General features: G+C 65.0%; 58 protein-coding genes, 1 tRNA gene and 2 pseudogenes (1 of these 61 cut by a window edge). 30 read left to right on the top strand and 31 right to left on the bottom strand.

Annotated elements, in window-relative coordinates; genetic code table 11:
- From ILT46_RS05205 to miaA, 8 genes are all read right to left on the bottom strand, one after another.
- Nucleotides 1–510: the start of an amidohydrolase family protein gene (locus ILT46_RS05205; RefSeq protein WP_199503593.1), read on the bottom strand. The gene continues 537 nt to the left of window position 1, outside the view; 510 of the gene's 1,047 nt are visible here — the first part of the coding sequence; it begins with the start codon at nt 508–510; its stop codon lies off the left edge, out of view.
- Nucleotides 511–582: 72 nt separating this feature from the next.
- Complete coding sequence (gene leuA / locus ILT46_RS05200) at nt 583–2,259, bottom strand: 2-isopropylmalate synthase (protein WP_199503592.1); 1,677 nt, start codon at nt 2,257–2,259, stop codon at nt 583–585.
- Nucleotides 2,260–2,470: 211 nt separating this feature from the next.
- On the bottom strand, nt 2,471–3,421 hold the full coding sequence (locus ILT46_RS05195) for an NAD(P)/FAD-dependent oxidoreductase (protein ID WP_199503591.1): 951 nt from the start codon (nt 3,419–3,421) through the stop codon (nt 2,471–2,473).
- Nucleotides 3,421–4,311: an I78 family peptidase inhibitor gene (locus tag ILT46_RS05190; RefSeq protein WP_199503590.1), complete on the bottom strand. Its 891-nt coding sequence runs from the start codon at nt 4,309–4,311 to the stop codon at nt 3,421–3,423. The genes ILT46_RS05195 and ILT46_RS05190 overlap by 1 nt, the downstream gene beginning before the upstream one ends.
- 61 nt (nt 4,312–4,372) lie before the next feature.
- Nucleotides 4,373–5,392, bottom strand: coding sequence for a ketol-acid reductoisomerase (gene ilvC / locus ILT46_RS05185; RefSeq protein ID WP_199503589.1), 1,020 nt, complete (start codon nt 5,390–5,392; stop codon nt 4,373–4,375).
- Nucleotides 5,393–5,461: 69 nt separating this feature from the next.
- The gene (gene ilvN, locus ILT46_RS05180; RefSeq protein ID WP_199503588.1) at nt 5,462–5,977 is read right to left on the bottom strand and encodes an acetolactate synthase small subunit; all 516 of its coding nucleotides are present in this window, start codon (nt 5,975–5,977) and stop codon (nt 5,462–5,464) included.
- A complete protein-coding gene (ilvB, locus tag ILT46_RS05175; protein ID WP_199503587.1) occupies nt 5,977–7,722 on the bottom strand; it encodes a biosynthetic-type acetolactate synthase large subunit in 1,746 nt (581 codons plus the stop codon). The genes ilvN and ilvB overlap by 1 nt, the downstream gene beginning before the upstream one ends.
- A 64-nt stretch (nt 7,723–7,786) precedes the next feature.
- The gene (miaA, locus tag ILT46_RS05170) at nt 7,787–8,752 is read right to left on the bottom strand and encodes a tRNA (adenosine(37)-N6)-dimethylallyltransferase MiaA (RefSeq protein WP_233397030.1); all 966 of its coding nucleotides are present in this window, start codon (nt 8,750–8,752) and stop codon (nt 7,787–7,789) included.
- On the opposite strand from miaA, the gene serB reads away from it, so the two are divergent.
- Nucleotides 8,745–9,581 carry a phosphoserine phosphatase SerB gene (serB, locus tag ILT46_RS05165; protein ID WP_370592342.1) on the top strand — a complete coding sequence of 279 codons (837 nt, stop codon included), beginning with the start codon at nt 8,745–8,747 and terminating at the stop codon, nt 9,579–9,581. The genes miaA and serB overlap by 8 nt on opposite strands.
- Before the next feature lie 45 nt (nt 9,582–9,626).
- Nucleotides 9,627–10,064 (top strand): hypothetical protein, encoded by a 438-nt coding sequence (locus tag ILT46_RS05160; protein ID WP_199503584.1) that lies wholly within the window; start codon nt 9,627–9,629, stop codon nt 10,062–10,064.
- Here the strand turns inward: ILT46_RS05160 and ILT46_RS05155 are convergent.
- Genes ILT46_RS05155 through ILT46_RS05145 form a run of 3 tightly spaced genes read right to left on the bottom strand, consistent with a single transcriptional unit; the run spans nt 10,061 to nt 13,659 of the window.
- Nucleotides 10,061–10,801, bottom strand: coding sequence for a DUF72 domain-containing protein (locus tag ILT46_RS05155; RefSeq protein WP_199503583.1), 741 nt, complete (start codon nt 10,799–10,801; stop codon nt 10,061–10,063). The genes ILT46_RS05160 and ILT46_RS05155 overlap by 4 nt on opposite strands.
- On the bottom strand, nt 10,798–12,975 hold the full coding sequence (purL, locus tag ILT46_RS05150) for a phosphoribosylformylglycinamidine synthase subunit PurL (RefSeq protein WP_199503582.1): 2,178 nt from the start codon (nt 12,973–12,975) through the stop codon (nt 10,798–10,800). The genes ILT46_RS05155 and purL overlap by 4 nt, the downstream gene beginning before the upstream one ends.
- 9 nt (nt 12,976–12,984) lie before the next feature.
- Nucleotides 12,985–13,659, bottom strand: a complete 675-nt coding sequence (locus ILT46_RS05145) for a hypothetical protein (RefSeq protein WP_199503581.1) — start codon at nt 13,657–13,659, stop codon at nt 12,985–12,987.
- Nucleotides 13,660–13,726: 67 nt separating this feature from the next.
- Between ILT46_RS05145 and ILT46_RS05140 the strand changes: the two genes are divergently transcribed.
- The 7 genes from ILT46_RS05140 (at nt 13,727) to ILT46_RS05110 (ending at nt 18,333) form a co-directional block, all read left to right on the top strand.
- The gene (locus tag ILT46_RS05140; RefSeq protein ID WP_199503580.1) at nt 13,727–13,987 is read left to right on the top strand and encodes an exodeoxyribonuclease VII small subunit; all 261 of its coding nucleotides are present in this window, start codon (nt 13,727–13,729) and stop codon (nt 13,985–13,987) included.
- Nucleotides 13,980–14,891, top strand: a complete 912-nt coding sequence (locus ILT46_RS05135) for a polyprenyl synthetase family protein (protein ID WP_199503579.1) — start codon at nt 13,980–13,982, stop codon at nt 14,889–14,891. The genes ILT46_RS05140 and ILT46_RS05135 overlap by 8 nt, the downstream gene beginning before the upstream one ends.
- The gene (coaD, locus tag ILT46_RS05130; protein WP_199503578.1) at nt 14,888–15,412 is read left to right on the top strand and encodes a pantetheine-phosphate adenylyltransferase; all 525 of its coding nucleotides are present in this window, start codon (nt 14,888–14,890) and stop codon (nt 15,410–15,412) included. The genes ILT46_RS05135 and coaD overlap by 4 nt, the downstream gene beginning before the upstream one ends.
- A 75-nt stretch (nt 15,413–15,487) precedes the next feature.
- On the top strand, nt 15,488–16,183 hold the full coding sequence (locus tag ILT46_RS05125) for a peptidylprolyl isomerase (RefSeq protein WP_199503748.1): 696 nt from the start codon (nt 15,488–15,490) through the stop codon (nt 16,181–16,183).
- Between the two features lie 24 nt (nt 16,184–16,207).
- Complete coding sequence (gene queA, locus ILT46_RS05120) at nt 16,208–17,269, top strand: tRNA preQ1(34) S-adenosylmethionine ribosyltransferase-isomerase QueA (RefSeq protein ID WP_199503747.1); 1,062 nt, start codon at nt 16,208–16,210, stop codon at nt 17,267–17,269.
- Nucleotides 17,262–17,678: a hypothetical protein gene (locus ILT46_RS05115; protein ID WP_199503577.1), complete on the top strand. Its 417-nt coding sequence runs from the start codon at nt 17,262–17,264 to the stop codon at nt 17,676–17,678. The genes queA and ILT46_RS05115 overlap by 8 nt, the downstream gene beginning before the upstream one ends.
- A gap of 196 nt (nt 17,679–17,874) precedes the next feature.
- A complete protein-coding gene (locus ILT46_RS05110; RefSeq protein WP_199503576.1) occupies nt 17,875–18,333 on the top strand; it encodes a hypothetical protein in 459 nt (152 codons plus the stop codon).
- Nucleotides 18,334–18,372: 39 nt separating this feature from the next.
- On the opposite strand, the gene ILT46_RS05105 is transcribed toward ILT46_RS05110, so the two are convergent.
- A complete protein-coding gene (locus ILT46_RS05105; protein WP_199503575.1) occupies nt 18,373–19,140 on the bottom strand; it encodes a TSUP family transporter in 768 nt (255 codons plus the stop codon).
- Nucleotides 19,141–19,179: 39 nt separating this feature from the next.
- On the opposite strand from ILT46_RS05105, the gene tgt reads away from it, so the two are divergent.
- Nucleotides 19,180–20,340: a tRNA guanosine(34) transglycosylase Tgt gene (gene tgt, locus ILT46_RS05100; RefSeq protein ID WP_199503574.1), complete on the top strand. Its 1,161-nt coding sequence runs from the start codon at nt 19,180–19,182 to the stop codon at nt 20,338–20,340.
- 55 nt (nt 20,341–20,395) lie between these two features.
- Here tgt and rpsD read toward each other — a convergent pair whose 3' ends face one another.
- Nucleotides 20,396–21,010, bottom strand: a complete 615-nt coding sequence (rpsD, locus tag ILT46_RS05095; RefSeq protein ID WP_199503573.1) for a 30S ribosomal protein S4 — start codon at nt 21,008–21,010, stop codon at nt 20,396–20,398.
- Between the two features lie 212 nt (nt 21,011–21,222).
- On the opposite strand from rpsD, the gene ILT46_RS05090 reads away from it, so the two are divergent.
- Nucleotides 21,223–21,540, top strand: a complete 318-nt coding sequence (locus ILT46_RS05090) for a chorismate mutase (protein WP_199503572.1) — start codon at nt 21,223–21,225, stop codon at nt 21,538–21,540.
- Here ILT46_RS05090 and ILT46_RS05085 read toward each other — a convergent pair.
- The 9 genes from ILT46_RS05085 to ILT46_RS05045 form a co-directional block, all read right to left on the bottom strand.
- A complete protein-coding gene (locus ILT46_RS05085) occupies nt 21,537–22,268 on the bottom strand; it encodes an RNA methyltransferase (protein WP_199503571.1) in 732 nt (243 codons plus the stop codon). The two genes, ILT46_RS05090 and ILT46_RS05085, sit on opposite strands and share 4 nt — an antisense overlap.
- Entirely contained in the window at nt 22,258–22,728 is a 471-nt protein-coding gene (gene nrdR, locus ILT46_RS05080) for a transcriptional regulator NrdR (RefSeq protein WP_199503570.1), read from the bottom strand. Before nrdR ends, ILT46_RS05085 begins: the two co-directional genes overlap by 11 nt.
- 3 nt (nt 22,729–22,731) lie before the next feature.
- Nucleotides 22,732–22,953: a hypothetical protein gene (locus tag ILT46_RS05075; RefSeq protein WP_199503569.1), complete on the bottom strand. Its 222-nt coding sequence runs from the start codon at nt 22,951–22,953 to the stop codon at nt 22,732–22,734.
- A gap of 2 nt (nt 22,954–22,955) precedes the next feature.
- Complete coding sequence (glyA, locus tag ILT46_RS05070; RefSeq protein WP_199503568.1) at nt 22,956–24,251, bottom strand: serine hydroxymethyltransferase; 1,296 nt, start codon at nt 24,249–24,251, stop codon at nt 22,956–22,958.
- An 8-nt stretch (nt 24,252–24,259) separates the two neighbouring features.
- On the bottom strand, nt 24,260–24,697 hold the full coding sequence (gene rpiB, locus ILT46_RS05065) for a ribose 5-phosphate isomerase B (protein ID WP_199503567.1): 438 nt from the start codon (nt 24,695–24,697) through the stop codon (nt 24,260–24,262).
- A 77-nt stretch (nt 24,698–24,774) separates the two neighbouring features.
- The gene (locus ILT46_RS05060) at nt 24,775–25,317 is read right to left on the bottom strand and encodes a DUF2059 domain-containing protein (protein ID WP_199503566.1); all 543 of its coding nucleotides are present in this window, start codon (nt 25,315–25,317) and stop codon (nt 24,775–24,777) included.
- A gap of 47 nt (nt 25,318–25,364) precedes the next feature.
- On the bottom strand, nt 25,365–27,383 hold the full coding sequence (gene rpoD, locus ILT46_RS05055; protein WP_199503565.1) for an RNA polymerase sigma factor RpoD: 2,019 nt from the start codon (nt 27,381–27,383) through the stop codon (nt 25,365–25,367).
- A gap of 18 nt (nt 27,384–27,401) precedes the next feature.
- On the bottom strand, nt 27,402–29,294 hold the full coding sequence (gene dnaG, locus ILT46_RS05050) for a DNA primase (protein WP_199503564.1): 1,893 nt from the start codon (nt 29,292–29,294) through the stop codon (nt 27,402–27,404).
- A 43-nt stretch (nt 29,295–29,337) separates the two neighbouring features.
- A complete protein-coding gene (locus tag ILT46_RS05045; RefSeq protein WP_199503563.1) occupies nt 29,338–29,790 on the bottom strand; it encodes a GatB/YqeY domain-containing protein in 453 nt (150 codons plus the stop codon).
- Between the two features lie 152 nt (nt 29,791–29,942).
- On the opposite strand from ILT46_RS05045, the pseudogene carA reads away from it, so the two are divergent.
- The 4 genes and pseudogenes from carA to greA all read left to right on the top strand — a co-directional run bounded on the left by carA (nt 29,943) and on the right by greA (nt 35,567).
- Nucleotides 29,943–31,263: pseudogene (gene carA / locus ILT46_RS05040) on the top strand (glutamine-hydrolyzing carbamoyl-phosphate synthase small subunit).
- Complete coding sequence (locus ILT46_RS05035) at nt 31,260–31,664, top strand: hypothetical protein (RefSeq protein WP_199503562.1); 405 nt, start codon at nt 31,260–31,262, stop codon at nt 31,662–31,664. Before carA ends, ILT46_RS05035 begins: the two are co-directional and overlap by 4 nt.
- On the top strand, nt 31,664–34,993 hold the full coding sequence (gene carB, locus ILT46_RS05030; protein ID WP_199503561.1) for a carbamoyl-phosphate synthase large subunit: 3,330 nt from the start codon (nt 31,664–31,666) through the stop codon (nt 34,991–34,993). The genes ILT46_RS05035 and carB overlap by 1 nt, the downstream gene beginning before the upstream one ends.
- A gap of 97 nt (nt 34,994–35,090) precedes the next feature.
- Nucleotides 35,091–35,567 carry a transcription elongation factor GreA gene (greA, locus tag ILT46_RS05025; protein WP_199503560.1) on the top strand — a complete coding sequence of 159 codons (477 nt, stop codon included), beginning with the start codon at nt 35,091–35,093 and terminating at the stop codon, nt 35,565–35,567.
- A gap of 167 nt (nt 35,568–35,734) precedes the next feature.
- On the opposite strand, the gene ILT46_RS05020 is transcribed toward greA, so the two are convergent.
- The 5 genes from ILT46_RS05020 to ILT46_RS05000 all read right to left on the bottom strand — a co-directional run bounded on the left by ILT46_RS05020 (nt 35,735) and on the right by ILT46_RS05000 (nt 37,880).
- Entirely contained in the window at nt 35,735–35,965 is a 231-nt protein-coding gene (locus tag ILT46_RS05020) for a DUF4170 domain-containing protein (protein WP_199503559.1), read from the bottom strand.
- Between the two features lie 102 nt (nt 35,966–36,067).
- A complete protein-coding gene (locus ILT46_RS05015) occupies nt 36,068–36,565 on the bottom strand; it encodes a hypothetical protein (protein ID WP_199503558.1) in 498 nt (165 codons plus the stop codon).
- A 35-nt stretch (nt 36,566–36,600) separates the two neighbouring features.
- Complete coding sequence (locus tag ILT46_RS05010; RefSeq protein WP_199503557.1) at nt 36,601–36,924, bottom strand: hypothetical protein; 324 nt, start codon at nt 36,922–36,924, stop codon at nt 36,601–36,603.
- Entirely contained in the window at nt 36,921–37,328 is a 408-nt protein-coding gene (locus tag ILT46_RS05005; RefSeq protein WP_199503556.1) for a phage holin family protein, read from the bottom strand. The genes ILT46_RS05010 and ILT46_RS05005 overlap by 4 nt, the downstream gene beginning before the upstream one ends.
- 21 nt (nt 37,329–37,349) lie before the next feature.
- On the bottom strand, nt 37,350–37,880 hold the full coding sequence (locus tag ILT46_RS05000; protein ID WP_199503555.1) for a hypothetical protein: 531 nt from the start codon (nt 37,878–37,880) through the stop codon (nt 37,350–37,352).
- A 128-nt stretch (nt 37,881–38,008) separates the two neighbouring features.
- On the opposite strand from ILT46_RS05000, the gene eno reads away from it, so the two are divergent.
- From eno to ILT46_RS04975, 5 genes are all read left to right on the top strand, one after another.
- A complete protein-coding gene (gene eno / locus ILT46_RS04995) occupies nt 38,009–39,295 on the top strand; it encodes a phosphopyruvate hydratase (RefSeq protein WP_199503554.1) in 1,287 nt (428 codons plus the stop codon).
- Nucleotides 39,271–40,377, top strand: coding sequence for a phosphotransferase family protein (locus ILT46_RS04990; protein WP_370592357.1), 1,107 nt, complete (start codon nt 39,271–39,273; stop codon nt 40,375–40,377). The genes eno and ILT46_RS04990 overlap by 25 nt, the downstream gene beginning before the upstream one ends.
- Nucleotides 40,378–41,123: 746 nt before the next feature.
- Nucleotides 41,124–42,209 (top strand): hypothetical protein, encoded by a 1,086-nt coding sequence (locus ILT46_RS04985; protein ID WP_199503553.1) that lies wholly within the window; start codon nt 41,124–41,126, stop codon nt 42,207–42,209.
- Nucleotides 42,199–42,819: a DUF1214 domain-containing protein gene (locus ILT46_RS04980; protein ID WP_199503552.1), complete on the top strand. Its 621-nt coding sequence runs from the start codon at nt 42,199–42,201 to the stop codon at nt 42,817–42,819. Before ILT46_RS04985 ends, ILT46_RS04980 begins: the two co-directional genes overlap by 11 nt.
- Entirely contained in the window at nt 42,816–43,364 is a 549-nt protein-coding gene (locus tag ILT46_RS04975) for a DUF1254 domain-containing protein (protein ID WP_199503551.1), read from the top strand. Before ILT46_RS04980 ends, ILT46_RS04975 begins: the two co-directional genes overlap by 4 nt.
- Before the next feature lie 258 nt (nt 43,365–43,622).
- Here ILT46_RS04975 and ribH read toward each other — a convergent pair whose 3' ends face one another.
- The 3 genes from ribH to ILT46_RS04960 form a co-directional block, all read right to left on the bottom strand.
- Nucleotides 43,623–44,045 (bottom strand): 6,7-dimethyl-8-ribityllumazine synthase, encoded by a 423-nt coding sequence (gene ribH / locus ILT46_RS04970; RefSeq protein ID WP_199503745.1) that lies wholly within the window; start codon nt 44,043–44,045, stop codon nt 43,623–43,625.
- 5 nt (nt 44,046–44,050) lie between these two features.
- Nucleotides 44,051–45,313, bottom strand: coding sequence for a 3,4-dihydroxy-2-butanone-4-phosphate synthase (gene ribB, locus ILT46_RS04965; RefSeq protein WP_370592356.1), 1,263 nt, complete (start codon nt 45,311–45,313; stop codon nt 44,051–44,053).
- 65 nt (nt 45,314–45,378) lie between these two features.
- Nucleotides 45,379–45,446 (bottom strand) — tRNA-Ser (locus tag ILT46_RS04960).
- A 1,427-nt stretch (nt 45,447–46,873) separates the two neighbouring features.
- Here ILT46_RS04960 and ILT46_RS04955 point away from each other — a divergent pair.
- The 5 genes from ILT46_RS04955 to ILT46_RS04940 all read left to right on the top strand — a co-directional run bounded on the left by ILT46_RS04955 (nt 46,874) and on the right by ILT46_RS04940 (nt 52,790).
- On the top strand, nt 46,874–48,400 hold the full coding sequence (locus tag ILT46_RS04955) for an acetyl-CoA hydrolase/transferase family protein (protein WP_199503549.1): 1,527 nt from the start codon (nt 46,874–46,876) through the stop codon (nt 48,398–48,400).
- Nucleotides 48,401–48,546: 146 nt separating this feature from the next.
- The gene (locus ILT46_RS04950) at nt 48,547–49,923 is read left to right on the top strand and encodes a L,D-transpeptidase family protein (RefSeq protein ID WP_370592341.1); all 1,377 of its coding nucleotides are present in this window, start codon (nt 48,547–48,549) and stop codon (nt 49,921–49,923) included.
- A gap of 118 nt (nt 49,924–50,041) precedes the next feature.
- A complete protein-coding gene (locus ILT46_RS04945) occupies nt 50,042–50,743 on the top strand; it encodes a VIT1/CCC1 transporter family protein (RefSeq protein ID WP_199503547.1) in 702 nt (233 codons plus the stop codon).
- A gap of 66 nt (nt 50,744–50,809) precedes the next feature.
- On the top strand, nt 50,810–51,235 hold the full coding sequence (locus tag ILT46_RS12375) for a cation-transporting P-type ATPase (protein ID WP_370592340.1): 426 nt from the start codon (nt 50,810–50,812) through the stop codon (nt 51,233–51,235).
- On the top strand, nt 51,207–52,790 hold the full coding sequence (locus tag ILT46_RS04940) for a cation-translocating P-type ATPase (protein WP_370592339.1): 1,584 nt from the start codon (nt 51,207–51,209) through the stop codon (nt 52,788–52,790). The genes ILT46_RS12375 and ILT46_RS04940 overlap by 29 nt, the downstream gene beginning before the upstream one ends.
- A gap of 93 nt (nt 52,791–52,883) precedes the next feature.
- Here ILT46_RS04940 and ILT46_RS04935 read toward each other — a convergent pair whose 3' ends face one another.
- On the bottom strand, nt 52,884–53,126 hold the full coding sequence (locus ILT46_RS04935; protein ID WP_199503546.1) for a YdcH family protein: 243 nt from the start codon (nt 53,124–53,126) through the stop codon (nt 52,884–52,886).
- Nucleotides 53,127–53,399: 273 nt separating this feature from the next.
- Between ILT46_RS04935 and ILT46_RS04930 the strand changes: the two genes are divergently transcribed.
- The 5 genes and pseudogenes from ILT46_RS04930 (at nt 53,400) to ILT46_RS04915 (ending at nt 55,346) form a co-directional block, all read left to right on the top strand.
- Nucleotides 53,400–53,726 carry a TraR/DksA family transcriptional regulator gene (locus ILT46_RS04930; protein WP_199503545.1) on the top strand — a complete coding sequence of 109 codons (327 nt, stop codon included), beginning with the start codon at nt 53,400–53,402 and terminating at the stop codon, nt 53,724–53,726.
- A gap of 4 nt (nt 53,727–53,730) precedes the next feature.
- A pseudogene (locus tag ILT46_RS12370) lies at nt 53,731–54,048 on the top strand (DUF924 family protein); the annotation flags it as partial.
- A gap of 14 nt (nt 54,049–54,062) precedes the next feature.
- A complete protein-coding gene (locus ILT46_RS12365) occupies nt 54,063–54,389 on the top strand; it encodes a DUF924 family protein (RefSeq protein ID WP_370592355.1) in 327 nt (108 codons plus the stop codon).
- A 114-nt stretch (nt 54,390–54,503) separates the two neighbouring features.
- Nucleotides 54,504–54,929: an OsmC family protein gene (locus ILT46_RS04920; protein WP_199503543.1), complete on the top strand. Its 426-nt coding sequence runs from the start codon at nt 54,504–54,506 to the stop codon at nt 54,927–54,929.
- Between the two features lie 15 nt (nt 54,930–54,944).
- Complete coding sequence (locus ILT46_RS04915; protein WP_199503542.1) at nt 54,945–55,346, top strand: DUF302 domain-containing protein; 402 nt, start codon at nt 54,945–54,947, stop codon at nt 55,344–55,346.
- Nucleotides 55,347–55,384 lie beyond the last annotated feature (38 nt).

Raw genomic sequence — 55,384 nt, 5'->3', positions numbered from 1 at the left:
GCGAAAGGCGGCATCGCGGTAGAGGCCCGGCGGATGGTGGAAGGGCGGGCCGAGCACCTCGGGATCGGCGTCCCAGGCGCCGGCATGGCGGATGCCGACAAAACGGGGCGAGGCGGCCATCAACGCATCGAGCACGTCGCCCGCCGCGCTGCCGCCACGCAAATCGGCATGGCCGACGATCGCGGCAGATGGGCGGTATTCGCCATACAGCCCGCTCGCGCCCTGCGCCGCAACGCCGTTGACAAATTCGACCTCGCCCACCGGCCTGAAGGCCTCGTCGCGCGCCGCATCATAGAACGCGCCGCACTCCATATAGACTGTGGCGACGATCCGGTGGCCCGACTGCGTTTCCGCCTGAAGCTGGTCGAAGGTGAAATAGGCCGCATCGGCAATCGCCGCGATGAACGGGTGGCGCGGTTCGGGGAAGGCCGGGATGAGCGGGCGCAAATCCCACAGATGATGATGCGGATCGATGATCGGCAGATCAGGTTCGAGAATCGCTTCGGTCATCGGCAGGCCCTCTCACGTGGCGGGAAAGGACCACACCTCGTAGCGGGTCGCAAGCCTGCTCCGGGCAGAAGCCTATCTGACCGCGCCATTCGCCGCGCTGATCACGGCGCGGACGCTGGCGGTGGCGATGTCTTCGTCGATGCCGCAGCCCCATATGCGGCGGCCGTCGGGCAGCGCGGCGAGGATGTAGGCTGCCGCGCGCGCGTCGCTGCCGGCGCCCAAGGCGTGTTCGGAATAGTCGACCACCTCCAGCGCCACGCCGAACGCCTCGCGCAAGGTCGCGACGACCGACGAGATCAGGCCGTTGCCGCGCCCCGAGACGCTCTGCGCGCGGCCCTCCACCTCGATCGTCCCGGCAAACACCCGCGTGCCATCGGCGGCGCGGGTTTCCTCGTAATCGACCAGCTGGAAATGCTTGCCTGGCGTCTGCACATGATAGGCAGCGCGAAACGCCTGCCAGATATCGGCGGCGTTCAATTCGCGGCCCAGATCGTCGGCCATGCGCTGGACATGGCGCGAGAAATCGGCCTGCATCGCCTTGGGCAGCTTGAGGCCCTGATCCTGTTCAAGGACCCAGGCAAAGCCGCCTTTGCCGCTCTGCGAATTGACCCGGATCACCGCCTCGTAAGAGCGGCCGAGATCGGCCGGGTCGATGGGCAGATACGGCACCCGCCACTGCGGATCGTTCTGCTGCCCGTGCGCTTCGAACCCCTTCTTGATCGCATCCTGATGGCTACCGGAAAAGGCAGTGAAGACCAGCTCGCCGCCATAGGGGTGGCGCTGGTGGACGGGGATCTGGTTGCAGAACTCCACCGTCTCGATAACCCGGTCGATATCGGAAAAATCGAGCGCCGGATCAACACCTTGCGTGTACATGTTGAGCGCCACTGTCACCAGACAGCAATTGCCCGTGCGCTCCCCATTGCCGAACAGGCAGCCCTCGACCCGGTCGGCCCCGGCCATTAGCCCCAGCTCGGCCGCTGCGACCCCGGTGCCGCGATCGTTATGGGTGTGGAGGCTGATCACCGCCGTCTCGCGCCGGGGCAGGTTGCGGATGAAATATTCGATCTGGTCGGCGTAGATATTGGGCGTCGCCGCCTCTACCGTGGCGGGCAGGTTGAGAATGATCGGCTGTTCGGCTGTGGGCTGGAGGATGTCCATCACCGCCTCGCTCACCTCGAGGCTGAAATCGAGTTCGGCGGTGGAGAAGGTCTCAGGCGAATATTGGAAGTTCCATTCGGTGTTCGGGCGCTTGGCCGCCTCGTCACGCATCACCTTGGCGCCGGCAACGGCAATGGCCTTCACCTCGGCGCGGTCCATGCGGAAGACGATTTCGCGCCAGGCCGGGCTGACCGCATTGTAGAGGTGGACGATTGCCGCGCGCGCCCCGGCGAGGCTGTCGAACGAGGTACGGATCAGATCTTCGCGGCTCTGCGTCAGCACCTGGACAATCACATCGTCGGGGATGCGGCCCGAACGGACGAGGCCCGAGATGAAGTCGAATTCGGTCGCCCCGGCGCTGGGGAAACCGACCTCGATCTCCTTCAGCCCCACCTCGACCAGCAGATCGAAGAAGCGGTTCTTCTTCACCGCGTCCATCGGGTCGACAATCGCCTGATTGCCATCGCGCAGGTCGGTGCTGAGCCAGCGGGGGGCGCGGGTGATGGTGCGCGCGGGCCATTGCCGGCCGTCCAGCGGAACCTGCGGGAAGGGCGCGTATTTGGGGCGCGGATCGCGGAGCATGGTCATGGTAATCTCGTCAGCAGCAGCAGGCGGCAGGGGTGCGGGTGATAGAGCCCTTGGGTGCGCCGTCACGCAGCCCGATGCCTGCGCGTCAGGTCACGCCCAAGGGCGGATAAGTCGTAGCAGGGCCGCAGGCGAGATCATGCGCTGCTTGTAGGCGCGGCGGCGGTCCGTTGTAAACCCGCCCCGCAGCGCGCTGGTCAACAATGCTGGGCAATCAATCGACCGGGCGCTGGTCCGACATGACATGATCATCCTCGTCACGCAGGTAATTGTGCAGCTTTGTTGCTGCAACGGCGCCGTGGCCCATGGCCACGCTGATCTGGTCGAGCCCTTCGACAATGTCGCCCGCCGCGTAGAAGCCCGGAATCTCGGCCTTCATATGGGTCAGCGCGCCCAGCCGGCCATCCTCGTTCACTTCCAGCCCCAGCTTAACCGCCAGATCGGTGCGCGGGGTCACGCCGAATGCGGGGTAAAGGATACCGAAGCGGTGGCTGCTCGCGGTGCTGTCGCGGCCCGCCAGATGGACGGTGATGCCGTCCGCATCGGGCTCGATCGCGGTGACCCGGCCGCGCAGCACGGTGATGTCGCTATCGTCGAGCTCGTGATGCTGGTCGGCGTCGAGATCGTCCGACCAGGCGGGGATCAGCGTCACCTTATCGGAATATTGCCGCAGGAACATGGCCTCTGCCGCGCCATGCAGATCTGCGCCGAGCACCGCGATTTCGCGGCCCGAATGCTCGTAGGCATCGCAGATCGGGCAATAGCGCAGCACATCGTCTTTGATTGCCTGCTCGTGCACCTCGCGCGGCAGATCGACCTCGTTGAGCCAGATGCCGGTCGCCAGCACCACGCCGCGTGCGGTGATGGCGCCGCCATCGTCGAGCTGGGCGGTGAACCCGTTCGCGGTCCGCTTCAGCCCGGTGACCAATGCCTTGTGCAGGCGCGCGCCATATTCGGTGGCGTGTTCGGTCATCCGGGCGAGCAGGTCGGTGCCGCAAACCCCTTCCGGAAAACCGGGCACGTTATGGGTCAGCGGGATACGCAGCGCACGGGCGGTGCCGTCATGCACCACCAGCACATCGCGCCGATAACGGGCGAGGTACATCGCTGCGGTAAGCCCGGCGGGGCCCGCTCCGATGACAAGTGTTTCGCAGTCGAGCGCCATCAGCCGCACCGCAACGCAAGGATCCGGTCGGTCCGCGGTTCGGTCACGATATTCAGCCTGTCCGGCCGATAATCCGTGGTCACCATGCTGGTAGGGTGCAGCCAGCGGATTGCCTGCCCTGGCCGCGCGGCGGCGATCTCGGCACGGTAGGCTGGTGTCGCCGGCCGGCCGATCGCTGGCCGAAGCTCGGCTGCGCGGCAAGGATCGTCAGTGTCCAGCCGCGCGGCGGGCGGGGGGACGGCGCCGGAGTCTTTCTCGAAAGCGACCGAGATGTCGAGCAGCACCCGATCGGACACCAGCGGCAGCGCGGTGGTGATGCCGAAATCGGACCGGTCGATCGCCGCTCGCCCGTGGAAACCGACCGTGTCCTTGCGGGTCATCGGATTGGTCCCTGCACCTGCAAAGCTGGCTGCGATGGCCACGGGCTTCGTTCGGCCATTGAGGGTCAAATGGCCGTGGATCAACGCGGTGTGGTCGGGGCCGGGGACAACGCTGGTGGACACGAACCGCGCCGGCTGCGGCTCCGGCCCGAAGAAATCCGGCGCCGCGCCATCAGCCCCCGGCCGCAGCAAGTGCTCGCGCAGACCCGCGCTGGGCACGGTGACGCTAGCGACGGGGATTGTTACATCGACCCGCGCGGCGGCCGGATTGGCCGGGTCGAGCGACAGCTCGCCTGCAACATCGCCGAAGATGCCAAAATAATCGTTGAACCCGAAATGGCTGAGCGACCATCCTACCTGCGAATGCGCTGCATCGGCCGTGTAGAGCCCGGCGCTGACCCGCCCGGCATCGCGCACACCGGGCACCGATGGCTGTGCATTGAGCGCCCACGTGCCGCTGCCGGCCAAGAGAGCAAGGGCGACAGCGGCGATACTGGCTTTGATCTGCATCGACGGGATCCTGTTCTGGTGACGACGGGAAGCCGCCTTGTTTCCCTTTAACGCGGCGAGGTCAATTCTTCTCCTGATCGACCAGCTGATTGGCCTTGATCCACGGCATCATCGCCCGCAGCTTCGCCCCGGTCTGCTCGATCGGATGCGCCTCGGCCGCCTTGCGGCTGGCCTTCAGTTCGGGCTGGCCGGCGCGGTTGTCGAGGACGAATTTCTGAACGAACCGGCCGGACTGGATGTCGGCCAGCACGCGCTTCATCTCGGCCTTGGTCGCGTCGGTGATGATCCGCGGGCCGGTGGTGATGTCGCCATATTCGGCCGTGTTGCTGATCGAATAGCGCATATTGGCGATGCCGCCTTCATACAGCAGATCGACGATCAGCTTGGTTTCGTGGAGGCACTCGAAATAGGCCATTTCGGGCGCGTAGCCGGCCTCGACCAGCGTTTCGAAGCCCGCCTGGATCAGATGGGTGATGCCGCCGCACAGCACCGCCTGCTCGCCGAACAGGTCGGTTTCGCACTCTTCCTTGAAATTGGTTTCGATGATGCCGCTGCGCCCGCCGCCGACGCCGCTGGCATAGGCCAAGGCAATGTCGTGGGCGTTGCCCGTGGCGTCCTGGTGGACCGCGATCAGGCACGGCACGCCGCCGCCCTTGAGGTATTCGCTGCGCACGGTGTGACCCGGCCCCTTGGGCGCGATCATGATCACGTCGATGTCGGCCGGCGGCTCGATCAGGCCGAAATGAATGTTGAGCCCGTGCGCGAAGGCGAGCGCGCTGCCGGGCTTCAGGTTGCCGGCAAGGTCATTGTCCCAGATCGCCGCCTGATGTTCGTCAGGGGCGAGGATCATGACGATATCGGCCCACTTCGCCGCCTCGTCATTGGCCATCACCTTGAAGCCCGCGCCTTCGGCTTTCCGGGCGCTGGCAGAGCCGGGGCGCAGCGCGATGGCAATGTCGGCCACGCCGCTGTCGCGCAGGTTCTGGGCATGGGCGTGGCCCTGGCTGCCATAGCCGACAATCGCAATCTTCTTGCCGGTGATGAGGTTCAGATCGGCGTCGGCGTCGTAATAGACCTTCATATCTTCAATCCCGTTTAGATTGTTCGTCGCCCCAAGCCCGGGATGACAGGGTTTGCTGGTTACCTGGCTTCAAATCCCCTCGGCCCCGCGCATCATGCCGACAACGCCGGTGCGGCCGACCTCGACCAAACCAAGTTCGCGCATCAGGGCGACGAAGCGGTCGATCTTGTCGGGCGTGCCGGTCAGTTCGAAAACGAAGCTGGCGGTGGTGGTATCGACCACCTTGGCGCGGAACACCTCGGCCAGCCGCAGCGCCTCGACCCGCGCATCGCCGGTGCCGGCGACCTTGACCAGCGCCAGTTCGCGTTCGACGTGCGGGCCCGCTTCGGTCAGGTCGATGACCTTGTGCACCGGCACCAGCCGGTCGAGCTGGGCGTGAATCTGGTCGATCACCGCCGGCGGGCCGTGGGTGACGATGGTGATCCGGCTGACCGCGTGGTTTTCGGTAATATCGGCAACCGTCAGGCTGTCGATATTGTATCCGCGCGCGGTGAACAGCCCGGCGATCTTGGCGAGGATGCCGGCTTCGTTATCAACGGTGATGGTCAGGACATGGCGTTCGGACGCCTGCTTGCGGATGTGCATCACACCAACGCCTTTGCTTCATCGTCCATCGTCCCGGCGACGCTGTCGCCGTAGAGGATCATTTCGGTATGCGCCGCCCCGCTGGGGATCATCGGGTAGCAATTGGCTTCCTTAGCGACGAGGCAATCGACCATCACCGGCCCGTCATGGTCGAGCATCGCCTGGATGCCGGCATCGAGCTGGCTTTCATCCTCGATGCGGATGCCCTTCCAGCCATAGGCTTCGGCCAGCTTCACAAAGTCGGGCAGGCTGTCGGAGTACGAGTTCGAATAGCGGCTTTCATAAGTCAGTTCCTGCCACTGGCGGACCATGCCCATCCACTCATTGTTGAGGATGAACACCTTGACCGGCAGGCGGTACTGCGTCGCGGTGCCCAGTTCCTGGATGTTCATCTGGATCGATGCGTCACCGGCAATGTCGATCACCAGCGCATCGGGATTGCCGACCTGCGCGCCGATCGCGGCGGGGAGGCCATAGCCCATCGTGCCGAGCCCGCCCGAAGTCAGCCATTTGTTGGGCGCAAAGAACGGGAAATGCTGCGCAGCCCACATCTGGTGCTGGCCGACCTCGGTCGAGACAATCGGATCGCGGTGGCGGCTCAGTTCATAGAGGCGCTTGATCGCCAATTGCGGCATGATTGCGTGGCGGTCGGCGGGGAAGCACAGGCTGTCGCGCGCACGCCAGCCGGCGATGCGTGTTTTCCATTCGCCAAGATCGCGCGCCGGCCGATCGCCCCAGGCAGTGACCAGCTGATTGAGCACCGCCGCGCAATCGCCGACGATCGGCAAATCGGCCGCCACAGTCTTGTTGATCGACGAGCGGTCGATATCGACGTGGATCTTGGTCGCGTTGGGGGCAAAGGCATCGAGCCGGCCGGTCACCCGGTCATCGAACCGCGCGCCAAGGCACAGGATGAGGTCGGCCTGGTTCATCGCCATATTGGCTTCGTAGGTGCCGTGCATCCCCAGCATCCCCAGCCAGTCGGGATGGTCCGCGGGGAAGGCCCCCAGACCCATCAGCGTCGAGGTGACCGGCGCCCCGGTCAGCCGCTGCAAATCGCGTAGCAAGGTGCTGGCGCGCGGCCCGGCATTGATGATCCCGCCGCCCGTGTAGAGCACTGGTGCGCGGGCATTGGCGAGCAGTTCGAGCGCGCGGGCGATGTCTCCGTCGCTAGCGGCCGAGGGCGGAGCATAGCGGTTGCGGGGCGGGATAGCGGCGTCAGTGCCCCACGGCGCCTGCGCAATCTGCACGTCCTTGGGGATGTCGATTACCACAGGCCCAGGGCGCCCGGTGGTGGCGATGCGGAACGCCTCCTCGACCACCGCGGCCAGTTCGGCCGGGTCTTTGACGAGGTAATTGTGCTTCGTGCAGTGGCGGGTGATGCCGATCGTGTCGGCTTCCTGAAAGGCGTCAGACCCGATCAGCCCGGTCGGCACCTGCCCGGTGATGACCACCAGCGGGATCGAATCGAGGAAGGCGTCGGCAATTCCGGTGACGGCGTTGGTCGCCCCCGGACCGCTGGTGACCAGCACCACACCCGGCCGGCCCGTCGAACGGGCATAGCCTTCGGCGGCATGGGCAGCGCCCGCTTCGTGGCGGACAAGGATATGGCGCACCCGGTCATCGGCAAACAGCGCGTCGTAAATCGGCAGCACCGCCCCGCCGGGATAGCCGAACAGGTGTTCGACCCCCTGCTGGACAAGGCATTCGACAAGGATTTGCGCACCGGGGCGCTCGCTGCTCACGTCTGTTCCTTTCGCACGTGCAACAATTTGCGGGTGGCAGCCCTAAGGACCGGAACCGCGCCCGTCAACGCTGTTGACGTAATAATGATGCAAAAATGCTTGTCGCGTTGAAACTATCCGTCGTATGCTGTGGCCATTCGGCTGGCGGCTGGTGCGTGAACCAGGTATATTGCCGCTTGGCATAGCGCCGGGTCGCCTGCGCTGCGCGGGCGATCGCCTCCTCCAGCGTGATCGATCCGCCAAGATTCGCCGCCAGTTCCGGCACCCCGATCGCCCGCAGCACGGGCGCATCCGGCGGGAGATTGCGCGCCATCAGCCGCTCAACCTCGGCCAGCGCGCCGCCATCGACCATCGCCGCAAACCGCGCATCGCAGCGGCGGTAAAGCGTTTCGCGCGGCGGCAACAGGATTGCCGGATGGAGCGCCACGGTATCGCCAATGCCGCCGCTGCGCTGTGCCTGCCACGACGCGAGCGGCCTTCCGGTCGAGCGGACCACCTCGAGCGCGCGCGACAGGCGCTGGCGGTCAGCCGGGGCGAGCCTGGCGGCCGCCGGCGGATCTTCGCGCCGCAGCGCCGCATGGACATCTTCGACCGGCATGTCCCGCACCGCCGCGCGGATGGCCGGATCGACCGGCGGCACGGGCGCAATCCCGTCAATCAGCGTACGCAGATACAGCCCGGTGCCGCCAACCAGGATCGGCACTGTGCCCGCTGCCTGTGCTTCGGCAATCACGGCCTGCGCCCGCTTTGCCCAATCGGCTGCGGAGCAGATTTGCGCGGCGCCCCATTCACCAAACAGGCGATGCGGCACGCCGCGCATCTCGGCGGGCGACGGCCGCGCGCTGAGCACTGCGAGATCGGCATAGACCTGCGCGCTGTCGGCATTGATCACCGCCGCGCCGCGGCCCGTTGCCGCCAGGGCCAGCGCAAGATCGACCGCCAGCGCCGTCTTGCCACTGGCAGTCGGCCCTGCGATGAGCGCCAGCGGCGGCCGGTCGGCCGAAGGCGGAGGGGGAGCTTCAGTGGTCATCGCGCGCGTCATAGCAGACGAAAGCACTTTGTCCGCCCGCGCCGAGGCGGTGGCCCGGACTGTCCCCGTCACGGTTACCCGCTTGGCGCCCGACATGGTGGAATTCGTCAGCGAGGTGCCGACAGCCACTCTGCGGGAGGCCGTGGAAGCAGGTTTTCCCGCCTGCGATTGCCTGCTGAGCGCTGAGAGGCCCGAGCTGCCGGCGGTGTTCGTATCGGACATGGATTCGACCATGATCGGCCAGGAATGTATCGACGAACTGGCCGATTTTGCCGGACTCAAGCCGCAGATTGCCGCGATTACCGACCGCGCCATGCGCGGCGAGCTCGATTTCGCCGCCGCCTTGCGCGAGCGGGTGGGGCTGCTCGCCGGGCTGGAGGAGAGCGCGATTGCCCGGACGCTGGCCGAGCGTATCCGCCCGGTGGCCGGGGCTGCCGAACTGGTTAGGGGGCTGAAGGCCGCGGGCTGCCGCACCGTGCTGGTGACTGGCGGTTTCCACCAATTTGCCGACGCGGTCGGCGCGCAGCTTGGTTTCGATCACGTCGTCGCCAACCGGCTCGAGATTGCCGGCGGGCGGCTAACCGGCGCATTGGACGGGCCGATTGTCGATAGCGCGACCAAACGTGCGGTGCTGCTGGCAAAAGCGGACAGAGCGGGCGGGGCGACCACGCTCGCCACGGGCGACGGCGCGAACGACATTCCGATGCTGGAAGCGGCAACGTACGGTATCGCCTACCGTGCCAAGCCCGCCGCGCGCGCCGCAGCTGATGGGTGGCTAGACCGGGGCGACCTTACCAATGTCTTGCGCCTGCTGGACGCGGCTTATTGACAGCCATGTCAGTAATTCCCATTCGGGGAGAATGAAGAGCGGCCGATGCTGCACGACCGGATGGAATGGTACGGCCATCGCCTGCGCGATACGCACGATCTGCTACACGGGCTGACCGGCAATGGCCGCGATGCGCTGGGCGAACAATGTGTGCTGGCCTTCACCTATTCGCAGCAGCCGAGCCCGTCGCACCTGTTCATTGGCTATGCCTGGGGGCTGCACCTGACCCGCACTGTCCCGGTCCGCGCGCCGATCTTCCGCGCGATTCGCGAAGGGCAGAAATTGGGCAAGGCATGCCCGCGGCTGGTCGAACAGCCGGTGACAGACCTGTTGGCGATGCCGATCGAAGAGGTTCGCCAGCGGCTGAACATCACCCCGGCGCGCTGGTATCACGAGGTCCACCGGATCTGGCGCGCGGCCGGGCTCGAACCCTATGATTTGTGGAACGAGCAGCCCGCAGCTGCTCCGCCGCTCGCGGCCTAGGCGAGCCGTTCGATCAGCCCCAGCGCCGCGGCGGGGTTGCGGTGCTTGGCGCCGCTGATGAAGAACACGAAGACATCGCGGCCGCCCGAGGCCCATTCCCGTGCCTGCCGCGCCCAGCGGTCCAGCTCGGCCGGGGGGTAGCCGGCGGTCTCCTCTTCGCGGCTCTGCTGAAGGCGCGCATAAGTGAAGTCAGCGGTCTGCTCGGCGATAGCGGGGAAATCCGCGCGGTCGGCGAACACCACCGCCATGTTGCGGCCCTTGGCGAGGTCGAGGAACGCGGTATCGCGGAAACTTTCATCGCGCACTTCGAGCGCGTGGCGCAAGGCGACGCCGTCCTTCTGGTCGGGGATCAGGTCGAGGAAGCGGGCGAAATCCTCGCGGTCGAACCGTTTGTCGTCCTTGAACTGCCAGTTGATCGGGCCGAGCTTGTCACCGAGCGCGGTGAACCCCTGTTCAAGGAATTTGCGGATGCTTTCGCCGCCTTCGGCCAGCACCTTGCGCCGTATGGTGTATTGCGATGCCTTGAGCGAGAACACGAACCCATCGGGCACCGCGGCGGCCCATTTCTCCCAGCTCTGCGGCTTCTGGCGGCCGTAATAGGTCGCGTTGATCTCAATCGCGGTCAGCGCACGGGAGGCGTATTCGAGCTCGCTTTTCTCCGGCAGCCCGACGGGGTAGAAGGTGCCATCGCGCCACGGCTCGTAGGTCCAGCCGCCGACGCCGACGCTGATCGTCACCCCTCCATCCAGTCGCGGAAGAAGCTCTGATGCGCGGTGCGGAGGTCGGCGAGCGCGAGCGGCTGGCCGTTGATGATAAGCGCATCGCCGCCGGTGCGCCCAATCCGGCGCACCGGCAGCCCGTGCCCTTCGAGCGCAGCGGCATCGCGCGCGGTGACCACATAGCGGCCCTGCGCCTCGCCAAACGCCGCCGCCGCCCTCAGCGGCTCCAGTTCTGCGCCAATGCCGCTCGCCAGCGCCATTTCGGCCACCGCCACCAGCAGTCCGCCATCGCTGACATCGTGGACCGCGCTCACCGCGCCGCTGGCGATCAGGCTGCGGACAGCCTCGCCCAGTTGGCGTTCGGCGGCAAGGTCCACTGCCGGCGGCGCGCCCGCTTCCGCGCCATGCACGACGCGCAAATAGAGGCTCTGGCCGAGCGTTTCCACGTCACTGCCGATCACGAAAATCTCGTCGCTCTCAGCGGCGAAGCCGATCCGCGCCATCTGCGTATAATCGTCGAGCAGGCCGACGCCTCCGATCGCAGGGGTGGGCAGGATCGCGCTGCCGCCGCCGGTCGCCTTGCTTTCGTTGTACAGGCTGACGTTGCCGCTCACGACGGGGAAATCGAGCGCGCGGCAGGCCTCGCCCATGCCGTCGAGGGCGTGGACGATCTGGGCCATGATCTCGGGCCGCTGGGGCGATCCGAAATTGAGGCAATTGGTGATCGCCAGCGGCCGCGCGCCGACCGCGCAGAGATTGCGATAGGCTTCGGCCACCGCCTGCTTGCCGCCCTCGAAAGGGTCGGCATAGACATAGCGCGGCGTGCAATCGGTAGTGGTCGCCAGCGCCTTGTTCGTGCCGTGCACGCGCACCACGCCGGCATCGCCGCCGGTCTGCAAGGTGTCGGCACCGACCTGGCTGTCATATTGTTCGTAAATCCACCGCCGGCTGGCAAGGTCGGGCGAGGCCATCAGCTTGAGCAGATCGGCGGCGATATCGGTCCTCTCGGGCACCGCACCCAGCGGTTTGACCTGCGCCCAGGCCTTATACTCGTCCTGCGAGAGGTAGGGCCGGTCATAGAGCGGGGCGTCATCGGCCAGCGGGGCGAGCGGAATGTCGCACACCACTTCGCCGTTCCATTCGAGCACCATGTGCCCGGTATCAGTCACCTCGCCGATGACCGCGAAATCGAGTTCCCATTTGCGGAAAATCGCCTCGGCCTCGGCCTCGCGACCGGGCTTCAGCACCATCAGCATCCGCTCCTGGCTCTCGCTGAGCATCATCTCGTACGGGGTCATTCCCTCTTCGCGGCAGGGCACGGCGTTCATGTCGAGCCGGATACCCGCGCCGCCCTTCGATGCCATCTCGACGCTGGAGGAGGTGAGGCCGGCCGCGCCCATATCCTGGATCGCGACGATCGCATCGGTTGCCATCAGTTCGAGGCAGGCCTCGATCAGCAGCTTTTCCGTAAACGGATCGCCGACCTGGACAGTGGGGCGCTTCTCGTCCGAATTCTCGTCAAACTCGGCGCTCGCCATCGTCGCGCCGTGGATCCCGTCGCGCCCGGTCTTGGAGCCGACATAAACGATCGGATTGCCGAGCCCGGTGGCGGCCGAATAGAAGATCTTGTCGGCATCGGCGACGCCCACCGTCATCGCATTGACGAGGATGTTGCCATCATAGCCCGGGTGGAAATTGGTTTCGCCCGCGACGGTCGGCACGCCGACACAATTGCCATAGCCGCCAATCCCCGCGACCACGCCCTTCACCAGATGCTGCATCTTCGGGTGGTCCGGCCGGCCGAAGCGCAGCGCATTGGCGTTTGCGACCGGCCGCGCGCCCATGGTGAACACATCGCGCAGGATGCCGCCAACCCCCGTCGCCGCACCCTGATAGGGTTCGATATAGGATGGGTGGTTGTGGCTCTCCATCTTGAAGATGGCCGCCTGGCCGTCGCCGATATCGATCACACCGGCATTCTCGCCCGGGCCGCAGATCACCCACGGCGCCTCGGTCGGCAGGTTCTTGAGGTGGATACGCGAGCTTTTATAGCTGCAATGTTCGGACCACATCACCGAAAAGATGCCGAGTTCGACCAGGTTCGGCTCGCGGCCCAGCGCGCTCAGCACGCGGTCATATTCTTCGCGGGAGAGGCCGTGGGACTCGACGATTTCGGGGGTGATGTCGCTCATGGCGCGCCCTTAGCCGCGCCGGGCGTCAATCGCCAGCCCTGCGCGGGGGAGATTGGTGCTGGTGTCGAGCCACCAGGCCAGCAGCGTGACCAAGCCGAACGCGGCCAGCGCGGTCAGGCTAAGGGAGAGGGTGACGGCTTGTGGCGGCGGACCGAACCAGTTGACCAGCTGAAACGCGAGCAGCACGAGCGCAAACACCGCCAACCGCATCGCCGAAGGGCGCATAGCGCGGGTATAAAGCCACAACCCCGCACCGATCACCCCCAACTCGAGCGGGATCGCGATGGCGGGACGGTTCCACAGCCCAAGTCCCAGTTTGGGCGGACTGCCGGCCAATGTCAGGTCAGGCACATGGACCAGCCAGTCGAGCGCCCAATGCGACAGCACGACCAGCCCGGCGATCAACGCGCCGCGCCGGTTGCCGGTAAATCCGAGGCAAGCGAGTGCGAACAACACGCCGATGGCCGCACCACCTAAAAGGCTGTGGGTGTAGGGCAGGTGGTAGAGGTCCATCGGGTTCATCGCGCTAATGCCGGGCACCACGCGCATCCGCTCGATCCCCAAGGGCAGCAGCGCGAAGAACAGCCAGTCCACCACCTGCGCCGCCAGCACCAGCACCGGCAGGCGCGGCGCGCGCTGCAGGGCGGCAGCGGCGAACGCCGGGGCCCAGTGGCCGATGAACATGGCGGCGGCGCCTCCTCTTGTTTGCTCTGCTTGACCGCGACGGGCGGGGAAGTCAAAGCTCCGCGCCATGAATGAAAGTGGTCCAGCTGCCCCGCCCGTCAGCGGGATGAGCTTCGAAGAGGCCTTGCGCGCGCTCGAGGATGTCGTCCGCAAGCTCGAAAGCGGCGACGTGCCGCTCGACGATTCGATTACGCTTTACGAACGGGGGGAGGAATTGCGGCTGCATTGCCAGGCGCGGCTCGACGCGGCGCAGGCGCGGATCGAGAAGATCGTGCAGGGCCCGGAAGGGCGCCCCGTCGGCACGCAGCCGTTCGACGCCGATGGCTGACACCGCCACGGCCGCGCCGCCGGCGCTCGCGGCTGCGCTCGGCGAAATCCGGCAGGATATCGACCGCGCCTTCGACGGACTGCTGCCCGTGCCCGAAGATCCGCGCGCCCGGCTGGTCGAAACGATGCGCTACGCCGCGATCGGCGGCGGCAAGCGGCTGCGGCCGTTATTGCTGATTACCGTCGCACAGATGTTCGGCGCTGATCGAGAGAGCGCCATCCTGGCCGGCTGCGCGATCGAGGCGATCCACATCTATTCGCTGGTGCATGACGATCTGCCCTGCATGGATGATGATGCCATGCGCCACGGCAAGCCGACTGCGCACATCGCCTTCGACGAAGCGAGCGCGGTGCTGGCCGGCGATGCGCTGCTGGCGCTGGCGTTCGAAATCCTCACCATGCCCGAAGTCAGCAGCGATCCGTTCGTCCAGTCCGAGCTGGTCAGCATCCTAGCGCGCGCGAGCGGGGTGAACGGCATGGCCGGCGGGCAGATGATGGATATCGCCGCCAGCGAGGCAAGCTTTGACGTCCACGCCATTACCCGGCTGCAACAGCTCAAGACCGGCGCCTTGCTCGGCGCGGCGGTCGAAATGGGCGCGGCGCTGGCCAAGCTGCCGCCGGAAGGGCGCGGGCCATTGCTGAACTATGCGCGCGATATCGGCCTTGCCTTCCAGATCGCCGACGATCTGCTCGATGCCGAAGGGGACGAGGTGCTCGCCGGCAAGGCGCTGCGCAAGGATGACGGGCAGGGCAAGCAGACCTTTCTGACGCTGATGGGGGCCGAGGGCGCGCGGGCGCAGGCCGATGCGCTGGCCGACCAGGCCATCGCGCATCTGGCCCATTACGGCGAAGAGGCGAACCTGCTGCGCGATCTGGCGCGCTATATCGTGGAGAGGGACAGGTGAGCGAGCAGTCTGCGGCGCGCATTGGCGTCTATCCCGGCACGTTTGACCCCATCACGCTCGGTCACTCCGACATCATCCGCCGCGGTGCCAAGCTGGTGGACCGGCTTATCATCGGGGTCACCACCAACCCGTCGAAGAATCCGATGTTCACCACCGACGAACGGCTGGCGATGGTCCGCCGCGAAATCGCCGATATGCGTCTTGGCAATGTCGAGGTGGTCGGGTTCAACGCGCTGCTGATGAAATTCGCCCGTGCGCAAGGCGCCAGCGTCATCCTGCGCGGGCTGCGCGCGGTGGCGGATTTCGAATACGAATATCAGATGGCGGGGATGAACCAGCAGATCGACGACGAGATCGAGACGGTGTTCCTGATGGCCGATGTCTCGTTGCAACCGATCGCCTCGCGGCTGGTGAAGGAGATCGCCCTCTTCGGCGGCAATATCGCGCCCTTCGTCAGCCATGCGGTGTGCGAAGATGTCGAACGGCGGGTGGGTGAGATCGGCCGGCAGGGCGATTATTGAAGCGCCGATCATTCATTGAAGTGACAGACCGCAACGGGTAGGGCGGCAGCAATTCTTCAGACAGACGGGTAGATGATGTTCAAACGCCTGATTGCCGCGGGTGCGCTGGTTTCGCTCGCAATGGTTTCGCCGCTGGCTAACGCGCAAGAGGCTGCTGCCGATGCCGCGCCTACTGCCCCGCGGGTCTATGCGCCGATCAATTACGACGTCAGCGCCGATCCGGAAAACATCCTGCTGCTCGACCTTTCGAACGGCCGCCGCGTCGCCATCCGGCTGATGCCTGACTGGGCACCTGCCCATGTCGAACGGGTCAAGACGCTGACCCGCCAGGGCTTTTACGACGGGGTCATCTTCCACCGGGTGATCGAAGGGTTCATGGCGCAGACCGGCGATCCGACCGGCACCGGCACGGGCGGCTCTCCGCTGCCTGACCTTGCCGCTGAATTTAACCCGATGCCGCACGTGCGCGGGACGGTGTCGATGGCCCGGGCGCAGGCGGAAGACAGCGCCAACAGCCAGTTCTTCATCGTCTTCTACCCGCGCTTCTCGCTCGACCGGCGCTATACCAATTTCGGGCGGGTAATCGCCGGGATGGACGCGGTTGACGCGATCACGCGGGGCGAACCGCCGGCCAACCCCACGCGGATCATCCAGGCCTCGATCGCGGCGGATGGCCGCCCGGTACCGGCCTATCAGCCCGCGCCGGCGGCAGAGCCGATTACCGCCGACCAGCTCAACGCCCCGCAGACCGACACCCAGCCGGGCCAATAATCCGCCCGCTTGGGCCTTGGCGCGATGCAGGTCGATCTGTTCGATTTCGAGTTGCCGCCCGAACGGATTGCGCTGCGGCCTGTCAGCCCGCGTGATGCGGCACGGATGCTGGTGGTCGGGGGCGAGGGCGCGTTTGCTGACGCCGCAGTCCGCGATCTCCCGCGTCTCCTCGCGCCCGGCGATGTGCTGGTGTTCAACGACACGCGAGTCATTCCCGCCCAACTCGACGGGCGCCGCGAAGGTGCGGATGGTGGGGAAGGCGCGCGGATTGGCGCGACGCTGCACAAGCGCATCGATCCGCGGCGCTGGCAGGCCTTTATCCGCAATGGCAAGCGTCTGCGCCCCGGCGACCGGATTGACTTTCCCGCCGATGTCAGCGCGGTGGCGGAACAGCGCCATGAGGACGGCAGCTGGACGCTGAGTTTCGCTGGTGACGAGCCGGTCGAGGTGCTGCTGGAACGCGCCGGCACGATGCCGCTGCCGCCTTATATCGCTGGCAAGCGTGCCACCGATGCGCGCGACCGGGAGGACTATCAGACCATCTTCGCCGCGCAGGACGGTGCCGTCGCCGCCCCGACTGCGGCGCTGCATTTCACGCCCGGACTGCTGGGCGCGCTCGACGATGCGGGGATCGGGCGCGAGACGCTGACGCTCCATGTCGGGGCAGGGACGTTTCTGCCGGTCAAGGCAGACGACACCGGCGACCATCAGATGCACGCCGAATGGGGCCGGATCGACGCGGCGACAGCATCCCGCCTCAATGCCGTGCGCGCGCGGGGCGGGCGGCTGATCGCGGTCGGCACCACCAGTCTGCGACTGTTGGAGAGCGCGGCGGACGCGCAGGGTATAATCCAGCCGTTCGAAGGCGACACGGCGATCTTCATTACCCCCGGCTATCGGTTCCGCGCGGTGGACGGGCTGATAACCAATTTCCATCTGCCCCGCTCGACCCTGTTCATGCTGGTGAGCGCTTTGATCGGTCTGGAACGGATGCAGGCCGCCTATGCGCACGCGATTGCGGAAGGATATCGGTTCTATTCCTACGGTGATTCCTCGCTGCTGCTGCCGGAACGCGCCGGTGGCTGACGCGGCGCTGATCGAACGCGGGCTTGAACGCGCGGCCGAACAACTCGGCGATATCACGCCGCTGGTGATGCGCGAATTCTATCGCCGGATGCCCGAGGCCGAAGCGAGCTTTCGCCATCACGCGCCCCACGATCCGCATGGCCTCGAGGCCGAGATGGTCGGCAATACACTGCACTACATCATGCGCTGGCACGAAGCACCGATGGAAATTCGCATCGATATGGACACGTCCGTGCCACATCACCGCGTGGCGCTCGATGTGCCGCCGGATTGGTATCGCGGAATGATCGAGGCGGCCATCGATGTCATTCTCTCGTCGGTTCCATCAAGCGCGTCTGACGAGCGCACCGCCTGGAAGCAGTTGCGCGACCAGCTTGTGTCGTTGGTCGAACGCAACCGCCATATTTGATCCAGCCCCAGTCATTTTTTCAGTCAGACGCAAGAAAAATGCGTCTAGCCACAACGAACGCGCCGTTTGGACCGGCGCATCGCAAGAGGGGATCAGAATGAAAAAATCAGTTGCTCTGTTCGCCATCGCCGCTGGCATGGCCGCTGCCCCGGCAATTGTCGCGGCGTAGGCCGCCACTGCGCAGCCGTTCATCGGTGTGTCGGCAGCCTATCACGACCTTGGCGTCGAAACAGAAGCTGTCGCGCAGGTGGTTGGTCTGGAAATCAACGACGGCAGCCCGATCATCGGTGTCGTCGGCGGTGTCGATTTCCCGATGGGTAAGCGTATGTTCGCCGGTGTCGAAGCCAACTATCATTTTGGCACCTCGGTAATCGACAGCGAATATGGGGTGTCGCTGCGCCTCGGGATGCGCAATGCGGGCGGCGCGAAATATTATCTGCGCGGCGGCTATCAGCAGGTCGATATCGACCTCGAAAAGCTGGTCGACGTGCCGGTCCCGGCCGGCTCGCTTGACGGGATCGACGATTCGACCGGCGATGTCCTCGTCGGCGCAGGTGCAGAACTCCCGGTCGGCGGCGCGGCGCTGCGGTTCAACGTCGATACGGTCGGGTTCGACAGCGTGCGCGGCACCGCCGGCGTGATGTTCTCATTCTGATTATTCTGCCCCTCCCGGCGTTGCACCGGGAGGGGCCGTTCATCCCGCGAACCAGCCCCAGATCAGCCGCGCCGTCAGGCCGAGTGAGGCGACGATTATCAGCGGGCGGATAATCCGCGCCCCGTGCCGCATGGCGAAGTGCGAGCCGAGATAGCCGCCCAGCATCCCCCCGCCGGCCATGCTTAGCCCCAGCAGCCAGACCATCTTGCCGCCGAGCGCGAACATTCCGACCGACGCCCAGTTGGTCGCGGCGTTGAGCAGCTTGGTGTTGGCGGTCGCGCGCGTCAGCCCCTGGCCGCGCAGGGCCACCAGGCTGGCGGTGAAAAACTGCCCGGTGCCGGGGCCGAAAAACCCGTCATAGAGGCCGATAGCGCCCGCAACCGGGGCATATTTGCCGCGCGTCAGCCGGATATGCGCGTCCTCGTCGGTCATGCGCGGTGACAGGATGACATACGCCGCCATCGCCAGCAGCAGCACCGGAATGACATAGCCGAGCGCGCCGGGCGAGACTTGCTGGACGAGCCATGCCCCCATCGCCGCGCCGGCAAAGGCCACCACCACCCACGGCCAATTGTGCCGCCAATCCACCAGCCCGCCGCGCCAGTAATTCCAGCACGCCATGCTGGTACCGAACACCGATTGCAGCTTGTTCGTCCCCAGCGCCAGATGTGGCGGCAGCCCTGCGCCGAGCAGCGCCGGCATCATCACCAGCCCGCCGCCACCCGCAATCGCGTCGACAAATCCGGTCAGCACCGCCACCCCGGTCAGCAGCGCATAGGTCGATAAATCGGGCGCAAAGGCTTCCATTTGCCCGCTGTGGCGCGCGCGGCTAAGGGCCGCAAGCCCATGCCAGAGCCGATTACCCCAGACGCCGACAACGCCCGCCCGCGCTTCGCCTTCACCATTGCCGCCCGCGATGGCCGCGCGCGGACCGGGACGATCGTCATGCGTCGGGGCGAGATCCGTACGCCGGCCTTCATGCCGGTCGGCACAGCCGCGACGGTCAAGGCGATGAAACCCGAGGCGGTCCGCGCGACCGGCGCCGACATCATTCTCGGCAACACCTATCATCTGATGCTGCGCCCCGGTGCCGAGCGGGTCGCACGGCTGGGCGGGCTGCACGCATTCATGAACTGGCAGCGACCGATTCTGACCGATAGCGGCGGCTATCAGGTTATGAGCCTCAGCGAACTGCGCAAGCTGACAGAGGATGGGGTCGAATTCCGCAGCCATCTCGACGGATCGCGCCATATGCTCAGCCCCGAACGGAGCATGGAAATCCAGCGCCTGCTGGGCAGCGATATCGTCATGGCGTTTGACGAGTGCCCGCGCGCCGACCGGCCGCTGGCCGAGATCGGGGCGAGCATGGAATTGTCGATGCGCTGGGCGGCGCGCAGTCGGTCGGCGTTTGATGCGGGCGGGGCCCACGCCAAAGGCGCTGCGTTGTTCGGCATCCAGCAAGGCGCGCTCGACGAACGGCTGCGGGCCCGTTCGGCCGAGGCGCTGCGCGATATCGGGTTCGACGGGTACGCAATCGGTGGGCTCGCCGTGGGGGAAGGGCAGGCGGCGATGTTCGCCACGCTCGACTTTGCCCCCGCGATGCTGCCCGAGGATCGTCCGCGCTATCTGATGGGGGTCGGCAAGCCCGACGACCTGGTCGGAGCGGTGCTGCGCGGGGTCGATATGTTCGACTGCGTGCTGCCGACGCGGTCAGGCCGCAACGGGCAGGCTTTTACCTGGGCAGGGCCGCTCAACCTGCGGAACGCCCGCCATGCAGAGGATGCCGGCCCGCTAGACCCTCGCTGCGCCTGCCCGACCTGCGCGACCTATAGCCGGGCCTATCTGCACCATCTGCAGAAATCGGGCGAGATCCTCGGCGCCATGCTGGTGACCGAGCATAATCTCAGCTTCTATCAGCAGTTGATGGCCGCGATGCGCGAGGCGATTGCCGGCGGCCGGATGGACGATTTCGCCGCCGCGTTTGCGCGCGACTACGGCAGCGTCTGATACGAAAAGGGCGGCCCGTGCGGACCGCCCTTCGTGTTGCTTCTGTCGCAGCCGATCAGCGCGAATAGAATTCGACCACCAGGTTCGGTTCCATCGTCACCGGATAGGGCACTTCGTCGAGCTTGGGCACGCGGGTCAGCGTCACCTTGTCGTTGCCATCGGGTGCGACGTAGTCGGGGATGTCACGTTCCGGCAGGCTCTGCGCCTCGATCACCAGCGCCATTTCCCTGGCCTTGTCACCCAGGCTGATGACGTTGCCGGCATTCACGCGGCGGCTGGCGATGTTGCACTTCACGCCGTTGACGCGGATGTGGCCGTGCGAGACGATCTGGCGCGCGGCGAAGATGGTCGGCGCGAACTTCGCGCGATAGACCACCATGTCGAGCCGCTGTTCGAGCAGACCGATGAGGTTCTGGCCGGTGTCACCCTTCATCCGCGCGGCTTCCTGATAGGTGCGCTTGAACTGCTTTTCGGTGACGTCGCCGTAATAGCCCTTGAGCTTCTGCTTGGCGCGCAGCTGCAGGCCGAAGTCGCTCATCTTGCCCTTGCGCCGCTGGCCGTGCTGGCCGGGGCCGTAAGACCGCTTGTTGACGGGGCTGTTGGGACGACCCCAGATGTTTTCGCCCATCCGGCGGTCAAGTTTGTACTTGGCGCTCTTGCGCTTCGACATAAGTCGTATCCTTGGCTTTGCTGGACGGGTCCGATACCCGCCATTCAACCCGGCATCGCCCGGCAGACCTGTTGCCTGCCGCGATCACCGCTTCACCGGGGTGCGGGATCAAATGCGAGGCGGCCGCTTAGCATGATCTGCGCCAAGGTCAAGTTTAGTGGCGCAAGTGCACGCCTCTCGACAAATCGCGCGCAAGCCGCCAACGCGCCGCGATGATCGACGACACGCTGCTGCCCGACGAGTGCACGACCATGGCAGAGGTCCGCGCCGGCGTGGATGCGGTGGACCGCGAGCTGATTGCGCTGCTCGAACGGCGGTTTGGCTATATGCGGGCGGCCGCGCGGATCAAGATGGATCGCAGCGCGGTGCGCGATGAAGCGCGCAAGCAGGCGGTCATCGCCGCCGCCACCGCCGATGCCCGCGCGCGCGGCTTGCCAGACGATGCAATTGCCGCGCTGTGGGAAGAATTGGTCGAGGCGTCGATTGCTTATGAGTTCAGGGAGTGGGACCGGCTGCGCGGGCCTGGTTAATCGCGCGGCGGCTTGCCCAGCGCGCTCAACACACCGCGCATGGTCCGCACCTCGAGGTGGTTCCAAGCCGGTTTGGTCAGCATCGCCCGCAGCGTACGGCGGGTGGCCTCGGTTCGGGTCGCTGGCCGGAAGTAGCCGCGCGGTTCCAGCAAGGTTTCGAAATGCGCGATCAGCGCCTCCAGCTCGGCCTGGGGGGCAGGCGGCAGGGTGTCCTCTGCTGTCGGCTGCACCAGCGCAGCGCTCTTGGACCATTCGTAAGCCAGCAGGATTACCGCCTGCGCCAGGTTGAGCGAACCAAACTCAGGGTTGATCGGCACGGTCACAATCGCCCGCGCCAGCGCAACATCATCAGTTTCGAGGCCTGATCGTTCGGGTCCGAACACATAGGCTGAACGGCCTGCCTGCGCGTGCACCTCGCGGGCGGCCTGTTCGGGGGTGAGGACGGGTTTGGTCACGCCGCGTTTGCGGACGGTGGTGGCATAGACATGCTCGCAATCGGCCACCGCTTCGGCGAGGCTGGAGAACACCTTTACGCCCGCCAGCACACTGTCGGCACCGGCCGCGGCGGGGCCGGCGGCGGGGTTGGGCCAGCCATCGCGCGGCGCAACCAGCCGCATTTCGCTAAGCCCGAAATTAAGCATCGCCCGCGCCGCCTTGCCGATATTCTCGCCCAGTTGCGGGCGGACGAGCACGATCACCGGCTTTGCGGCGGCGGTCTCAGCCGTCATGACCGACATCGCGCACGGTGCTGGCAAACTCCTCGAAATCACGCGCCTCGCTGAAATCGCGATAGACGCTGGCGAAGCGAATGTAGGCAACGCTGTCGATCTGGCGCAGGCCTTCCATCACCATCTCGCCGATGCGCTGCGAAGACACTTCGCTGTCGCCCGAGGTTTCCACTTGCCGCTGGATGCCCGAGACGAGCTGATCGATCCGTTCCTGCTCGATCCCCCGCTTGCGGCAGGCGAGCGCGACCGATTGTTCGAGCTTCGCGCGCGCGAACGGTTCGCGGCGTTCGGGATCGCCGGCTTTGACGACCACCACCTCGCGCAGCTGCACGCGCTCGAAGGTGGTAAAGCGCGCGCCGCAACTCGAACATTGCCGCCGCCGGCGAATGGCCGAGGCATCCTCGGTCGGCCGGCTGTCCTTTACCTGGCTGTCATCATGCGCGCAGAACGGGCAGCGCATCGGTCAGGATCTGACGCGGCGATACAATACATAGGCGGCCCCGGCGATCAGTCCAACGGGCCAACTCACCATGGGCAGGATGCCGGCGGCAATAGCGCCGACCGCCGCGCCGGTCAGCACGGGCGGTGTCGACGGGTGATCGAGCCCCTCCTTCGCCATCGCTGAGATTTCGGCACGCAGATCCTCGACCAGATCGTCCCTCCCGTTCGGTTCGCGGTGGTCCATGCTCAACTCCTTCCGGGATAGACGGGGAAGGCGGCGCACAATTCGGCCACCCGGCTGCGAACGCGCTCTTCTGCCTGACCGTCGCCTTCGTCGCCGTTGCGCGCAAGGCCATCGACCACCTCGGCGATCAACGCGCCGATCTCGCGGAATTGGTCCGTGCCGAAGCCGCGCGTCGTGCCGGCCGGTGTGCCGAGCCGGATGCCACTGGTGACAAAGGGGCTGCGCGTATCGAACGGAACGCCGTTCTTGTTGCAAGTGAGCCAGGCCCGGTCGAGACCCTTTTCCGCCGCCTTGCCGGTGACGTCCCTCGCGCTCAGATCGACCAGCATCAAATGGTTGTCCGTCCCGCCGGATACGATCCTCAGGCCATTTTCCTCGAGGCTGGCGGCCAGCGCGCGGGCATTGGCGACCACCGCCTGCGCGTAAATGCGGAATTCGGGGCGCAGCGCCTCGCGAAAGGCGACCGCCTTGGCGGCGATGACGTGCACCAGCGGCCCGCCCTGCATCCCGGGAAAAACCGCGCTGTTGATCTTCTTGGCCAGCCCCTCGTCATTGGTGAGGATCACGCCCGAACGCGGGCCGCGCAGGCTCTTGTGCGTGGTGGTGGTCACCACATGGGCGTGGGGCACCGGGCTGTCATGCGCGCCGCCGGCGACGAGCCCCGAAATGTGGCTCATATCGACCATCAGATAGGCGCCCACCTCGTCTGCGATGGCGCGAAAGCCGGCCCAGTCCCACGGCCGCGAGTAAGCGGTGCCGCCTGCGATAATCAGCTTGGGGCGATGCTCGCGGGCGATCCGCGCGACCTCGTCCATGTCGATCAGCTCGTCATCGCGGCGCACGCCATAGGCGACCGGGTTGAACCATTTGCCGCTCATATTAACCGGCGAGCCATGCGTCAGGTGCCCACCTGAATTGAGGTCGAGACCCATGAAGGTATCGCCGGGATTGAGTAGCGCCAGGAACACCGCCTGGTTCATCTGGCTGCCGCTATTGGGCTGCACGTTAACGAATTGGCACCCGAACAGCTCCTTCGCCCGTTCGATTGCCAGCGTTTCGACCACGTCGGCATAGTCGCAGCCGCCATAATAGCGTTTGCCCGGATACCCTTCGGCATATTTGTTGGTGAACACGCTGCCTGTCGCCTCGAGCACGGCGGTGCTGGCGATGTTCTCGCTGGCGATTAGCTCGATCTTGTTCTGCTGGCGCGCGAGTTCATTGCCGATCGCCTCGGCGATTTCGGGATCGGCATCGGCCAAAGTGTCGTGCCAGAAACGATGCAGGGCAGGGTCGGTCATGACAAATCCTAGAGGGTGGGCGCGGCGAGCTTGTCGACCCGGCGCTGGTGGCGGCCGCCGGCAAAGGGCGTATCGAGAAAGGCGGCGATACAGGCCTTGGCCATGTCCGCTCCGGTCAGCCGCGCGCCGAGCGCGATGACATTGGCATCGTTATGTTCGCGCGCGAGTGAGGCGCTGAGCGGTTCAGAGACCAGCGCGCAGCGCACGTCGGGATGGCGGTTGACGGCGATCGAGATACCGATGCCCGACCCGCACAAAGCCACGCCGCGCTCCGCCGTGCCATCTGCCACAACCGAGGCGAGCCGGTAGCCGAAATCGGGGTAATCGACGCTGTCCGGACTGTCCGGACCGAGATCGGCGACCTCGTGCCCCAGCTCAATCAGCCATTCGCGCAATTCCTGCTTGAGCGAGAACGCGGCGTGGTCTGAAGAAATGGCAATACGCATGGCGCGCGCATATGCGAATGCGCGGCGCGATGCCAGCCTTCGCAGCCGCGAAATCCGCTAATGCGCGCAGGTTGGCCCTAGTTAGCTCCGCGCCCTTCGGCATAGGCCGACAATTGCTCAATCAGCTCGGCTTGCGCGTCGGGCGTCCCTACCAGAATCTCGCGCATATAAGCCTGATTCGCCTCCGCGAAAGCCGGTTGGGCGGTAATCTGACTCGACTTGAGAAAGAACGTCAGCCCTGCTGGCGTCTGTACAAACGCATGGACGCCGCGCAACTCCTCGGCCGTGAATAGCTCGGCGTAACCGCGCGCCATACCATCCATCAACGCCGGAATATGGCGCACCAAGATGGTACGCTGCCGCAAAATCTGCGCCGCGATCCATTTGTCGATGATCGACAATGCGCCCGGATCGGGTTTCTCGATGCGCGCCAGCGCAGCTTGGCGAACCTGCCGTGTCATTTCGTTGATCGCGCCGAAAAACAGTTGCTCGCGATCGGCCTCAGGGAAGCCGATCGCTATGATTTCCCGCGCCAGCGCGAGCCGAGCTGCCCGATCGCTCTCGGCCGATGGGGCGCTGGCTCCGGCCCCGACCTGCTGTGCCGCCGCGGTCGCTGGCATAAAGCACACAGCGAGCAACGCACCGGCGCCAAAAGAGAAAAGCGCCCTCATTGGTCGAGGAAACTGCGCATCTTGCGGCTGCGGCTGGGGTGCTTGAGCTTGCGTAGGGCCTTGGCTTCGATCTGGCGGATACGTTCGCGCGTCACCGAGAACTGCTGGCCGACCTCCTCCAGCGTGTGATCGGTGTTCATCCCGATGCCGAAGCGCATCCGCAGCACGCGTTCCTCGCGCGGGGTGAGGCTGGCGAGGACGCGGGTGACCGTTTCCTTGAGGTTCGCCTGGATTGCAGCATCGACCGGAATGATCGCATTCTTGTCCTCGATGAAATCGCCGAGATGCGAATCTTCCTCGTCGCCGATCGGCGTTTCGAGGCTGATCGGTTCCTTGGCGATCTTCATCACCTTGCGGACTTTTTCGAGCGGCATCGACAAGCGCTCGGCCATTTCCTCGGGCGTCGGCTCGCGGCCCTGCTCGTGGAGGAACTGGCGCGAGGTGCGCACCAGTTTGTTGATCGTCTCGATCATGTGCACCGGGATACGGATGGTGCGTGCCTGATCGGCGATCGACCGGGTAATGGCCTGCCGGATCCACCAGGTGGCATAGGTGCTGAACTTGTAGCCGCGACGGTACTCGAACTTGTCGACCGCCTTCATCAGGCCGATATTGCCTTCCTGAATAAGATCAAGGAATTGCAGCCCGCGATTGGTGTATTTCTTCGCGATCGAGATGACCAGCCGCAGGTTCGCCTCGACCATTTCCTTCTTGGCGATGCGCGCCTCGCGCTCGCCTTTCTGGACCATGTTGACGATGCGGCGGAATTCGGGAAGCGCCATGCCGGTCTGGCTGGCAATGTCGGAAATCTCCGCCCGGATGCGTTCGACCGCGTCGGCTTCCTTTTCGGCGAAGGCAGCCCACTTCTTGTCCTTCTTGGCCTGCCCGGCGAGCCATTCTTCATCCAGCTCGTTGCCGATATAGGCATTGAGGAAATCGGCGCGCTTGACGCGGTGCCGCTCCGCCAGACGCAGCATCTGGCCGCCGAGCGCGGTCAGCCGGCGGTTGAAGGTGTAGAGATTGTCGACCAGGAATTCGATCTTGGTCGCATGGAACTGCACGCTCTCGACCTCGGCGGTCAGCTCCTCGCGCAGCGCTTCGTATTTCTTTTCCTTGGCGGGCGCAAAGGCGCCGCCGGCACCCATGACATCGACGCGCTCGGCCTGAAGCTTTTCGAACTTCTTGAACAGGTCGGCGATGCGGGCAAAACGTTCCAGCGCCTCGGGCTTCAGCGCTGCTTCCATCTGGGCGAGGGACATGGTGTTGTCCTCCTCGTCCTCTTCCTCGCGCCGGCGCGGGTTGCCGTCCTCGTCCTCGTCGTCGGACGATTCCTCTTCTTCCTCGGCTTCGTCATCGTCGCGGATGGTCGGGCCGGCGGTCTCTTCCGAGATTTCGCCGTCATCGTCCTCGTCCTCGGCGCCCTCCGCCATCTTGTCCACGGGCGGCTCTTTCGACAGCATGGCGTCAAGATCGAGGATTTCGCGCAGCTGCATTTCGCCGGCGTTGAGCGCTTCGGACCAGTGGATGATGGCGTGGAAGGTGATCGGGCTTTCGCACAGGCCCATGATCATCGTGTCGCGGCCAGCCTCGATCCGCTTGGCAATGGCGATCTCGCCTTCACGGCTGAGCAGTTCGACCGCGCCCATTTCGCGCAGATACATCCGCACCGGATCGTCGGTGCGCTCGCCCGTGCCGCCGGTCTTGGCAGCAGCGGGCTTTCTGGCAGCTTTCAGCTCGTCTTCTTCGGTCGAGATTTCCTCGACATCCGAATCGCTGTCGGTATCCTCGCCTTCGGCATCCTCGTCGCTTTCGACGATATTGACGCCCATCTCGCTGATCGCGGACATGACATCCTCGATCTGCTCGGAATTCATCTGATCCTGCGGCAGCGCCTCGTTGAGCTCGTCATAGGTGACGTAACCACGCTTTTTCGCGCGCGCGATCAGCTTTTTGACCGATGCCTCGTTGAGGTCGATCAGCGGGGCGTCTTCCTTGGTCGCTTCGTCTCTAGCCATCAGTGACAATCATTTCCGTCAAATCCCGGAGCCGGCCTGCGCCGCCTGCTCCGCACCGTGTTCCTGTGCCGCCGCAGCAGCGTGATTGCTGGCCATCTGCCCGATGCGCCGCTCGATTTCCAGCTTGCGCTGACGTAAGCGGGCCTGTTCGGCCAGCGCCCCTTCGGGGTCAGCTGCAAAACGGGCAGTGGCGACCTCCATCGCGGCCTCAAGCGCAGGTCGTTCGACCAGCAAGGCCACGGCTTCGGCAAGCACCGTGCGGGCGTAATCCGGATCGGTCCCTTGCCTGAGGAAGGGGAAATGACTGTCATCCGGATGCGCGACGGGGCTGTCATCTGCCGATATGGGCAAAGCGGCCTCGGGTTCAAGCGTTTCCACACGGTCGAGCAGATAATCGATTACCCGCGCCGCCTGCGGATCGCGGCTGGCGAGTCGGCCGAGCGCGGCTTCGTGGCGCATGATCTGATCGGGAAAGCGCAGCAGGCCGGCGAACACGGCGCTTTCAAGATGGTCGCGCAGACCGCCACCCGCAGCGCGGCCAAGCGCGGCAGCATGGGCCGGGCTGGGCACAGGGGGCCGGGCGACGCCGCGCTGCCAGGTGCCGGGCTTGCCCCCGCGCGGTGGCCATTCGCGCGGCGGGCGGGGCGGGAAGGCGAAGGCGGAAAATCGTTCGAGCAACTCGCGCCGGTAAAGCGCCTTGATGTCGGGGTGCTGGATCGCGTCGACCTGCGCCAGCAGCCGTTCCTTCAGACCCGCCTTGTCCTCGGGCGTCAACAGGGGCTGGGCATCGCATTCAAAGGCCCACAGTGTGTGGATCAGGCTGGCTGGCGCGGCCAGCAAGGCGTCGAGCGCGGCGCGGCCCTGCTGGCGGATAAGATCGTCGGGGTCGAGCCCGGCGGGCAGCCGGACGATCGCCAGCGACTTGCCCGGCCGCAGCAGCGGCAGCGCGCGGCCGATGGCGCGCTGGGCGGCGCGCTGGCCGGCATTGTCGCCATCGAAACACAGCACCGGCGCGTCGACCATCCGCCATAACCGCTCGATCTGCCGTTCTGTCAGCGCGGTGCCGAGCGGGGCGACAGCCTCGTCGATCCCCGCCGCCGCCAGCGCGATCACGTCCATATAGCCTTCGACCACCACCACCCGGCCCGACTGGCGCGCGACGGGTGCGGCACGGTGGAGGTTATAGAGCGTGCGCCCCTTGTCGAATAATGGCGTATCGGGCGAGTTCAGATATTTCGGTGCGTCGGTCTTGTCCGGGGCGAGGATGCGCCCGCCAAAAGCGATGACCCGGCCGCGGGCATCGTGGATCGGCAGCATCAGCCTGTCACGGAACCGGTCATACGGCTCCTTGTCATCGACCGCGATGCGCAGGCCCGCCTCTTGCAAGGCGCTTTCGTCAAACGCGCCGAGCGCGCGTTTCAGCGCCTGCCGGTCCGCCGGGGCATAGCCGAACCCGAACCGCTGCACCGTATGCGCGTCGAACCCGCGCGTGGCGAGATAGGCGCGCGCCGCCGCCCCGTCAGCCGAGGCGAGATTGCCCGCGAACCAGCCTTGCGCTGCTTCGGTCACGTCGACCAGCCCGGCGCGCTGCTCGGCCACCTGCGCTGCGCGCGGATCGGGGGCGGGGACCTCCATCCCGGCCTGTGCGGCCAGTTCCTTGACCGCATCCATGAAGGCAAGGCCGCGCTGGTCGGTCATCCAACGGATCACATCGCCATGTGCCCCGCAGCCGAAGCAGTGGTAAAACCCCTTCTCGTCATTGACGGTGAAGCTGGGGGTCTTTTCCGCGTGGAACGGGCAGCACGCTTTCCATTCGCGGCCCGCGCGCTGCAATTTCTCCGTCCGCATGATGACCGAGGACAAGGTCACGCGGGCGCGTAATTCATCCAGCCATTGCGGGGAAAGGGCCATGCGGCGGCTTAGCGGATGCGGGCGCTTTGTGCCAGCCGGGCGATCAGGCGAGCGCCTCCTTGGCGAGCTTGCTGGCAAGGCTCATGTCGAGCGCGGTGCCATGCTGGTCCTTCAGCGCGGCCATCAGCCGGCCCATATCCTTCATGCCCGCAGCGCCGGTGGCCGCCTTGGCCTCGGCAATCGCGGCGCGGGTGGCGGCCTCGTCGAGCTGGCGCGGCATGAACTCCTCGATCACGGCGAGTTCGGCGCGTTCCTGATCGGCCAGTTCCTGCCGCCCGCCAGCATCGTAGAGCTCGATCGATTCGCGGCGCTGCTTGGCCATTTTGGCGAGCACTTCGGCCACCAGCACATCATCATCGGCGGGCGCGGTGCCGGTGCGCAGCTCGATGTCACGGTCCTTGATCTTGGCCTGGATCAGCCGCAGCGCGGCGGTGCGAGGCTTGTCGCCAGCTTTCATCGCGGTGATGGTGGCGGTCTTGATCGTGTCACGCAGCATGGCATTTCCCGTGGATAAGGTTGTCGCGCCCCCTTTAGCCGGGCAAGGCGGGAAGGCAATCGGCCGGCAACGCCGCTTGACGCATGGCGCGCGCGGCCCTAGCGGCTGGGACTTAGCACACATCGCTGGAAACCCTCACTCGGAGCGCCCCCATGGCTTCTGCCGACATTACGCCTGCGCAGCCCAAAGGCGCGACCGGCCTGCTGCTGCTGGCCGACGGCACGGCGATCTGGGGCAAGGGCTTCGGCGCGCCCGGCAGCGCGGTGGGCGAACTGTGCTTCAACACCGCGATGACCGGCTATCAGGAGGTGCTGACCGACCCGTCCTATGCCGGGCAGATTGTCACCTTCACCTTCCCCCATATCGGCAATGTCGGCGCCAATGCCGAGGATGTCGAAAGCCGGGTCGAAGGCGCGGTCGGCTGCGTGGTGCGCGAGGTCGCGACCCCGCACAGCAATTTCCGCGCCGAGCAATCCTTTGCCGACTGGCTGGCCGCTGAGGGCAAGATCGGCCTGTCGGGCGTCGATACCCGCGCGCTGACGCGGCTCATCCGGCTGTCGGGCGCGCCCAATGCGGTGATCGCCTACGAACCGTCGGGCGAGTTCGATCTTCCCGCGCTGCTGGCGCAGGCGCAGGGCTGGGCGGGGCTGGAAGGGCTCGACCTTGCCCCGCGCGTGACCCGGGTTGCGCAGGAGGCATGGGAGGGATCGGTCTGGGCAATGGGCCACGGCTATACCCAGGCCCCAAATNCGCGTGACCCGGGTTGCGCAGGAGGCATGGGAGGGATCGGTCTGGGCAATGGGCCACGGCTATACCCAGGCCCCAAATTCCGCTCGCCCTGAGCCTGTCGAAGGGCCGCACGCGAATGGAACCGGTGCTTCGACAAGCTCAGCACGAGCGGATAACCGTGATCTACCGCACGTGGTGGCGGTCGATTTCGGGGCGAAGGACAACATCTTCCGCAATCTGGTGCAGGCCGGCGCGCGGGTGACGGTGGTGCCGGCGGCGACCAGCGCCGAGGATGTTCTCGCCCTCGAGCCGGCGGGGGTGTTCCTGTCCAACGGGCCGGGCGATCCGGCGGCGACTGCTTCCTATGCCGTGCCGACGATCCGCGCGCTGCTCGAGCGGGACGTGCCGATTTTTGGCATCTGCCTCGGCCATCAATTGCTGGCGCTCGCCGCCGGTGCGCGGACGGTGAAGATGCACCAGGGACACCGCGGCGCCAACCACCCGGTCAAGCGGCTGGCGGACGGCGTGGTCGAGATAACCAGCATGAACCACGGCTTTGCGGTCGATAATGCCGCGCTGCCTGATGGGGTGGAGGAAACTCACGTCTCGCTGTTCGACGGCTCCAATTGCGGCATCGCGATCAGCGGCAAGCGGGCCTTCGGGGTGCAGTATCACCCGGAGGCGTCACCGGGGCCGCAGGACAGCTTCTATCTGTTCGAGAAGTTTGTGGGGATGTTGGGGTGAGCGGTGATGAATTGACCCCACGTTTCCAAAGAGAGAGTGATCTCCTTCTTCGGCAAGCGACTGCATTTGCCGATGATGAAGGTTTTCCGATTGTTTATGTGTCGCGGCTGAATCTCAAATTTGTTCGCTCATCTTTCGACCAAATTGCTTCCCACTGGGAAGCTCAAGGCTGGGGAAAGCAAGTGGTGGAAAACGATGGGTACGGCGACACATTTATCTGGTCCTTTTCGGATGACGGATTGAAGGCTGGCCGTCGACGCTTGCGCAAAGAGAAATGGCGTAAGTATTGGGGAACGATAGGTCAAAATTGGATCGCATTTGCAGCTCTTTTGGCAAGTTTGATAGCAGCGGTTGCGGCAGTTTTCTCCGCATATTTCTCGTTTCTAGGACTTAAGCATTAATGCCCAAACGCACTGACATCTCCTCTATCCTCGTCATTGGCGCTGGGCCCATTGTTATCGGGCAGGCGTGCGAGTTCGATTATTCCGGCACGCAGGCGGTCAAGGCGCTGCGCGAGGAAGGGTATCGGGTTATCCTGATGAACTCGAACCCGGCGACGATCATGACCGATCCGGACATGGCCGACGCGACCTATATCGAGCCGATCACGCCGGAAATCGTCGCCAAGATCATCGCGCGCGAGCGGCCCGATGCTTTGCTGCCGACAATGGGCGGGCAGACCGCGCTCAATTGCGCGCTCGACCTCGAGCGGATGGGTGTGCTGGCCGAACATGGCGTCGAGATGATCGGCGCCCATGCCGATGCGATCGACAAGGCGGAAAACCGCCAGCGGTTCCGTGAGGCGATGGACAAGATCGGCCTCGAAAGCGCGCGCAGCGGGGTGGCGACCACGCTCGACCAGGCGTTTGCGGTGCTCGAACGCACGGGCCTGCCCGCAATCATCCGCCCCAGCTTCACGCTCGGCGGGACGGGCGGGGGCATCGCCTACAACAAGGCCGAGTTCGAGCGGATCGTGCGCGAGGGGCTGGAAGCGAGCCCCACCACCGAGGTGCTGATCGAGGAATCGCTGCTCGGCTGGAAAGAATACGAGATGGAGGTGGTGCGCGACCGCAAGGACAACGCGATCATCATCTGCTCGATCGAGAATGTCGATCCGATGGGCGTCCACACGGGCGATTCGATCACCGTCGCCCCGGCGCTGACGCTGACCGACAAGGAATATCAGATCATGCGCAGCGCCAGCATCGCGGTGCTGCGCGAAATCGGCGTCGAAACGGGCGGCAGCAACGTCCAGTTCGCAGTCAACCCGCAGGATGGCCGGCTGATCGTGATCGAGATGAACCCGCGCGTCAGCCGCTCGTCCGCGCTGGCCTCGAAAGCGACGGGTTTTCCCATCGCTCGTGTCGCGGCCAAGCTGGCGGTCGGCTACACGCTCGACGAGATCACCAACGAGATCACCGGCGCGACCCCGGCGGCGTTCGAGCCGACGATCGATTATGTCGTCACCAAGATCCCGCGCTTCGCCTTCGAGAAGTTCAAGGGCGCGAAAACCGAGCTGTCGACTGCGATGAAATCGGTCGGCGAGGTGATGGCGATTGGCCGCAATTTTCAGGAAAGCCTGCAAAAGGCGCTGCGCGGCCTTGAAACCGGGCTCGACGGGTTCAACCGCGTGGTCGAACTGGAAGGCGCTGGGCGCGATGCGGTCACCGCCGCGCTCAGCCGCCGCTCGCCCGATCGGCTGCTGTTCGTCGGCCAGGCCTTCCGCGAAGGCTTCACGGTCGAGGAGATCAACGCGCTGACAGGCTACGATCCATGGTTCCTGCGCCAGCTCGAGGAGATCATCGCCGCGGAAAAGCTCGTCCAGGCCAATGGCCTCCCGCAGGACGCCGATGGGCTGCGGCGGCTCAAGAGCATGGGCTTTTCCGACCGTCGGCTGGCAACGCTGGCGGTGCGTTCGGTCGGCGTGGCCGGCGGGCTCGCGGAAACGCAGGCCCGCCGTTCGGGGCTGCTGCACGATACGCTGAAGGCGCTGGGCGGGGCGACCAGTGCCGCCGAGGTCCGCGCGCTGCGCCGCAAGCTGGGGGTCGAGCCCGTGTTCAAACGGATCGACAGCTGCGCCGCCGAATTCGAAGCGGTCACGCCCTATATGTATTCGACCTATGAAGCGCCCAGCTTCGGCGTGGCCGAATGCGAGGCGCGGCCATCAGACCGGCGCAAGATCGTTATCCTGGGCGGCGGGCCCAACCGCATCGGGCAGGGGATCGAGTTCGATTATTGCTGCGTCCACGCCTGCTATGCGCTGGCCGATGCCGGGTTCGAAACCATCATGGTCAATTGCAATCCGGAAACGGTGAGCACCGACTATGACACCTCGGACCGGCTCTATTTCGAGCCGCTGACCAGCGAGGATGTGCTGGAAATTCTCCGGGTCGAACAGCAGGCGGGCACGCTGGTCGGGGTGATCGTCCAGTTCGGCGGGCAGACGCCGCTCAAACTGGCGCAGACGCTGGCGGACGAGGGCATTCCGATCCTCGGCACCGGCCCCGATGCGATCGACCTTGCCGAAGATCGCGAGCGGTTCGCCGCTTTGGTCAACCGGCTCGGCCTGCTGCAACCGGCCAACGGCATCGCCCGCAGCCGCGACGAGGCTGCCGCCGTCGCCGCGCAGATCGGCTATCCGGTGCTGCTGCGCCCGTCCTATGTGTTGGGCGGCAGGGCGATGGAAATTGTCGATTCCGAAGCACAGCTCGATGATTATATCGCCAATGCGGTGACCGTGTCGGGCGACAGCCCGGTGCTGATCGACCAATATCTGCGCGATGCGGTGGAATGCGATGTCGATGCGCTGTGCGACGGCGAGCAGGTCGTCATCGCCGGGGTGATGCAGCATATCGAGGAAGCCGGCGTCCATTCGGGAGACAGCGCCTGTACGCTGCCGCCCTATTCGCTCCCGGCCGCCATCATCGCCGAGATGGAACGCCAGGCCGAGGCGCTGGCCCATGCGCTGGGCGTGGTCGGGCTGATGAACATCCAGTTCGCGGTGAAGGATGGCGCCGTCTATCTGATCGAGGTCAATCCGCGCGCCAGCCGCACGGTGCCGTTCGTCGCCAAGGCGATCGGCCAGCCGGTCGCCGGAATCGCCGCGCGGGTGATGGCGGGCGAGAAGTTGTCCGCCTTCCCGCCGTTCCGCCGCGCACTTGATTACATGGCGGTAAAGGAAGCGGTGTTCCCCTTTGCCCGCTTCCCCGGCGCCGACCCGGCGCTGTCGCCGGAAATGAAATCGACCGGCGAGGTGATGGGCATCGACCGCGATTTCGCCCATGCCTTCCTCAAATCGCAGCTGGGCGCCGGGGTCACGCTGCCCGAACGCGGCACGCTGTTCGTGTCGGTTAAGGATTCCGACAAGCACGCCATCCTGCCGGCGGTGCGGATGCTGCTCGACCGCGGCTTTACTGCGATCGCCACGGGCGGCACTCAGCGGTTCCTTGTCGAACAGGGACTGGCGGTCGAACGGGTCAACAAGGTCGCGGAGGGCCAGCCGCATATCGTTGACCGGATGATCGATGGCGGGGTGGACCTGGTTTTCAACACCACCGAGGGATGGCAGAGCCTGGTCGATTCCCAATCGATCCGCGCGACCACCGTGGGGCAGAAGATCCCCTATTACACCACCGCGGCCGGTGCGCTGGCGGCGGCGCAGGCGATTGCCACTGTCTCCGCGAGCCAGCTTGAAGTCAGACCCTTGCAGGACTATTATAGCGCAAACTGAAGCGTTCCCCGACAGTCAGGCTGGATCGCGGCCGTTCCCGAGACGGGGGCGGGCCGTGGCTGGATTGTCGGGCGCTTGCCGTGGAGAACAAGGGAATATGGCCACGATGGAAAAGGTGCCGATGCTGGCCGAGGGGTATGAACGGCTGACGGCCGACCTCAAGGTGTTGCGCGCGGAACGGCCGAAGATCGTAGATGCGATCGAGGAAGCGCGCGCGCATGGCGACCTGTCGGAAAATGCCGAATATCACGCCGCCAAGGAGCGGCAGGGCCAGATCGAGGCGCAGATCGCCGATATCGAAGACCGCGTCAGCCGCGCCCAGATCATCGACCCGACCACCTTGTCGGGCGACAAGATCATGTTCGGCGCGACCGTCACCCTGCTCGACGAGGATGACAAGCCGATCCGTTACCAGATCGTCGGCCAGACCGAAGCCGATGCCAAGACCGGGCGGATTTCGTACAATTCGCCTCTCGCCCGCGCGTTGATCGGCAAGCAGGTGGGCGACGAGATCGAGGTGACGGTCCCGTCGGGCGACAAGTTCTACGAAGTGCAAAAGATCGAATTCATCTGACCCTCGCCAGCCACCACCGAACGCAGAAGGGCCCCGTCAAAGGGGCCCTTTCTCGTATCAGGCGGGCTCCCGGCGTCATTGCGAGCGAAGCGCGGCAATCCATCACAGCGAGACGCCGCTAGATTGCCAAGGCGCCTGCGACACCTCGCAAGGACGGTGCAATGATGTCAGGTCTCCGGGGTCAGCAGCCGGTGCAGGTGCACCACGACATATTTCATTTCCGCATCATCGACGGTGCGCTGGGCATTGGCGCGCCAGGCTTCGACTGCGCTGTCGTAATCGCTGAATACGCCGACCACATGGATGCTCTCGGGGTCGCGGAACTCCATTGTCTGCGGGTCCTTGACCCGTCCCCCCATGACCAGATGCAGGCGTTGCGGGGTATCGGTCGCATCCATGGCACGTTTATCCGTTAGGGCAGGGGAGGAAGCCCCGCGCCCATAACGCAAACGGCGCGGCAGACAAGCCTGCCGCGCCGTCTTTATTCAACTACGCGGGGATCAGCGGTTGCGGAACTCGCGCAGCGCACGGCTCGACTTCTTGCCTAGTTCGCGGGTAAGCGAATGCGCCGTGTCGCCGATCGCCTCGCGGCGATAGCGAGCATCGCGGCGCGCGCTGCGCGCACTGTCCGATAGGGAGTCGCGAAAATCTTCCCAGCGGTCTCCGCCGCGCTGCTTGGCGGTCTCGGCCGTGTCGAGCAGGCCCGTGCCGTAGGCCGCTGCCAGCTCGGTCACCGTGCTCCACAACGAACTAGCCTGTGCGCCCGCCCGGCGGCGCACCCGGCGGCCCGGCTTGGTCATGCCGGCAAGCAGCATGCCGATGGCAAGGCCACCGGCCACCGTGGCGATCGGATGATCTTTTACGAACTGCGTCGCGCCATCCTTCACATCGGCGGCGTAATCGGCAAAGCTGCGCTCGGCATTGCGCGCTTCAGCAGCTTCGATCTTTTCGCGCAGTTCATTGCGCTTGTCCTCGGTGGTAACGATCGTGTCAGCCATGTTCGTCTCCATTGCGGGGTGGAGCGCAGCGGCGCTCACCACTCTTGGTCGTCATCGTCCTCGTCGAAATCCTCGTCGCCCCGTTCACCCAGCACGAGATCCAGCAACGGCTCGCGGGCGAACCACAGGGCTGCGGCGCCGGCAATCGCGGCGACCACGCCCTTATTGTCGCGGGCAAGGTCCGCCGCTTCCTGCGCCATGTCGCGTGCGGTGCTTTTGGCGCGCAGGCTCGCGCGCTCGGTCACCGATGCTTCGTCCAGCGCCGCCCGGACGTGGTGATAGTCGGCCTTGACCAGCGCCTTGGCCGCATCACGCAGCGCCTCGTCTTGGCGCAATTGCATCAGGCGATCATCGCTCATGCCCGCTCTCCGCCGAACGCCTTGGCAATCCGCGCGAACCGGCCCTTCGCCTTCAGACCGAAAACCGCGGCGGCGGCGGCGAAGATGCCGGTGACCACGACCAGCGACCACCACGGACCGATTTCCGACCCGAGCGCCAGCAACAGGCCAACGACCAGCGCGACGCCCGCCATATGCGCGCACGCCGCGGCAACAGCGCCATTGATTGCGCCCGCCTTGCCTTCCTGCGCAGAATAGGATGCCCGCGTTTTCTGGAAGGCGACCTCGGCTTCGAGGTAGGTGCGGCCGTCTTGGACCAGCGCCTTGACGTCATCGCGGAGCGAGGAACTGGGCCCGGCGGCGGGGGCCGCCGGGCTGTCAGCGCTGCTCAGGCTGTGCGGGGCAGGCGGTTCGCCCTGATACATGTTCTGCGTCCCGCCCGTAGCTTAGCGACGGCCGCCGAAGAGGCGCGCCAGCACCAGGCCAGCGACGACGGCGATGCCAACTGAAGCGCCCGGCTTCTCGCGCACGAAGGTGCGGGCATCTTCGCCCAGTTCCTCGAGGCTCTTCTGATCGATCTTGTCGGCCGATGCCTGCAGGCTCTGGGCGGCGCTGCGGGCATAATCGCCATATTGCGCGCCGAAGCTCTCGTCGATCTTGGCTGCATTGTCGCTTACCATGCGGCTAAGCGCGGCGAGAGCCTCGCTCGCCTTGGCCTTACCCTCAACTGCGAGGTCGCCGGCCTTAACCTTGGCCTTGTCGGCATAGACGGCGGCCTGGTCCTTGGCCTGCGCGGTGTATTCCTGCGCACGAACAGCGGTTTCGCTCTTCAGCGCCGAGGCGCCGGCCTTGGCTTCTTCCAGCGCGGCGTTGAAACGCGACTTCGCCTCGCCGGTGGCGGGGGTGGCGGTGTCACCATCAAACTGCGTGAAGGTGCTGTCGGTGGTGGAAGAGGTGGTCGGAGTGGTGGTGTTCATCGAATCTATCCCTCGTAAAAATCATCGCCGGCCGAATGGCACGGGTGTCACGAGGGCAACGCGGCTTGCACCGCTTCGTTCCGCCGCATAGAGCGCGCAGGCCAACACCCCGCATTTCGGAGCACCCCATGACCGCCATCATCGACCTTCACGGGCGCGAGATCCTCGACAGCCGGGGCAATCCGACGGTCGAGGTAGATGTGCTGCTCGAAGATGGCAGCTTCGGCCGCGCGGCGGTGCCGTCGGGTGCGTCGACCGGCGCGCACGAGGCGGTCGAACTGCGCGATGGCGATGCCGGCCGTTATCTGGGCAAGGGGGTGCAAAAGGCGATTGCGGCGGTTAATGGCGAGATTGCCGACACCGTGCTCCTCCTCGATGCCGAGGATCAGCGCGATCTCGACCTCGCGCTGCTCGAACTCGACGGGACCGACAACAAGGCTCGCCTCGGTGCCAATGCGATCCTCGGCACCAGCCTGGCCATCGCCAAGGCAGCCGCCGCGGCGCGCGGCCTGCCGCTCTACGCCTATGTCGGCGGGGTTGCGGCGCATGTCCTGCCAGTGCCGATGATGAATATCATCAATGGCGGTGAACACGCTGATAATCCGATCGATTTTCAGGAATTCATGGTCATGCCGGTGGGCGCCGACAGCCTTGCCGAGGCGGTGCGCTGGGGGGCGGAGATCTTCCACACGCTGAAGAAGGATCTCGCCGCCAAGGGGCTGGCGACAGCGGTCGGCGACGAGGGCGGCTTCGCCCCCAATCTCGCCAGCACGCGCGCCGCGCTCGATTTCATCATGGCCTCGATCGAACGCGCGGGTTTCCGCCCGGGCGAGGACGTGGTGCTGGCGCTCGATTGCGCGGCGACCGAATTCTACGCAGATGGCCGCTATGACATGGCGGGCGAGCAGGCTTCGCTCACCCCCGCTGAAATGGTCGATTACCTCGCCGACCTGGCCGCGACCTATCCGATTCGCTCGATCGAGGACGGCATGGCCGAGGACGACCTCAATGGTTGGCAATTGCTGACCGAGCGGCTGGGCGGCAGGGTGCAGCTGGTGGGCGACGATCTGTTCGTGACCAATCCCCGGCGGCTCGAGATGGGCATCAAGCGCGGGCTCGCCAATTCGCTGCTGGTCAAGGTCAACCAGATCGGCACATTGACCGAGACGCTGCAGGCGGTCGAGATGGCTCACCGCGCGGGCTATACCTCGGTGATGAGCCACCGTTCGGGCGAAACCGAGGATGCGACGATCGCCGACCTCGCGGTGGCCACCAATTGCGGGCAGATCAAGACCGGCAGCCTCGCCCGGTCGGACCGGCTGGCGAAATACAATCAGCTGATCCGCATCGAGGAGGAGCTGGGTGACAGCGCGCTTTATGCCGGCGCGGGCTGCTTCGGCCGGCTGGCGCGCTGACGGAGGCCCGGCTGGCGCCGATCCCGACCCATCCCAACGCGCTGAGCCCTGAATGGCTCACCGCCGCGCTGCGGGCGGCGGGGCACGCGGCCACGGTCCGCGCTTTTGCGGCGGAGCCAATCGGCACCGGGCAGGTCGGCGACACCTATCGCCTGACACTCAGCTATGACGGGCCGCAGGGCGACTCGCCGGGCTCGCTGGCGGCGAAGTTTCCCGCTGCTGACCCCGCCAGCCGGCATACCGCCGTCACGCTTGGCCTTTATGCCAAGGAGGTCGGCTTCTATCGCGAGATTGCCCCGCAGATCGCCGTGCGAAGCCCGCGCGCGCTGGTGGCCGAGATTGCCGATGATGCGGGTGATTTCATCCTGCTGTTCGAGGATCTCAGCCCCCTGCGCGGCGGCGACCAGATCGCCGGCTGCACGCTGGCCGATGCGCGCACCGCGATCCGCGCCGCCGCCGCGATCCACGCGCCAAGCTGGGAGAACCCGGCCATCGTCGAGCAACCGTGGCTGCATCTGCCGGAGGCGGTGGTGGGGCAGATCCGCGCGCTCTATCCGCAGGCGCAGGCCATCTTCCGCGAACGGTATGCCGACCTGCTCGAGCCCGAATATATGGTCGTGTGCGACGGGCTGGCAGCCCGCGCCGACCGCTGGTTCGGCCGCCAGAGTCGCACGCGCTGCCTCGTCCATGGTGATTTCCGGCTGGACAATATCCTGTTCGACATTCGTGGCGGCACAGAGCCGATCGCGGTGGTCGACTGGCAGACCGCGACCATCGGCAGCGGGCTGACCGATATTGGCTATTTCATGGGCTGCGGCATCGGCGCTGACCTCGCCGGCGCGCATGAGGACCAACTGCTCGGCCTTTATTGCGCCGAGATGACCGCGCGCGGCGTGCCGCTCGGCCGGGCGGATATCGAGCAGGAATACCGCCTCGGCGCGTTGCACGGCGTATCCACGGCGGTGTTCAGCGCCGCTTTCGTCGAACGCACCGCGCGCGGCGATGCCAATTTCCTGTCGATGGCGCGGGGCGCCTGCGCACTGGCGGCGCGGGTAGATTCGCTGGGCGCTCTGGTCGCGTAGCGCCGCCGGATGATGCTGGCGCCCGCCTGGACCGCCGCGTCGCTACGCTCCTCGCGATGACGAAGGTCACTCAGGTCTCGTCATTGCGAGCAAAGCGAAGCAATCCAGGTGTTTGGTCCTCCCGCCAGGGATTGCCACGTCGCTACGCTCCTCGCGCTGACGATGATCACTGAGGTCTCGTCATTGCGAGCAAAGCGAAGCACTCCAGGTGTTTGGTCCTCCCGCCAGGGATTGCCACGTCGCTACGCTCCTCGCGATGACGAAGGTCACTCAGGTCTCGTCATTGCGAGCAAAGCGAAGCAATCCAGGTGTTTGGTCCTCCCGCCACGGATTGCCACGTCGCTACGCTCCTCGCGATGACGATGATCACTTAGGTCTCGTCAGTGCGAGCAAAGCGAAGCAATCCAGGTGTTTGGTCCGCCCGCCACGGATTGCCCCGTCGCTACGCTCCTCGCGATGACGATGATCACTTAGGTCTCGTCAGTGCGAGCAAAGCGAAGCAATCCAGGTGTTTGGTCCGCCCGCCACGGATTGCCCCGTCGCTACGCTCCTCGCGATGACGATGATCACTTAGGTCTCGTCATTGCGAGCAAAGCGAAGAAATCCAGGTGTTTGGTCCTCCCGCCCTGGATTGCCACGTCGCAAATCCAGCGCGCCGCGCGCCACCGCAGCACGCAATCGCAACCTCGCCCATTGCGCCCGGCGCCGCGCTGCGGCACCTTCGCAGCACATGGGGAGGGCGCGCGATGCTGACCAAGGGCGATGATTATCCGGTTCACCAGACCGCCGAACCGATTGCCTTTGCCGGCACCGACCGCAATTTCTACGACCGATATTTCTTCAACGGCTACGCGCCCGATGGCAGCGGTTTCTTCGCGCTGGCCTTCGGCGTCTATCCCCAGCTCGGCGTGGCCGACGCGCATTTCTGCACGATCCGTGACGGCGTGCAGCACTGCCTCCACGCCTCGCGCGAGCTGGGCTTCGAGCGGATGGATCTCACCGTCGGCCCGATCCGCATCGAGGTGCTGGAGCCGCTCCACCAGCTGCGGCTGATTGTCACCGAGCAGGAAGGGATTGCGGCTGACATTACCTTCACCGCCCGCGCCTTCCCGATCGAGGAGCCGCGCTTCACCCGCCGCAACGGCTCGCGCCTGTTCATGGATTACACGCGGATGACCCAGAACGGGCATTATCGCGGGTGGATCGCGGCCGATGGCGCGCGCCGCGATCTCGCCGAGGGCACCGCCGGCACACGCGATCGCAGCTGGGGCATCCGGCCGGTCGGCGCGGCCGATGCGCAGCCCGTGCCCGGCGCCCCGCTGCCGCAATTCTTCTGGCAGTGGACGCCGATCAACCTGCCCGGCGGCAGCCTGTTCTTCCACCTCAATGCCGATGCGGCGGGCAAGGCGTGGAACAGCCGCGCCGCCTGGGTGCCCGACGGGGCAGGGGCGGACGGTATTGTCGAGGGGGCAGGGCAGATGCGCGCGCGGCTCGCCCCCGGCACCCGCTGGCCCGCGGGCGGCGAATTGGCGCTCGACCTGCCGGGCGCGCCTTCCCGCGTGACGCTGGAACCGCTCGTCCGTTTCCAGATGCGCGGGCTCGGCTATACGTCGCCGCAATGGGGCCACGGGCTCCACCACGGCGCGCTGGCGGTGGCGCGCGAAGATATTGCGGTGGACGATTGCGAGGCGCTGTCGCCCGCCAACCTGCACGTGCAGATCGTCTGCCGCGGGGTTACGGATGCTGGCGAGAGCGGCGTGGGCGTGTTCGAACAATTGGCGATTGGCCCCTATGCGCCGCTCGGGCTGAAGGAGATGCTCGATGGTGGTTGAGGCCGTGGCGGAACCGGCGCGCCGCCCGCGCGCCTGGCCCTTCGCGCTGGCGGTGTTGGGCGGCACCGCGCTCGGCATCGGCGCGGCATTGTGGGCGATCGAGGCGGGCGCGCGGCCGACCGCCTATCAGGGATGGGAGGCGAACACACTGGCCGGATCGCCCGATGCCGACGCCCTGACCCGCGCCCGCGTGGCGCGCAGCGGGTTGCTGGCGCTGGATCGCTCGCAGGCGATCTATTTCAACCGCACCACCGACAGCGCCGGCCGCCCGCTCGACGAGGGCTGCCGTTACCGGGTAGGCGGCGGGCCGCTGCCGGCGCGCTGGTGGTCGGTCACCGTCTATGCCGCCGATCATTATCTGCCGCGTAATGATGGCGCAGCGCTGTCGTTCGACGCGACCGAGGTGGTGCCCGACGCGGCGGGGCGCTGGCAGGCGCTGGTCGGCCCGGCGCCGCAGCCGGGCATGGCCTTCGCCTCGACGCAGGGCGCGGGCGATTTTGCCCTGACGCTGCGCCTCTATAACCCCGACGCCGCCGCCCAGCGCGACTTTGCCGGGATCGCCCTGCCGGTGGTGGAAAGGCTCGATTGCGGCGGGGAGCGCGCGGCATGAACGGGCTCCCCAATCGGCAGGTGCTTCTGCTGCTCACTTTCACGCTGTGCGTGCTGGGCGGATACTGGCTGACGCTGCTGGCGGTGCCGAACCTGATGATGCGGACCGCGATGCACCGGCTGTCCGATGGCGGCGCGGCGGTCAATCGCTTCGTCTTTGCCGGGCCGACCACCCCCGCCTCGCGCCGCGTGGTGCGCCCGGCGCCCGATCTTGCCTATGGCAGCTGCGTCTATGACCTCGCGGCGGGGCCGCTCGATGTCGGCGCGCGGGTGACGGAGGGCGGGGGCTACACTTCGTTGTCGGTGTTCGCCGCCAACAGCGACAATATCGCGGTGCTTGACAGTATGACGCATCCCGGCGGGATCGACTTCGTGCTGGCACTGCCCGGCCAGGCCGTGCCGGCCGACCGCCCAGTGGTCCGCTCGCCCAGCGCGCGCGGGATTATCCTCGACCGGCGGCTGGCCCCCACCGCCGCCGATTTCGCCCGCGCCGATGCCGCACGCCGCTTCAACCTATGCGCGCCTATGGCGCGGACGGTCAAATAGCCGCCCTCATCAGAGCGAGCGATGCGCGGCAATCCATGAAGTATTCCGGATCACACGGGAATGTGACGATGTTACGATGTGTGACCTTTCGTCGTCACTGCACTAAGTCGGCAACCCTACATCCTTAGTGCAGTGCTTGGCCTGTACAGGCCCGGAAAAGAGGCTGGCAGTCAGTTAAGGCTCGTATCTCGCAAAACCATGCTCGGCGCCAGTAAGTCGCGTTCTGACCGCGCTCGGTGCTGTTTGGTCACCGGTTGATCAATCATGGAAGCGCTGCTGCAATGCCCACAAAGCGAGCGCGGCCTGCGCCGCTTCGCCGCCCTTGTTCTTCTGCGCGGGATCGGCGCGGACCAGCGCCTGGGCCTCGTTCTCGACCGTCAGGATGCCGTTGCCGATGGCCACCCCGTCCATCGTCAAGGCCATGATTCCACGCGCACTTTCGCCCGCGACGATCTCGAAATGATAGGTCTCGCCGCGGATCACCACGCCGATCGCGACATAGCCGGCATAGGCCCCGCTATCTTCCGCCAGCGCGATGGCGGCGGGAATTTCCAGCGCGCCGGGGACCGTGACCACCTCGACCTCGTGCCCCGCCGCCAGCAGCGCCGCGCGCGCGCCTTGCACCAGCAAGTCATTGAGATGCGTATAGAACCGCGCCTCGACGATCAGGAATTTGGCCATGTCGCTCACTCCGGAATCGGCCGGTGACCGACCACTTTGAGGCCGTAACCTTCAAGGCCCACGGCGTTGGGCGGGGTGTTGGTGAGCAGGATCATGTCCTGCACGTCCAGTCCGGCGAGGATCTGCGCGCCGATGCCATATTCGCGCAGCGCGCTGCCTTCCTCGTGCTGCCCCGCGACCTCCGCCTGAAGGCTCTCCGGGCGGGTCGGCATCAGCATGACGATGATCCCGCGTCCTTCCTCGCCAATCGCCCGCATCGCGCGTTGCAAGGTCCGCTTGCGCCCGCCTGACCGGCCCAGCACGTCATCGAACAGCGAGATCCGGTGCATCCGCACCAGCGTTGGCTCGCCGGCGATCACGTGGCCTTTCTGGAGGACGATATTGGTCGAGCCGTCGGTCTTGTTGCGGAAGGTCATCGCCCGCCAGTCGCCGCCATAATCGCTGGCAAAGGCGCCTTCGCTCGCCTTTTCAACCAGATGGTCGTTGCGCATCCGGTATTCGATGAGGTCGCGGATGGTGCCGATCTTGAGCCCGTGGCGGCGCGCGAAGCCGATCAGATCGTCGAGCCGGGCCATCGTGCCGTCCTCGCGCATGATCTCGCAGATCACCCCCGACGGGTTGAGCCCGGCGAGGCGGGAAATGTCGACCGCGGCCTCGGTATGGCCCGCGCGGACCAGCACGCCGCCCTCGCGGGCGACCAGCGGAAAGACATGGCCCGGGGTGACGATCGCATCCTTCCCGCGCGAAGCGTCGATCGCCACCGCGATGGTGCGCGCGCGGTCATGTGCCGAGATGCCCGTGGTCACGCCTTCGCGCGCCTCAATCGAAACGGTGAAGGCGGTTTCGTGACGCGTGCCGTTGTGGCGGCTCATCAATTCGAGGCCGAGCTCCTCAACCCGCTGGCGGGCGAGCGACAGGCAGATCAGCCCGCGGCCATGCGTCGCCATGAAATTGATCGCGTGCGGAGTGGCCATCTGGGCCGGGATGACCAGATCGCCTTCATTCTCGCGGTCCTCGTCATCGACCAGCACGAACATCCGCCCGTTGCGCGCTTCTTCGATGATCTCCTCGATCCCGACCAGCACCTTGCTGTCGTCACTATCCGCCAGAAACCGCTCCAGCTTTGCGAGCGTTTCGGCGGTCGGGTTCCAGCCCTCCTCGGTGCAGTCACGCAGCGTATTGGCGTGCAATCCCGCCGCCCGCGCCAAACCCGCCCGCGTCATATGCCCCGAAGACACCAGCCCGCGTACTTTATCGGTCACTTTCATCATCTATGAAGCATGTCACATTGAAATGTGCCGGTCAACTTAAGACACATTTGAATGTGAAGGGATGGTGGACGCACTAGGGCTCGAACCTAGGACCCGCTGATTAAGAGCGGCTTTTCGTCCGTATGCTTCCGCATGGATGCGGGCGTGTTTTTATTTGGGCCATCACCCAGTTTGAACCAGCGATCCCGCCTTACATCGGTTCGGCGCACCCTTTCCGGCGCTCGCCATGGATCAGCAGCTCGACCGCCACAGGGTAGCGCTTGTCCGACATGCCGTCGGAACAGCCGGGCGCGGCACGGGTCCGCAGTTCAAACGGGCGCCCGTCAAACGCGCCTGTCCACACGCCACCTTCCGTTGTGGGCGTGAACCGGGTCCAGACGCGCGTGCCTTTCTGGTCCTCTGGGTGGGAATAAGTGACGCAGCGCCCTTCGATCCGCGCGGCCCAGAACGGTTCGGTTCCGAATGCGCGCAGGAATTGACCGAAAGTTCCCGGCCGTTCTGGACGAGGCAGGGGCTGACCGGACGGTCTGGCAATCCCGCGCGCGGTGCAGCTGCAGCTGCCTGGCTCCGACAAGCAGCGACAGAGGACGCGACAATCGTCGTGGGTGCGGCAGGGTGGGGACCGCTGGTCTGGGAGCCGTAGCTTGCCGACACCGGGCCGTTCATGAGCGCCGCGAGGTTGGCCGGAGCCGCTCCCGCCGCGCTGACGCCGCCAAGCCGGCGATCGCCACGGAAATCTGCGACAAGCGCTTCCACTTCGCCGTCACTGCCAAATGACAGCCGCTCCTCACTGCCAATCGGCGTGAAGGCGGGCACGTTGATTTGCAGCCGGTTTTTCGCCGTAGGGCAGGTTAGGGACAGGATCGGCCTGCCGGTTATCGACTGCAGGACGAGTGGTGGACCCAGCGCCTGGCTGCAAGAGCCAATGCGCATCCGTTCCCTTGCCGGTATCGGGCGTCGATGAGCCCGAGGGCTGGGCATCCGCTGCCGGTGAACTGCTGCCGCGCCGAGCAGGCTCCTGTGAATCACAGGCGCCCAGCAGCATTACGGGAATGATGATCGGTAGTAGGTTGCGCATCCGGACATCCATGCACGGGAATGGCAAGAAAAGCTGCAAGGCAAGTCTTGGAATTGTGCATCCCCGGCTGGCGCCGCGTTTGCAAGGTATGCCATTGCCAAAGAATTATATTTTTGGACAGCCAGGAGGCAACCGCATGACGAATGCATTCTGACGCCGGTGTGCGTGAGCAGGTTATCATTTCCTTTTCCATCGCAATCTGCGAATTTCCCGTAGTCAGAACTAAGCAGCCTCAGGCTCTTCGCGCCCTCCCGTCACACACATTGGGCTTTATGATTCCGTCGAAAGGCCATATCGCGGCTTCGAGTTTAAAAACTAGATCACGAAATTCTCGACCGAGTGAGCCGTAGAGCGATTAGCTCTTCCTCGCACATGTCCAACTTCGCTGGCTTGACGTGCGCCGTCTGGAAGCGGAGCTGATCGACCATGACCCGCCACCTGCCCAACTTGGCTAGACCGGCCACAACGGAGATCGCGAATTGACCAGTTCACGCATTGCCAATGTCGCGCTGCAATCACGGGTCATGGATGCCGAGTCGGCTGCGGCGCTGATTGCGCCAGGCACCACGGTCGGCATGAGCGGATTCACCGGAGCGGGCTATCCCAAGGCGGTTCCATTGGCGCTGGCGCGGCGGATCGAGGCGGCACACGCTGCCGGCGATCCCTTCTCGATCAGCGTGTGGACCGGCGCTTCGACCGGGCCTGAACTGGACGGCGCATTGGCCAAGGCCAAGGGCATCGATTTTCGTCTGCCCTACAATTCCGATCCGATCGCACGCGGGCAGATCAACCGCGGCGAGATGAACTATTTCGATATGCACCTTAGCCAGGTCGCGCCAATGGCGTGGCAGGGCTTCCTTGGCCCGCTGGATACCGCGCTGGTCGAAGTGACGGCGATCCTGCCCGATGGCTCGCTGGTGCCCGCCTCGTCGGTGGGCAACAACAAGACCTGGCTGGACCGGGCAGACCAGATCATCCTGGAGGTCAATCGCTGGCAGAACCCCGCGCTGGAGGGGATGCACGACATCTATTACGGCACGGCGCTGCCGCCGCACCGCGTGCCGATCCCGCTGATCAGGCCTGATGACCGGATCGGCCAGCCGACCTTCCGCTGCGATCCTGCCAAGATCGTCGCCATTGTCGAAACCGACACGCCCGATCGCAACCAGGCGTTCAAGGCGCCCGACCAGAGCGCACTGCTGATCGCCGGCCACCTGATGGAATTCTTCGCGCATGAAGTGGCGAAGGGGCGGCTTCCGGCCAACTTGCTGCCGCTGCAATCAGGTGTCGGCAATATTGCCAATGCCGTGCTGACCGGGCTGATCGACAGCCCGTTCGAGAACATGACCGCCTATACCGAGGTTTTGCAGGACGGGATGCTGGACCTGCTCACCTCGGGCAAGCTGCGGATGGCCTCGTCGACCGCGTTTTCGCTCAGCCCGGAGGCGGCACACGCGCTCAATGCCGACATGGACCGCTACCGGGAACGGATCATCCTGCGCCCGCAGGAAATGAGCAATCATCCCGAACTGATCCGCCGGCTCGGCTGCATCGCCATGAACGGCATGATCGAGGCGGATATCTACGGCAACGTCAATTCCACCCATGTCATCGGATCGGCCATCCAGAACGGGATCGGCGGCTCGGGCGATTTTGCCCGCAATGCGTATATCTCGATCTTCATGGCGCCATCCACGGCCAAGGGCGGAGCGATCTCGACGATCGTGCCGCAGGTCAGCCACGTCGACCATATCAATCAGGATGTGCAGGTGGTCGTGACCGAGCAGGGCTTGGCCGACTTGCGCGGGCTTGCGCCGAAACAGCGTGCTCGCCTCGTCATCGAGAAATGCGTCCACCCCGACTACCGGGCCATGCTCGCCGATTATTACGAGCGCGCCCTGCGCGATTCCTACGGCAAGCATTCGCCGGCGCTGCTAACCGAGGCGCTGGCCTGGCACCAGCGCTTTATCACGACGGGTTCCATGCAATCGCCTGGCACCCAATGAGGCTTAGCGCCGCGTCATTGTCGGTGTTCCTTCTCCTGACTGCGAGTTGCAGTGGATCAGAGGTTCCCCGCACCAACGAAAGAGAGGCTCCATCGGAATTGTCCGACGTCCCTCCGAGCATTGCACCCGCTGCATTGCAGGCAGAGGTGCGCGAAACGCAAGTACGCGACTTTTACGCAACTAGCGGTTGGACACCCATTTGGTCGCCGCGCGCAGAGCAGGCATTGACGGCCGCGCTTGAAAAACGGGCGGGCCATGGCCTGGACCGCGTGCAATTTCTCCCGGACTTGTCGAAGCTATCCGCAGCGGCGCGCGAGATCGCCCTGACCCGCGCTGTTGCTGATCCAGCAAAGTTACACCGCATATACACCATCCCTCGGCCCGAGGTGGATCTCGCGCCGGGATTGGTCACGGCGGCGCGGGCCGGCCGGGTGGACGCGTGGCTGGATAGCCTCGCGCCCGGCACCCCTGAATACGCCGAACTTGCAAAGGCTTACTTGCAGCAGCAAAAAATGGCTTCGCAGGAAAGCACTGCGGAAATCTCTAGCGGAGACCTGATCCATCCCGGTGACGAGGATCCGCGCATCCCCCAGATCGTTACGGCACTCGTGGAAAACCGCTATCTGGCCATGCCGGTGCTTGCCAGCCCGGCGCCGCCCCAGGGCACAAATGGCACCCTCTACAGCTCGGACATCGTGACGGCCGTGAAGGCTTTTCAGCACGACTACGGCATCAGTGATGACGGCGTTATCGGTGCTGATACCGTAGCCATTCTCAATGTGCGGCCTGGCGACCGCGCGCGGTCGATTGCGGTCGCCATGGAACGATTGCGCTGGCTCACGCGCGAAACAACGGCGACGCGCATCGATGTTAATACGGCGTCGGCTGAGCTCAGCTATTTCCGTGACGGGAAGCTGGTCGATCAACGCAACGTCGTCGTAGGCAAGCCGGGCAGGGAAACGCCGCAGATATCCACTTCCCTGTTCCGCCTGGTTGCCAATCCGACATGGACGGTGCCGAAATCGATCCAGAGGGGGGAGATGGCTGGAAAAAGTGCAGCCTATTTCCGGCGCAACAACATGCGTTGGCGCAACGGCTGGATCGTTCAAGGATCCGGGCCCCGCAACGCGCTTGGCCTGGTCAAGTTCGACCTGCAAAACAGCCTGGCAATCTATCTGCACGACACGCCCGCAAAAACGCTTTTCGACAAGCACCAGCGTCAATTGAGCCATGGCTGCGTGCGCGTCAGTGACGCGCTGGGCTTCGCGCAAATGCTCGCCGAACAGCAGGATATCGCTGACCAATGGTCCAGGGCGTGTGCGAGTGGCAAGATCGCTTACGTCAGGCTCCCCGAAGCTATACCCGTCAGGCTGCTCTATCGCACTGTCTATGTGAGCCAAGCCAACCAGGTTACGTACCGGACAGATCCCTATGGCTGGAATGTTGCCGTTGCAGATTTGCTTGGCTTTGGCAAAAATGCCGGCAAGCAGTTCAGGAGCGAGGTAGACGACATTGGGCCGTGATGTCTCGCGCCACCTCTGCCTTTCTATTCGGATTGTTCAGGGCGGACACGATTCAATCTACCGGATGCCGATCAATGTTTTGTAATTAGGTTTGACGTCAATGTCAGGAGAAACACCGGTGTCCCGTCTTCACCTACACCCGGAAAGCCATCTCGTCTCGCGCATCGGTTGGCTGCGGGCGGCTGTTCTCGGGGCCAATGACGGGATCGTTTCGACGGCCAGCCTGATCGTCGGTGTGGCGGCCGCCTCGGCCGCGACCTCCGAGGTTCTGATCGCCGGTGTCGCCGGCCTCGTCGCCGGGGCAATGTCGATGGCGGCGGGCGAATATGTTTCCGTCAGTTCCCAATCGGACACCGAACAAGCCGATCTAGCCCGCGAGCAGGCAGAGCTTGCTGGGCACCCGGATTACGAATGCGAGGAACTGACACGCATCTACATGGAGCGTGGTGTGGATGCAGACCTGGCCCGTCAGGTGGCTATCCAGCTGATGGCAAAGGACTCGCTCGGTGCCCATGCGCGCGACGAACTTGGCATATCGGCGATTACAGCAGCTCGCCCGATCCAGGCGGCGCTAACCTCTGCAGCGACATTCGCCGTTGGCGCTGCCATGCCGCTCGCGATGGTCTTGCTGATGCCGCGCTCGTTGCTCGTGGCAGGCGTCTCGATCGCCTCGCTGGTCTTTCTGGCGTTGCTCGGAGGCATTGGTGCGCGCGCCGGCGGAGCGAACATTGTGAGGGCCACCCTGCGCGTAACCTTCTGGGGCGCCCTGGCCATGGCACTGACGGCAGGCATCGGAACGATCTTCGGGACGGTCGTCTGATCGTCTTGAGGAATCGCAACCCAGATCAAGTCCGGCAATTCCGGTTGCAAGCAAGGCCCGAGTGTTATGACGAATTCTGAAATCTCGGGGCAAGGGCCAAGTCAGGCTTCGCTCTCCGGATTGAGCGACGCCGAGGCCGCCGAGCGCCTGCGGACGGAAGGTTACAACGAACTGCCGCGGACGGGACAGCGCACGTTTGCGCGCATCGTCGTCGATGTCCTGCGCGAACCCATGCTGGCGATGCTGATCGGCGCGGGCCTGATCTATATGGCCTTGGGCGACCTTCAGGAAGCCCTGATCCTGGTGGCCTTCGCCGGGCTTTCGATCCTCATCACTGTCGTCCAGGAAACCCGCACAGAACGCGCGCTCGAAGCTCTGCGGGACCTGGGCGGCAGCGATCGAGACACTGGGTGCTGCCACGACCCTTTGCACCGACAAGACCGGCACGCTGACGCAGAACCGGATGCGGATAGCCGAACTGCGTCTCCCTGACGGCCGCATCCTGCTGCATGACGATCAGCAGAAACTCCTTCTGGAGGGCGAATTCCACCTTCTCGCCGAGTTCGGTATTCTCGCCAGCGCCCAGCAGCCCCTGGACCCCATGGAAGTGGCCTTCCACGAACTCGGTGATGAACACGCGCCGGAAACCGTGCGCGTGCGCCAGAACGCTGGCTGGACGTTGCAACATCACTATCCGCTCGACCCCGCCCTGCTGGCGATGTCGCAGGTGTGGGGCAACCCGGATACGGCCGAGGAACGGATCATCGCCACGAAAGGCGCGCCTGAAGCGATCGCTGAACTCTGCCGAATGACGGCAGAGGAGAATGCGGTGCTGAAGGGCACCATCGACGCCATGGCCAGCAAGGGATTGCGGGTTCTGGGCGTTGCCGATGCGCGCTGGTCAGGTGCTGAATTGCCGAAATCCCAGCGAGAATTCGCCTTCACCTTCCGCGGCCTGGTCGGCCTCGCCGATCCCCTGCGATCTTCTGTCCCCGATGCCGTGCGTCAATGCCGTGAAGCGGGCATCCGCATCATCATGATCACCGGGGATTACCCGCAGACTGCCCGCGCCATCGCGCAGCAGGCAGGGATTGATTCAGACGACGTGCTGACAGGCGAAGAACTGGCGGCAATGTCCGATGACGACCTCGGGCAGCGCATCGGCTTCGTCGGCGTCTGCGCGCGCATCATGCCGGAACAGAAGCTGCGGCTCGTCGAGGCGCTGAAAGAATCCGGCGAAATCGTCGCCATGACGGGAGATGGCGTGAACGATGCGCCTTCGCTCAAGGCGGCGCATATCGGCATCGCCATGGGCGGTCGCGGCACCGATGTTGCCCGCGAGGCGTCGGCAATCGTGCTGCTCGACGACGACTTCGGCTCGATCGTCAAGGCCGTCCGCATGGGACGACGGATCTACGATAACCTGCGCAAGGCGATGGGCTTCATCGTTGCCGTGCACATTCCGATTGCTGGCCTCGCGCTGCTTCCGCTGCTGACCGGCATGCCCCTGTTGCTGGGCCCGATCCACATCGCCTTCCTCGAGATGATCATAGATCCCGTCTGTTCGCTCGCCTTCGAGGCCGAGAAGGATGAGCGCAATGTCATGGCCAGACCGCCGCGCGGACCGGATACCCCGTTGTTTTCGCGCTGGCTGGTGGGCTGGTCGGTGATCCAGGGCAGCGTTGTATTGGGAGTGACCGGGGGGCTGACAATGTATTTCTGGCACTCTGGCATGGGCGAGGAACAGCTCCGTTCCACTGCCTTTCTTGCGCTCGTCCTCGGAATCACGAGCCTGATCCTGATCAATCGCCGCTTTAGCGCTTCGATAAGCGCGGCCTTGCTCAGGCTGAATCCGGCGCTCGCCATAGTCCTTGGGCTGGTGAGCATTATCCTGCTGGCAACGCAGTTTATTTCCCCGATTGCCGACCTGTTCAATTTTGCGCGCGTTGCGCCTCTGGGAATAGGGATCATTGCGCTCGCCAGCAATGCCATGCTGTTCCTCCTCGAGCGGTTGAAGCCGCTGTGGGGGAGCCGATTGCTCGAATAGCTCAGGTTTTGACCCCGGTTGGAATTCCCTGAGCGGCTTTGCCTCCCGCAATGCCGAACTAGGGGTTGCGAGAGGCAAACGCGCGTTTCCGAGTCAGCCGTTCTCGGCCAGCGCCTGGACAATCTCGTCCTTGATGGCGAGACGCTGCTTGCGCAGTTCCGTCTCCTGATCCTGCGACACCGGCGCGATGTTGGTTTCGGCCCGGTGGATCTCGTCGTTGACCGCGTCGTACTCCAGCAGCAGTTTTGCGAACCGGGCGTTCGACACCTTCAGCGCATGAATCTGGTCCATCTGGCCGGGAAATTCGTCTCCCAGTGTGTGGGGTGTATTCGACATTCAATTCTCCAATCGCAATCAGGACCCGGACCATGAGTCCAAGCAGGCAGACCGGCACGAATGCCTGTCTGCGCCGCTCCGGGCTGGTTCGCGATCGTTCCTAGAGTTGGTGACCGCTGCTGTCGACTGCGGGAAAGTTGCCTCTGCCTTGAGACACCGGCAGAGGGCAGGATCCGAGGTGGCCAAACACAGGCGCCGGCTGCATCATGGCATCGGCAAGGGCAGGACTTCGCATTGTCTGCCCGCAACAGCAACGTGAAAGGATGATTGTCCATGCCGAATGCCGAAATTGCCAGAGCTCGCCTTGCTGAACAACTCGCCGAACTCGACGGGCGGCAGCAGCGCATCGTTCAGGATCTGGCCGAACCCTTGAACCCGGATTCATCCGAGCAGGCAGTCGAGATGGAGGATGACGCCTCGCTCGAAGCCCAGTCCGCGCTCATCGCCCGCGAAATCGCGTCGATAAACCGGGCCTTGCTCCGTATCGAAAACGGCACTTACGGGGAATGCGTTCGCTGTGGCGACGCGATCGCCCCCAAGCGCCTTGAGGCACGCCCGGAAGCAGCACTATGCTTCTCCTGCGCAAGCAGAGAGACGTGACCCTATGCAAGACCGGCGCGCTTCTCAGCTGTGGCGTGACGTTCTGGATTTCTGGTTTCCGGAAGGGCGCACTGCGGATGTCGTTGCGGGGACCCATGTAAAGCATTGGACCTGGCGGATGCGTGACGGCGCGGAGCAGGCGATCGTCATGCAGTTTTCAGAACTGACGGCGCGCGGGGCCGAGGGCGAGCTCGATCACTGGGCATTCGATCCGCACGGCAGGCTCGCACTCATCATTGTGCTCGACCAGTTTTCGCGCTCACTCTGGCGAGGCACTTCGCGCGCGTTCGCCCAGGATGGCGCAGCCCTGAAACTGGCGATGGACGGGCTGGGCAAATGGCCAATTCAAGCCCTCGCCATCCGTGGTTCAAAATCGTCCACACCCTGCCGCTCGGTCACTGCGAAGGTCCTGATCACCTCGAACGCCTCGATCTCCTCATTCGCCTGCGCGAGGAAATTGCCGCGGCAGTTCCGGCTCATCTCCAACCGATCTATCAAACCCTGGTTGAACAGGCCGGCGCCGTCCGCCAAGTCATCGCGGCCTTTGGCCGTCAACCGCACCGCAATCATATTCTCGGTCGGCAATCGACGCCGGCGGAAGAAATCTACATCGAAAAAGGCGAGTTTCCGCACGTGCGGGCGTTTCAGATGACACGCCACTGAGGCTGGGCGCGCCTTGCTCATCCAATGGTGTAACCTTCGGGACGGGGGAAGTGCACTTTTGTCAAATAGTCGCTCGAAAGACGTGTTATGGTCCCAAAAACAGGGAGGCCTTCGTTGAGCGCAAATACCACCACAGCCCATATTGTCGAAACTGGTGAAAGTGCCTTCGCGGTCAGTATCGACGTGTCCGGCCACCACCTCATCGGTGACGAACCTATTGCCCAAGGGGGCGCGGATATGGGGCCGGCGCCCTACGATCTGTTGCTTGCGGCCTTGGGGGAATGCACAGCCATGACGGTGCGCTGGTACGCCCGGCAACAGAATTGGCCGCTCAAACGCGTGGAAGTGACCCTCATGCATGCCAAGGGCGGGGGCGAGGGGTCGTCGGCGAAAACGGATCAATTCACCAAGACGATCCGCGTCATCGGCCAGAATCTGTCCGAGGAACAGCGGAAAAAGCTCATCTCGGTTGCAGCTCGCTGTCCGGTGCAGCGCACACTCGAGGGAACGCCGGACATCACAACGGTTGCGGCGAGCTGACAGGAGAGTCAGACAATGACCTATTATTTTTCGGCCAAGTTACAGGTCCCCTTCGACGATGCCATTGCACGCGCCGAGGCAGCACTGAAGACTGAAGGGTTCGGCGTGATCAGCCGGATCGACATCCAGCAGACCCTCAAATCCAAGATCGACGTCGACTTCCGTCCCTATACGATTCTCGGTGCCTGCAATCCGACATTGGCACATGAGGCGCTGCAACTGGAAGACAAGGTTGGCCTGATGCTGCCCTGCAATGTCATCGTGCAGCAGTCAGGTTCTGACGAAGTTGAAGTCGCGGCGATTGACCCGGTGGCGTCCATGCAGGCCATCCGCAATCCTGAATTGATGAAGGCGGCCGCGGTAGTCCGAGACAAGCTCGAGCGCGCGATCGAGCGGCTGCGGAATTCCGAAATGTAGGTCAGCGAAAATCGGTCGTGTCCCACGGGGTGGTGTAG

This window comes from Qipengyuania sp. YIM B01966 (genome assembly GCF_016461955.1).
Lineage (GTDB): Bacteria > Pseudomonadota > Alphaproteobacteria > Sphingomonadales > Sphingomonadaceae > QFOP01.
Note: the sequence above shows the minus strand (reverse complement) of the source record. Positions and strands in the feature narration are given on the sequence as shown.

Excerpts from the sequence above, each read along its gene's own strand:
- leuA (WP_199503592.1), bottom strand. The coding sequence starts at position 2,259 with ATGACCATGCTCCGCGATCCGCGCCCCAAATACGCGCCCTTCCCGCAG.
- ILT46_RS05195 (WP_199503591.1), bottom strand. The coding sequence starts at position 3,421 with ATGGCGCTCGACTGCGAAACACTTGTCATCGGAGCGGGCCCCGCCGGG.
- ILT46_RS05190 (WP_199503590.1), bottom strand. The coding sequence starts at position 4,311 with ATGCAGATCAAAGCCAGTATCGCCGCTGTCGCCCTTGCTCTCTTGGCC.
- ilvC (WP_199503589.1), bottom strand. The coding sequence starts at position 5,392 with ATGAAGGTCTATTACGACGCCGACGCCGATCTGAACCTCATCACCGGC.
- ilvN (WP_199503588.1), bottom strand. The coding sequence starts at position 5,977 with ATGCACATCCGCAAGCAGGCGTCCGAACGCCATGTCCTGACCATCACC.
- miaA (WP_233397030.1), bottom strand. The coding sequence starts at position 8,752 with ATGACCACTGAAGCTCCCCCTCCGCCTTCGGCCGACCGGCCGCCGCTG.
- ILT46_RS05160 (WP_199503584.1), top strand. The coding sequence starts at position 9,627 with ATGCTGCACGACCGGATGGAATGGTACGGCCATCGCCTGCGCGATACG.
- purL (WP_199503582.1), bottom strand. The coding sequence starts at position 12,975 with ATGAGCGACATCACCCCCGAAATCGTCGAGTCCCACGGCCTCTCCCGC.
- ILT46_RS05145 (WP_199503581.1), bottom strand. The coding sequence starts at position 13,659 with ATGTTCATCGGCCACTGGGCCCCGGCGTTCGCCGCTGCCGCCCTGCAG.
- ILT46_RS05140 (WP_199503580.1), top strand. The coding sequence starts at position 13,727 with ATGAATGAAAGTGGTCCAGCTGCCCCGCCCGTCAGCGGGATGAGCTTC.
- ILT46_RS05135 (WP_199503579.1), top strand. The coding sequence starts at position 13,980 with ATGGCTGACACCGCCACGGCCGCGCCGCCGGCGCTCGCGGCTGCGCTC.
- ILT46_RS05125 (WP_199503748.1), top strand. The coding sequence starts at position 15,488 with ATGTTCAAACGCCTGATTGCCGCGGGTGCGCTGGTTTCGCTCGCAATG.
- queA (WP_199503747.1), top strand. The coding sequence starts at position 16,208 with ATGCAGGTCGATCTGTTCGATTTCGAGTTGCCGCCCGAACGGATTGCG.
- ILT46_RS05105 (WP_199503575.1), bottom strand. The coding sequence starts at position 19,140 with ATGGAAGCCTTTGCGCCCGATTTATCGACCTATGCGCTGCTGACCGGG.
- tgt (WP_199503574.1), top strand. The coding sequence starts at position 19,180 with ATGCCAGAGCCGATTACCCCAGACGCCGACAACGCCCGCCCGCGCTTC.
- rpsD (WP_199503573.1), bottom strand. The coding sequence starts at position 21,010 with ATGTCGAAGCGCAAGAGCGCCAAGTACAAACTTGACCGCCGGATGGGC.
- ILT46_RS05090 (WP_199503572.1), top strand. The coding sequence starts at position 21,223 with ATGATCGACGACACGCTGCTGCCCGACGAGTGCACGACCATGGCAGAG.
- ILT46_RS05085 (WP_199503571.1), bottom strand. The coding sequence starts at position 22,268 with ATGACGGCTGAGACCGCCGCCGCAAAGCCGGTGATCGTGCTCGTCCGC.
- nrdR (WP_199503570.1), bottom strand. The coding sequence starts at position 22,728 with ATGCGCTGCCCGTTCTGCGCGCATGATGACAGCCAGGTAAAGGACAGC.
- ILT46_RS05075 (WP_199503569.1), bottom strand. The coding sequence starts at position 22,953 with ATGGACCACCGCGAACCGAACGGGAGGGACGATCTGGTCGAGGATCTG.
- glyA (WP_199503568.1), bottom strand. The coding sequence starts at position 24,251 with ATGACCGACCCTGCCCTGCATCGTTTCTGGCACGACACTTTGGCCGAT.
- rpiB (WP_199503567.1), bottom strand. The coding sequence starts at position 24,697 with ATGCGTATTGCCATTTCTTCAGACCACGCCGCGTTCTCGCTCAAGCAG.
- ILT46_RS05060 (WP_199503566.1), bottom strand. The coding sequence starts at position 25,317 with ATGCCAGCGACCGCGGCGGCACAGCAGGTCGGGGCCGGAGCCAGCGCC.
- rpoD (WP_199503565.1), bottom strand. The coding sequence starts at position 27,383 with ATGGCTAGAGACGAAGCGACCAAGGAAGACGCCCCGCTGATCGACCTC.
- dnaG (WP_199503564.1), bottom strand. The coding sequence starts at position 29,294 with ATGGCCCTTTCCCCGCAATGGCTGGATGAATTACGCGCCCGCGTGACC.
- ILT46_RS05045 (WP_199503563.1), bottom strand. The coding sequence starts at position 29,790 with ATGCTGCGTGACACGATCAAGACCGCCACCATCACCGCGATGAAAGCT.
- carB (WP_199503561.1), top strand. The coding sequence starts at position 31,664 with ATGCCCAAACGCACTGACATCTCCTCTATCCTCGTCATTGGCGCTGGG.
- greA (WP_199503560.1), top strand. The coding sequence starts at position 35,091 with ATGGCCACGATGGAAAAGGTGCCGATGCTGGCCGAGGGGTATGAACGG.
- ILT46_RS05020 (WP_199503559.1), bottom strand. The coding sequence starts at position 35,965 with ATGGATGCGACCGATACCCCGCAACGCCTGCATCTGGTCATGGGGGGA.
- ILT46_RS05015 (WP_199503558.1), bottom strand. The coding sequence starts at position 36,565 with ATGGCTGACACGATCGTTACCACCGAGGACAAGCGCAATGAACTGCGC.
- ILT46_RS05010 (WP_199503557.1), bottom strand. The coding sequence starts at position 36,924 with ATGAGCGATGATCGCCTGATGCAATTGCGCCAAGACGAGGCGCTGCGT.
- ILT46_RS05005 (WP_199503556.1), bottom strand. The coding sequence starts at position 37,328 with ATGTATCAGGGCGAACCGCCTGCCCCGCACAGCCTGAGCAGCGCTGAC.
- ILT46_RS05000 (WP_199503555.1), bottom strand. The coding sequence starts at position 37,880 with ATGAACACCACCACTCCGACCACCTCTTCCACCACCGACAGCACCTTC.
- eno (WP_199503554.1), top strand. The coding sequence starts at position 38,009 with ATGACCGCCATCATCGACCTTCACGGGCGCGAGATCCTCGACAGCCGG.
- ILT46_RS04985 (WP_199503553.1), top strand. The coding sequence starts at position 41,124 with ATGCTGACCAAGGGCGATGATTATCCGGTTCACCAGACCGCCGAACCG.
- ILT46_RS04980 (WP_199503552.1), top strand. The coding sequence starts at position 42,199 with ATGGTGGTTGAGGCCGTGGCGGAACCGGCGCGCCGCCCGCGCGCCTGG.
- ILT46_RS04975 (WP_199503551.1), top strand. The coding sequence starts at position 42,816 with ATGAACGGGCTCCCCAATCGGCAGGTGCTTCTGCTGCTCACTTTCACG.
- ribH (WP_199503745.1), bottom strand. The coding sequence starts at position 44,045 with ATGGCCAAATTCCTGATCGTCGAGGCGCGGTTCTATACGCATCTCAAT.
- ribB (WP_370592356.1), bottom strand. The coding sequence starts at position 45,313 with ATGAAAGTGACCGATAAAGTACGCGGGCTGGTGTCTTCGGGGCATATG.
- ILT46_RS12375 (WP_370592340.1), top strand. The coding sequence starts at position 50,810 with ATGACGAATTCTGAAATCTCGGGGCAAGGGCCAAGTCAGGCTTCGCTC.
- ILT46_RS04940 (WP_370592339.1), top strand. The coding sequence starts at position 51,207 with ATGCGGATAGCCGAACTGCGTCTCCCTGACGGCCGCATCCTGCTGCAT.
- ILT46_RS04935 (WP_199503546.1), bottom strand. The coding sequence starts at position 53,126 with ATGTCGAATACACCCCACACACTGGGAGACGAATTTCCCGGCCAGATG.
- ILT46_RS04930 (WP_199503545.1), top strand. The coding sequence starts at position 53,400 with ATGCCGAATGCCGAAATTGCCAGAGCTCGCCTTGCTGAACAACTCGCC.
- ILT46_RS12365 (WP_370592355.1), top strand. The coding sequence starts at position 54,063 with ATGGCCAATTCAAGCCCTCGCCATCCGTGGTTCAAAATCGTCCACACC.
- ILT46_RS04915 (WP_199503542.1), top strand. The coding sequence starts at position 54,945 with ATGACCTATTATTTTTCGGCCAAGTTACAGGTCCCCTTCGACGATGCC.